The organism is Chimaeribacter coloradensis (genome assembly GCF_002858715.1).
Classification (GTDB): Bacteria; Pseudomonadota; Gammaproteobacteria; order Enterobacterales; family Enterobacteriaceae; genus Chimaeribacter; species Chimaeribacter coloradensis.
Genome location: NZ_PJZH01000026.1, coordinates 1 through 54035, shown reverse-complemented (window position 1 = coordinate 54035; position 54035 = coordinate 1). Strand labels below are relative to the sequence as shown.

43 protein-coding genes are annotated in these 54035 nt (G+C 62.0%); 22 read left to right on the top strand and 21 right to left on the bottom strand.

Annotated features, from left to right (window positions below; translation table 11 throughout):
* The coding region (locus tag CYR32_RS22110) for a hypothetical protein (RefSeq protein WP_420912846.1) at positions 1–99 on the top strand (99 nt) is incomplete at its 5' end.
* Between the two features lie 71 nt (positions 100–170).
* On the opposite strand, the gene CYR32_RS17740 is transcribed toward CYR32_RS22110, so the two are convergent.
* Positions 171–1235, bottom strand: coding sequence for a DUF1176 domain-containing protein (locus CYR32_RS17740; RefSeq protein ID WP_241523860.1), 1065 nt, complete (start codon positions 1233–1235; stop codon positions 171–173).
* Positions 1236–1534: 299 nt separating this feature from the next.
* Here CYR32_RS17740 and CYR32_RS17735 point away from each other — a divergent pair, with 299 nt between their 5' ends.
* Positions 1535–2758 carry a hypothetical protein gene (locus CYR32_RS17735; RefSeq protein WP_241523859.1) on the top strand — a complete coding sequence of 408 codons (1224 nt, stop codon included), beginning with the start codon at positions 1535–1537 and terminating at the stop codon, positions 2756–2758.
* 155 nt (positions 2759–2913) lie between these two features.
* On the opposite strand, the gene CYR32_RS17730 is transcribed toward CYR32_RS17735, so the two are convergent.
* Both CYR32_RS17730 and nudK read right to left on the bottom strand, forming a co-directional pair.
* A complete protein-coding gene (locus CYR32_RS17730; protein ID WP_101826483.1) occupies positions 2914–4344 on the bottom strand; it encodes a sugar porter family MFS transporter in 1431 nt (476 codons plus the stop codon).
* 426 nt (positions 4345–4770) lie between these two features.
* A complete protein-coding gene (gene nudK, locus CYR32_RS17725) occupies positions 4771–5346 on the bottom strand; it encodes a GDP-mannose pyrophosphatase NudK (protein ID WP_101826482.1) in 576 nt (191 codons plus the stop codon).
* Between the two features lie 208 nt (positions 5347–5554).
* Between nudK and narQ the strand changes: the two genes are divergently transcribed.
* Entirely contained in the window at positions 5555–7240 is a 1686-nt protein-coding gene (gene narQ / locus CYR32_RS17715) for a nitrate/nitrite two-component system sensor histidine kinase NarQ (protein WP_101826480.1), read from the top strand.
* A 159-nt stretch (positions 7241–7399) separates the two neighbouring features.
* A complete protein-coding gene (narP, locus tag CYR32_RS17710; RefSeq protein WP_101826479.1) occupies positions 7400–8032 on the top strand; it encodes a nitrate/nitrite response regulator protein NarP in 633 nt (210 codons plus the stop codon).
* 8 nt (positions 8033–8040) lie between these two features.
* Here the strand turns inward: narP and CYR32_RS17705 are convergent, their stop codons facing one another.
* On the bottom strand, positions 8041–8319 hold the full coding sequence (locus tag CYR32_RS17705; RefSeq protein ID WP_101826478.1) for a winged helix-turn-helix domain-containing protein: 279 nt from the start codon (positions 8317–8319) through the stop codon (positions 8041–8043).
* Positions 8320–8627: 308 nt separating this feature from the next.
* Between CYR32_RS17705 and acrD the strand changes: the two genes are divergently transcribed.
* The gene (gene acrD / locus CYR32_RS17700) at positions 8628–11762 is read left to right on the top strand and encodes a multidrug efflux RND transporter permease AcrD (RefSeq protein WP_101826477.1); all 3135 of its coding nucleotides are present in this window, start codon (positions 8628–8630) and stop codon (positions 11760–11762) included.
* A 190-nt stretch (positions 11763–11952) separates the two neighbouring features.
* On the opposite strand, the gene ypfM is transcribed toward acrD, so the two are convergent.
* Positions 11953–12012 carry a protein YpfM gene (gene ypfM, locus CYR32_RS22105; protein ID WP_146000721.1) on the bottom strand — a complete coding sequence of 20 codons (60 nt, stop codon included), beginning with the start codon at positions 12010–12012 and terminating at the stop codon, positions 11953–11955.
* A 773-nt stretch (positions 12013–12785) separates the two neighbouring features.
* Here ypfM and CYR32_RS17695 point away from each other — a divergent pair.
* From CYR32_RS17695 to CYR32_RS17675, 5 genes are all read left to right on the top strand, one after another.
* Complete coding sequence (locus tag CYR32_RS17695; protein WP_101826488.1) at positions 12786–13217, top strand: GNAT family N-acetyltransferase; 432 nt, start codon at positions 12786–12788, stop codon at positions 13215–13217.
* A 122-nt stretch (positions 13218–13339) separates the two neighbouring features.
* Complete coding sequence (locus tag CYR32_RS17690; RefSeq protein ID WP_101826476.1) at positions 13340–13723, top strand: ArsC family reductase; 384 nt, start codon at positions 13340–13342, stop codon at positions 13721–13723.
* A 1-nt stretch (position 13724) separates the two neighbouring features.
* Complete coding sequence (gene dapE, locus CYR32_RS17685; RefSeq protein WP_101826475.1) at positions 13725–14852, top strand: succinyl-diaminopimelate desuccinylase; 1128 nt, start codon at positions 13725–13727, stop codon at positions 14850–14852.
* Positions 14849–15523, top strand: coding sequence for a M15 family metallopeptidase (locus CYR32_RS17680; protein WP_101826474.1), 675 nt, complete (start codon positions 14849–14851; stop codon positions 15521–15523). Before dapE ends, CYR32_RS17680 begins: the two co-directional genes overlap by 4 nt.
* Before the next feature lie 2 nt (positions 15524–15525).
* On the top strand, positions 15526–15711 hold the full coding sequence (locus tag CYR32_RS17675; RefSeq protein ID WP_101826473.1) for a YpfN family protein: 186 nt from the start codon (positions 15526–15528) through the stop codon (positions 15709–15711).
* 199 nt (positions 15712–15910) lie between these two features.
* Here the strand turns inward: CYR32_RS17675 and CYR32_RS17670 are convergent, their stop codons facing one another.
* From CYR32_RS17670 to dapA, 6 genes are all read right to left on the bottom strand, one after another.
* Positions 15911–18601, bottom strand: a complete 2691-nt coding sequence (locus CYR32_RS17670) for an autotransporter outer membrane beta-barrel domain-containing protein (RefSeq protein WP_101826472.1) — start codon at positions 18599–18601, stop codon at positions 15911–15913.
* A gap of 352 nt (positions 18602–18953) precedes the next feature.
* Complete coding sequence (locus CYR32_RS17665; RefSeq protein ID WP_241523858.1) at positions 18954–20990, bottom strand: tRNA(Met) cytidine acetyltransferase TmcA; 2037 nt, start codon at positions 20988–20990, stop codon at positions 18954–18956.
* A 20-nt stretch (positions 20991–21010) separates the two neighbouring features.
* A complete protein-coding gene (ypfJ, locus tag CYR32_RS17660; protein ID WP_101826471.1) occupies positions 21011–21865 on the bottom strand; it encodes a KPN_02809 family neutral zinc metallopeptidase in 855 nt (284 codons plus the stop codon).
* A 208-nt stretch (positions 21866–22073) separates the two neighbouring features.
* Positions 22074–22787: a phosphoribosylaminoimidazolesuccinocarboxamide synthase gene (gene purC, locus CYR32_RS17655; protein WP_101826470.1), complete on the bottom strand. Its 714-nt coding sequence runs from the start codon at positions 22785–22787 to the stop codon at positions 22074–22076.
* A gap of 129 nt (positions 22788–22916) precedes the next feature.
* On the bottom strand, positions 22917–23969 hold the full coding sequence (gene bamC, locus CYR32_RS17650) for an outer membrane protein assembly factor BamC (protein WP_101826469.1): 1053 nt from the start codon (positions 23967–23969) through the stop codon (positions 22917–22919).
* Positions 23970–23985: 16 nt separating this feature from the next.
* Complete coding sequence (dapA, locus tag CYR32_RS17645) at positions 23986–24867, bottom strand: 4-hydroxy-tetrahydrodipicolinate synthase (RefSeq protein WP_101826468.1); 882 nt, start codon at positions 24865–24867, stop codon at positions 23986–23988.
* A gap of 146 nt (positions 24868–25013) precedes the next feature.
* Here dapA and CYR32_RS17640 point away from each other — a divergent pair, with 146 nt between their 5' ends.
* Both CYR32_RS17640 and bcp read left to right on the top strand, forming a co-directional pair.
* A complete protein-coding gene (locus CYR32_RS17640) occupies positions 25014–25583 on the top strand; it encodes a glycine cleavage system transcriptional repressor (RefSeq protein WP_101826467.1) in 570 nt (189 codons plus the stop codon).
* Between the two features lie 2 nt (positions 25584–25585).
* Positions 25586–26056, top strand: a complete 471-nt coding sequence (bcp, locus tag CYR32_RS17635; RefSeq protein WP_101826466.1) for a thioredoxin-dependent thiol peroxidase — start codon at positions 25586–25588, stop codon at positions 26054–26056.
* A 48-nt stretch (positions 26057–26104) separates the two neighbouring features.
* Here the strand turns inward: bcp and CYR32_RS17630 are convergent, their stop codons facing one another.
* The gene (locus tag CYR32_RS17630; RefSeq protein WP_101826465.1) at positions 26105–27178 is read right to left on the bottom strand and encodes an AI-2E family transporter; all 1074 of its coding nucleotides are present in this window, start codon (positions 27176–27178) and stop codon (positions 26105–26107) included.
* 304 nt (positions 27179–27482) lie between these two features.
* On the opposite strand from CYR32_RS17630, the gene bepA reads away from it, so the two are divergent.
* Positions 27483–28976: a beta-barrel assembly-enhancing protease gene (gene bepA, locus CYR32_RS17625; RefSeq protein WP_101826464.1), complete on the top strand. Its 1494-nt coding sequence runs from the start codon at positions 27483–27485 to the stop codon at positions 28974–28976.
* A gap of 50 nt (positions 28977–29026) precedes the next feature.
* Positions 29027–29383, top strand: coding sequence for an arsenate reductase (glutaredoxin) (gene arsC, locus CYR32_RS17620; protein WP_175578831.1), 357 nt, complete (start codon positions 29027–29029; stop codon positions 29381–29383).
* 6 nt (positions 29384–29389) lie between these two features.
* Here the strand turns inward: arsC and hda are convergent, their stop codons facing one another.
* From hda to CYR32_RS21485, 4 genes are all read right to left on the bottom strand, one after another.
* Entirely contained in the window at positions 29390–30097 is a 708-nt protein-coding gene (gene hda / locus CYR32_RS17615) for a DnaA inactivator Hda (protein WP_101826486.1), read from the bottom strand.
* Positions 30098–30211: 114 nt separating this feature from the next.
* Entirely contained in the window at positions 30212–31498 is a 1287-nt protein-coding gene (gene uraA, locus CYR32_RS17610) for a uracil permease (protein ID WP_101826462.1), read from the bottom strand.
* A gap of 83 nt (positions 31499–31581) precedes the next feature.
* On the bottom strand, positions 31582–32208 hold the full coding sequence (gene upp / locus CYR32_RS17605) for a uracil phosphoribosyltransferase (RefSeq protein WP_101826461.1): 627 nt from the start codon (positions 32206–32208) through the stop codon (positions 31582–31584).
* Positions 32195–32413, bottom strand: a complete 219-nt coding sequence (locus CYR32_RS21485; protein ID WP_146000720.1) for a hypothetical protein — start codon at positions 32411–32413, stop codon at positions 32195–32197. Before CYR32_RS21485 ends, upp begins: the two co-directional genes overlap by 14 nt.
* A gap of 29 nt (positions 32414–32442) precedes the next feature.
* On the opposite strand from CYR32_RS21485, the gene purM reads away from it, so the two are divergent.
* Positions 32443–33480, top strand: a complete 1038-nt coding sequence (gene purM / locus CYR32_RS17600; RefSeq protein WP_101826460.1) for a phosphoribosylformylglycinamidine cyclo-ligase — start codon at positions 32443–32445, stop codon at positions 33478–33480.
* Positions 33480–34118 carry a phosphoribosylglycinamide formyltransferase gene (gene purN, locus CYR32_RS17595; protein WP_101826459.1) on the top strand — a complete coding sequence of 213 codons (639 nt, stop codon included), beginning with the start codon at positions 33480–33482 and terminating at the stop codon, positions 34116–34118. The genes purM and purN overlap by 1 nt, the downstream gene beginning before the upstream one ends.
* A 1031-nt stretch (positions 34119–35149) precedes the next feature.
* On the opposite strand, the gene pstB is transcribed toward purN, so the two are convergent.
* From pstB to CYR32_RS17580, 3 genes are read right to left on the bottom strand one after another with little or no spacing between them, the layout of a single operon-like run.
* Complete coding sequence (gene pstB, locus CYR32_RS17590) at positions 35150–35959, bottom strand: phosphate ABC transporter ATP-binding protein PstB (protein WP_101826458.1); 810 nt, start codon at positions 35957–35959, stop codon at positions 35150–35152.
* Positions 35960–35984: 25 nt separating this feature from the next.
* On the bottom strand, positions 35985–37652 hold the full coding sequence (pstA, locus tag CYR32_RS17585) for a phosphate ABC transporter permease PstA (protein WP_101826457.1): 1668 nt from the start codon (positions 37650–37652) through the stop codon (positions 35985–35987).
* A complete protein-coding gene (locus tag CYR32_RS17580; protein ID WP_241523861.1) occupies positions 37649–39688 on the bottom strand; it encodes an ABC transporter permease subunit in 2040 nt (679 codons plus the stop codon). Before CYR32_RS17580 ends, pstA begins: the two co-directional genes overlap by 4 nt.
* 402 nt (positions 39689–40090) lie before the next feature.
* Between CYR32_RS17580 and ppk1 the strand changes: the two genes are divergently transcribed.
* The 5 genes from ppk1 (at position 40091) to CYR32_RS17555 (ending at position 48980) form a co-directional block, all read left to right on the top strand.
* On the top strand, positions 40091–42160 hold the full coding sequence (gene ppk1 / locus CYR32_RS17575; RefSeq protein WP_101826455.1) for a polyphosphate kinase 1: 2070 nt from the start codon (positions 40091–40093) through the stop codon (positions 42158–42160).
* Positions 42161–42164: 4 nt separating this feature from the next.
* Positions 42165–43733, top strand: coding sequence for an exopolyphosphatase (ppx, locus tag CYR32_RS17570; protein ID WP_101826454.1), 1569 nt, complete (start codon positions 42165–42167; stop codon positions 43731–43733).
* A 299-nt stretch (positions 43734–44032) separates the two neighbouring features.
* Positions 44033–44200: a YfgG family protein gene (locus CYR32_RS17565; protein WP_101826453.1), complete on the top strand. Its 168-nt coding sequence runs from the start codon at positions 44033–44035 to the stop codon at positions 44198–44200.
* Between the two features lie 97 nt (positions 44201–44297).
* Positions 44298–45731, top strand: a complete 1434-nt coding sequence (gene mgtE / locus CYR32_RS17560; protein ID WP_101826452.1) for a magnesium transporter — start codon at positions 44298–44300, stop codon at positions 45729–45731.
* Positions 45732–45986: 255 nt separating this feature from the next.
* Positions 45987–48980: a PAS domain S-box protein gene (locus CYR32_RS17555; protein WP_101826451.1), complete on the top strand. Its 2994-nt coding sequence runs from the start codon at positions 45987–45989 to the stop codon at positions 48978–48980.
* Between the two features lie 21 nt (positions 48981–49001).
* On the opposite strand, the gene alkA is transcribed toward CYR32_RS17555, so the two are convergent.
* Together alkA and pqqU are read right to left on the bottom strand one after the other, a co-directional pair.
* A complete protein-coding gene (gene alkA / locus CYR32_RS17550; protein WP_241523857.1) occupies positions 49002–49889 on the bottom strand; it encodes a DNA-3-methyladenine glycosylase 2 in 888 nt (295 codons plus the stop codon).
* A 115-nt stretch (positions 49890–50004) separates the two neighbouring features.
* On the bottom strand, positions 50005–52140 hold the full coding sequence (pqqU, locus tag CYR32_RS17545) for a TonB-dependent receptor PqqU (RefSeq protein WP_101826450.1): 2136 nt from the start codon (positions 52138–52140) through the stop codon (positions 50005–50007).
* Positions 52141–52432: 292 nt separating this feature from the next.
* Between pqqU and yegD the strand changes: the two genes are divergently transcribed.
* Positions 52433–53785, top strand: a complete 1353-nt coding sequence (gene yegD / locus CYR32_RS17540) for a molecular chaperone (protein WP_101826449.1) — start codon at positions 52433–52435, stop codon at positions 53783–53785.
* Positions 53786–54035: the final 250 nt, after the last annotated feature.

Here is a 54035-nt window from a genome sequence, read left to right as displayed (position 1 = left end):
ACCACCTTCGGCGAGTCCGCCCCGGCTGACCAGCTGTTCACGATGTTCGGCTTCACCGTGGAAAACGTGGTAGAGAAAGCGAAAGCGCTGCTGGGCTAAGCCCGCCGCTGACGCCGGTTCACCGGTGTTCCTGAAAAGCGCCCTGCGGGGCGCTTTTTTTATGCCCGCCGTCAGCCGCCCGTTGTCCACAGCAGCGGCCAGCCATTCTGGCTGTAGCCGTCACAGTGCGGCTCTGAGCGGTACTCTGCCAGCCGGAACTGTTTGCCGTCATAAGCCCAGCGGCTGGACTCCCCGCAGTCACCGATGCCGCGCCCTTTGGCGTAGATCGAAAGCTGGCCGCGCGCCTCATCCATCTCGACGTTGATCAGCTCCGGCTCCATCAGCTGCGAGCCATTCAGTTTAAAGGGGGCCTGCAACGCCAGCTCCTCGGCTTTGAGCGGGGCATGGCGCGTCACCACGGACGCCAGTGAAAAGAGGTTATAGGCCCCCATGTCACAGTTCACCAGGATCAGCGCCTTGTCACTGCTGAGCGGCGTCAGGCTGATGTCACGCTCAGACTGCTCCAGCGTGCAGTCACCGGTATCAATATTGGTGGCGGCAAACTGGGTCAGCGCGGCTATTTCACGCTCGGTCAGCGATGGGGGCGGGGTAAAGGGCGGCAGCACCGGCGCAACCGGGGCCGCCGGTACGGTATCCGCCGTTTTGCTGCCCGGTGTCGCCCAGGCCGTGCGGGTCTCTACCCGCCCCTGTTGCGCATCCATTGCCAGTAGGGCCGCTTTCAGCCCCTTAAGGGAAACCGACTGCCGTGCCGGGGCTTTATCCTGGCCGGAGAGCGTGAGCACCGAGGCGTTACGGATATGGCTGATAAAGTCATCCACCACCAGCCTGTTGTCAGCCTGGGCGAGGTGCTCGCTGAGCTGCCATTCACGCGGGTTCAGGTGCAATGCTTTGCCGTCCAGCAGCAGGCGGGCAGCGATGGGGCGCGGGTCGGTGCCTTCAAACACCTCCGCGTGCTCATTGTCGAGGCGTACCGCGGCCCTGCCCTGCGGCCCCGCCTCCCGGCTGAGGTGCAGCACCAGCCCGTTATGCTCATTGATATTGCGCGCTTCGCAACGGTTCAGGTTGTCACAACTGAGTGTCCAGTCACTGTAATCCTGCTGCAGCGGGTCGGCCGCTGCCGTGCCTTGCCACAACGCCAGCAGCAGTAAAGAAGAGGTCGCTAGTCTTAACATCATTCGTCTCGGCTCCGGAAAAGGTCGCCCCGATAATAGCGTAACCCGTTGAAAAAATGCCTCCCTTTCCGCCGCATTTTACGTACCGTCACGCAAATTATCGCGGTATGCCCGCAACCTGCGGCAGAGAGTGGAACCCATCTCGCAGGCCGGCAATTTCCCGGCCTCAGGCCATTGCCGTTGTGGCCCGCAGCCCGCAAAATGCTGCCGGTAACCCACCGGGCTGATATGCTTTCAGGGACATAAAAACCTTGTGAACCGCGCCCGCCGGGAGAACAACGCGTGGCGAGAGGAAGCCAAAGATGACAAACAGGATGAGGAGTGCCCTGCGGCAAACTGCCACCGGGCTGTTATGCGCTGCAGCGATGCTGATGGCCCCGCCCCTGTCTGCGGAAGAGGGGCCGACGGTCTATACCGGCACCCTGGGCAGCCAGGCGATTGTGGCCGAGCTGGATTTCACCCAGCCGGATGAGGTCAGCGGGCGCTATTTTTACCAGAAATACCACCTTGATCTGCCGCTCAACGGCAGCCTGACCGAGGATGCCCTGCATATGAAAGAGGGGCTGGACAGCCTGGATGCCTCGCCCCACCCCACCATCACCCTGCACCATGCGGAACAGGGGTGGCAGGGGGAGTGGGTCGGTACCCAGGGCAAGGCGTTGCCGCTGCAACTGACGCCCGCCCAACCGGCCGCCGGACCGGGTGATGACCCCTATCTCGCGTCGCTGGCCGGTGACGACCCCTATGAGTACCTGCGTTTGCAGGGGCTGCGGCTGCAGCGCGGCAAGCAGCAGACGGTGATGGGCTACCCGCTTCAGTGGTGGAAGGAGCCGCAGTCCGGCATCAGTTTGTTTGAGATCGTGTCCGGCTACCCGCCGGCGCAGCTGGCCACGCTTAACCAGCAACTGCGCGCCCGCCTCTGGCAGGAGGTGGTGGACTATCACGGCTGCCAGCTGGGGGCCAGCCGCTTTGGTCAGGGTGAGTTTGACCAGACCGTCACGCCGGAATACCTCTCCGCCAATGTCATCAGCATCAGTATTTTCACCAGCTACGACTGTGGCGGCGCGCACCCGGATTTCGGTGACGCCCCGCTTAACCTGAATGCCCGCACCGGGGAGAAGCTGGCGCTGGAGGATGTGCTCTGGGTCGGCCAGGGCCGCCCGTTCCACTTTTTGTCTGAAGATGAGCAGAGTGACGATGATGACAGCGACACCCATAACAGCGTCACTTTTGACGTCTACTCCGCTTACCGGAGCAAGCAGTTCGCCCCCTGGCTGGTGAGCCGGTTCCGCGCCCTTTACCCGGAACAGATGACTGCCCCGGCCGAGGGCGATGAGGAGGGCTGCAACTATAGCGACCCGGAGGTGTGGAATTTCCCGGCCTGGTATTTCACCCCACAGGGCATTCTGTTCAGCCCCTCTTTTGCCCGGGTCGCGCGCGCCTGTGAGGCCGGGCTGAGCTGGCCGGTGCTGCCGTGGGCGGAGATCCTGCCGCACCCGGGCGGTGCCGGGCTGACACTGCCCTGATGCGCGTTGGTTTTGCTCTGATACGGTGTTGATGCAGTTCTATAGCAATGCGGCGCGCGAAGGATCGCACGCCGCATGATCAACAGCTCATCAGGGCGGCCGGCTCCGCGGCGCACCGGAATATGGCCGCCGCGGTTACCTGATGCCGTGCCCCGTCAGCAGCCGATGTCGCGCAGTTTTTTACCGGCCATCAGGTTCTTCTCGATCTTCTCCAGCGTGACGTTTTTGGTCTCCGGGATCAGGAATACCGTAATCACGATGAAGAGCACGTTCAGGCCGGTGTAGAGCCAGAAGGTGGCGGCCGCGCCGATGCTGTTCAGCAGCGTCAGGAACGTCGCGCCGATGATCATGTTGGACACCCAGTTGGTGGTGGTGGAACAGGTAATGCCGAAATCCCGGCTTTTCAGTGGCTGGATCTCCGAGCAGAGGATCCAGACCACCGGGGCAGCGCTCATCGCATACCCGGCGATGCACATCATGGTCATGCCGACGGAGAGATAGGAGATGCCGGTGGAATGACTGCCGTTTTCGATCAGTTGCAGGCAGATGCCCAGCACCAGTGTGCCGGCAGCGATCACCGAGAAACCGATCTTCAGCGCCGGCTTGCGCCCGGCCTTGTCGACCATGCCGATGGCGATAAAGGTCGCCAGCACGAAGGTCAGGCCGACCACCACGGTGGCCATCATCTGCTCATGGGTGCTGGTGAAACCGGCCAGGCTGAAAATTTTGGGGGCGTAATACATGATGATGTTCATGCCGGTGAACTGCTGCATCGCCTGCAATAACATGCCGAGGAATACCGCGCGGCGCACGTTGCGGTTGGTTTTGAACAGGCCCCAGCCGTTCTGTTTCAGTTTCAGGCTTTCGCGGATGTCATTAAGCTCCTGCCGCGCCTTTTCTGAGGTGTCGCGGAGCATGTTCAGCACCTGCTCCGCCTCCACATGCCGCCCTTTGGCCGCCAGCCAGCGCGGGCTGTTGGGCAGGAAAAACACCGCGACCATCAGGATCAGCGCCGGAATGCAGAGCACGCCCAGCATGGCGCGCCAGTTGCCGCTGTAGCTGAAGGCGGTATCAGAGAGGAACGCCACCAGGATGCCCAGGGTGACCATCAGCTGGTACATGGCAATCATTTTGCCGCGGATGTTTTCTGTCGCCATCTCAGAGAGGTAGAGCGGCGCTGTGTAGGAAGCGATACCGACGGCAAACCCCAGCAGTACACGGGAGATCAGCAGCACCTCGATGCTCTGCGCCATTGCTGACCCGGCTGACCCGGCCACAAACAGGATCGCCCCGGCCATCAGGCTGTATTTACGCCCCAGCCGGGAAGAGAGCCAGCCGTTGGCCAGCGCGCCAAAGGCCGCGCCCAGCATCATGGTACTGACGACCCACTCCTGCAGGCGGTTGCTCAGGGCAAAGTGGTCAGTGATAAAAGGCAGCGCCCCAGAGATGACGCCGATATCCAGCCCAAACAGCAGGCCGGCCATCGCCGCCGCAAACGAGACAAACAGATTCATCAGGCGGGTTTTCTTCGCCGCATCGGCGGCACCGGTTTCCGGTTTACCGGGATACTCATGGGTGGCAGACATAGGTTCTCCGTAACAAATCATCGGCACGCGCCGACAGCAGATTTACCGCATACGAGAACGTTACCCTACGAGGTGCACCCCCGGGGGCGTGAGGTCAGGACAGCTGTAAGTATTCACTTATCTGCTGTGCACCCCGGTTTTGTGATAAACCCATCACAAAAATATGACCAGAAACGCCGCAGATATGGAGAATAGCGTTACCGGCGCGGCAGAACGGCACCGGGCATCGGCGCTGCGCGGGAGGGGTAAAAACGGAAAGCATGGAAACGGAAAACACGGAAACGGGGCAGGCGAAGTGTGACGCGGCGACCGGGCAGGCTTACGGGTGAACGGGGCGGGCCGGACTGGTACGGCCTGGAATCACAGGCCGGGGGAACCGGCCTGTAAAGTGGATGCCCTGGGGGGAAAGATCACCCCGGCTTACGCTCAGGCCAGCAGCCCGGCCAGGCGCGCATGTTGCAGCAGCATGATGGTTTTGCCGTCTTTGATGCGGCCGTCGCGGATCATCTCCAGGGCCTCGGGATAAGGGATCTCCAGCACGTCGATGTCCTCATCCTCCACGCCGCCCCCGGCGTGGCTGCGCTGGGCGTCATCATATTCTGCGGCAAAGAAGTGGATAAGCTCCGTGACGCCGCCGGGAGACATATAAGCCTCAAACAGCTTCTGCACCTCGCCGACCACATAGCCGGTCTCTTCCACCGCCTCTTTGCGGATGCAGTCTTCCGGTGAGTCGTCATCCAGCAGCCCGGCACAGGCTTCCAGTAACATGCCGTCCTGATTGTTGTTGACGTACGTCGCCATGCGGAACTGGCGAATCAGCACCACGCTGTTTTTCGCCCGGTTATAGAGCAGGATGGTGGCCCCGTTACCGCGGTCATAGACCTCGCGTTTATGCTGCACCTTACTGCCATCCTTTTTTTCCAGCTCGTAGGTGTAATTACGCAGTACAAACCAGTTATCGGACAATATTTTGTTTTTCAGGATCTTAATTTTCGCTGCCATACCGCTCCCCGGTTTAGCGTCAATGAACGATGTTGTCCTCGCAGGACATGACGCCTCTGATGATAAGGCGCGCGCCGGGGATATGCCAGCCGCACCGCTCCCGGCTGAGCGGGGGCGCACCGGCAACCGGCAGGCGTGAATTAACCCTGCCGCGCGCGGTGTTTTTGATTAAGATGCCTTTATTCTCCCTTTACCTGGCTGAGGCACCGTGACCGTCAAACGCTCACTGACCCACTCACTCGCCCGTGTGCTGTGCGGCATTCTGCTGCTTTCCGGGCTGACCACCGGCATGGCGCTGCTGACCCTGTTCAGCAGCCTGCGTGATGCGGAAACCGTGAACATTGCCGGGGCGCTGCGCATGCAGAGTTACCGGCTGGCCTATGAACTCACCACCCAGGCGCCGCAACTGGAAACGCACCTGCGTGATTACCGCCGGTCGCTGGAGGCCCCGGCGCTGAGCCACCTCAACCGTTTTTACGTCCCGGCGGAGGTGGAGCAGAAGTATCAGGTGCTGCGCACCCACTGGGGCAGGATGGAGGCGGCCATTCAGGCCCGGCAGCCGGCGGTTTACCAGCGCCACCTTGAAAGTTATGTTGCTGAAATTAATGAGTTTGTACTGGCACTGCAACGCAATGCAGAGCGCAAACTGGCGATGGTCGCGGTGATCAGCCTGCTGGGGTTCTCGGCCATCATCATGCTGGTGGTCTTTTCCCTGCGCTTTATCCGCCGTCAGGTGGTGGCACCGCTGAACAAGCTGGTGGACGCCAGCCTGGCGATGCAACAGGGCACCTTCGCGTTTCCGCCGTTGCAGCACCAGTTGCCCAATGAGCTGGGGCTGCTGTCGGCCACCTTCCAGCAGATGTCCGGTGATTTGTCGCGCCTCTACCATTCACTGGAGCATAAGGTGCAGGAGAAAACCGCGCGGCTGACGCAGGCCAACCGCGCACTGGGGGTGCTGTTTGACTGCTCGCAGGCGCTGAGTGTCAGCCAGCTGGACCGGGCCTGCTTCCAGCGGGTGCTGGATATTGTGTGTAACAGTGAGAATTTGCAGTGCCTGCGCCTGACGGTGCTGGAAGGCGGCGGCAGCTGGCAGCTTGAGAGCGGCACGCCGCAGGCGTCGCTGGCCTGGCATACCCTGGCGATCGTGCAGGACAACCGGCCGGTGGGCCAGCTGGACTGGCAGAGCGCGGTGCCGATCCCCCACCCGCAGCTGATGGATAACGTGGCAAACATGCTGGGCCGCGGGGTCTTTTTCAACTATGCCCAGAAACAGCAGATGCAACTGCTGCTGATGGAGGAGCGTGCCACCATCGCCCGTGAGCTGCATGACTCGCTGGCACAGTCGCTCTCTTTCCTGCGTATCCAGCTGACGCTGCTCAAGCGCGCCCTGCCCGACGCCCCGCCCCCGGCGCAGAACATCGTCTCTGCGCTGGATCAGGGCATGGCTGACGCCTACCTGCAACTGCGCGAGCTGCTCAGCACCTTCCGCCTGACCATTCAGGAGGCGTCGCTGGAGGAGGCGCTGCGCCAGATGCTGATCCCGCTACAGGCACAGAGCACGGCAGCGATCCGGCTGGAGTGCGCCCTGCCTTCCCAGTCGCTGAGCGCCCAGCAGCAGGTGCATGCGCTGCAGATTGTGCGTGAGGCGGTGCTGAATGCCATCAAGCACGCCAACGCCACGATGATTGATATAAAATGTCATCCGTATGACGATGAGTTAAATATTATTACCGTTCACGATAATGGGACCGGCATGACCACCACGGAGGAGCCGGAAGGCCACTACGGCCTCACCATTATGCGGGAACGCGCCGTGAAACTGGGCGGAAACCTGGCCATCCAGCAGGCGGCGGAACGCGGCACCGAGGTGCGGTTGCTGTTTCCGCAGCGTTAATGATGCCGGCATTCTTTGCGTAAAGTGGGTGAAACCGGTGATTTCCCCCTATTGTTGATGATGGCGGGCAGCTTTTGCCCCCTCTCACCAGCAGTCAAGGCAGAGTTTGCGCCGGCATTCTGAAGAGATAAACGGCGTTACGCATGGAGAAAGGCTTTTATGGTGAATCAAACGCATACCGTCATGATCGTGGACGATCACCCGCTGATGCGGCGCGGTATCAAACAACTTCTGGAGCTGGACCCGGCTTTCAGCGTGGTCGCGGAGGCCAGCAGCGGCAGCGAGGCGCTGGCGCTGGCCGCGCGCACCGCGCCGGATGTGATCCTGCTGGATTTAAACATGCGCGGGCTTTCCGGGCTGGATACCCTGAAAGCGCTGCGCAGCGACGGCGTCACCGCGCGCATTGTGGTGCTGACGGTCTCTGACGCGCGCAGCGACGTCTATGCGCTGATTGATGCCGGCGCGGACGGTTACCTGCTCAAAGACAGCGAGCCGGAGGCACTGCTCAGCGCAATCCATGAGGCGGCCGGCGGCAGCGCCGTGTTCAGTGAAGGGGTGGCGGAGTACCTGGCGTCGCGCGGCGAGCAGGCTGACCCGTTCGCCGCCCTGACGGAGCGTGAGCGGGATGTGTTGCAGGAGGTGGCGCGCGGCATGTCCAATAAACAGGTGGCGGCCCAGCTGGCGATTTCCGAAGAGACCGTCAAAGTGCATATCCGCAATCTGCTGCGCAAACTGGATGTGCGCTCACGCGTGGCGGCCACGGTGCTTTACCTGGAGCATAAAAAGCAGTAGCCCGGCCGTTACTCAATGGCCGCCAGCAGCTGGTCATGGTGGCGGGCGATCCAGTCGCTGTCGAACGGGCCCCAGTCCGCCAGCTGGTAGTAGCCGTCATTATTCCGTACCCCTTGCTGGATGAACCTCAGGTCCACCCCCATGCCCGGCAAGGCTTTCAGCACATCCTGCAATGTCCGGCGCGGCCAGCCGGTCAGCGCCATCAGACGCGGCACATTCAGGCGCTCATGGTGGCTGATCAGCCAGCAGAGATAGAGGCGGCGGGCAAAAACAGAATTGAGCGGCATGTCGGACTCCTGTTGAACCATAAACATTGATTATGACACCTCCCTGTTATCTCTGCCGTTAACCGGCTCTCAGGCGTGCAGGGCAAAGGAAAGCATGGCCGGCGCGCAGCGGTCTGGCGCGCGCTGTAACGAAACATCTGAGCTTTTTTTACATTATCTTCTTATTTTCTCCACGATTTTGCCACCGGCGGCGCGTAAAGTGCAAAAGGGGCCGGGCAACGCTTCGCCCCCTGCCCCATCCGGCCCTCTCTTCCTTGGGCTGGGCGGCGCGGCGTCCCCAGCCTGTGTACTCATGAGGTTTTCAGCAGATGGCCAATTTCTTCATTGATCGCCCGATTTTTGCCTGGGTTTTGGCGATCATCCTCTCCCTCACCGGACTGCTGGCGATCTTTTCGCTGCCTGTGGAACAGTACCCCAATCTGGCCCCGCCCAATGTGCGCATCACTGCCACCTATCCCGGGGCCTCGGCGCAGACGCTGGAGAACACCGTCACCCAGGTGATCGAGCAGAGCATGACCGGGCTGGATAACCTGATGTATATGACCTCCGACAGCAGCAACACCGGCCAGGCGCGGGTGACGCTCTCTTTCGAGGCGGGGACGAACCCGAACGAGGCGATGCAGCAGGTGCAGAACCAGTTGCAGTCTGCCCTGCGGCGCTTGCCGCAGGATGTGCAGCAGCAGGGGGTCTCGGTGTCGAAAACCGGGGACACCAACCTGATGATGGTGGCGTTTGTCTCCACGGACGGCAGCATGGACAAGCAGGACATCGCCGATTATGTCGCCACCAACCTCCAGGACCCGCTGAGCCGGGTCAATGGCGTCGGCAGTATTGATGCCTACGGGTCGCAATATGCGATGCGCATCTGGCTCGACCCCAACAAACTGAACGATTACCAGCTCACCACCAGCGATGTGGTGGATGCCATCACCGCGCAGAACAGCCAAGTGGCGGTAGGCCAGCTCGGCGGGATGCCGTCGGTGGAGGCGCAGGCGCTAAACGCCACCATCAATGCGCAGTCGCAATTGCAGACGCCGGAGCAGTTCCGCGACATCACGCTGCGGGTCAACGCGGACGGCTCCGTGGTGCGGCTCGGCGACGTGGCGCAGGTGGAGCTGGGCGCGGAGAAGTATGATTTCCTCAGCCGCTACAACGGCATGTCTGCTTCGGGCATGGGCGTCAAGCTGGCGTCCGGTGCCAATGAGCTGGAAACGGACAAGCTGGTGCGTGCGCGGCTGGAGGAGCTTTCCCACTACTTCCCGCACGGGCTGGAGGCGAAAGTTGCTTATGAGACCACGCCGTTTGTGAAGGCCTCGATTGAGGATGTGGTGAAAACGCTGTTCGAAGCGGTGCTGCTGGTGTTTCTGGTGATGTACCTGTTTTTGCAGAATTTCCGCGCAACCCTGATCCCGACCATCGCCGTGCCGGTGGTGCTGCTCGGCACCTTTACCGTGCTCTCCCTGTGCGGCTTCAGCATCAATACCCTGACCATGTTTGCCATGGTGCTGGCGATCGGCCTGCTGGTGGATGACGCCATTGTGGTGGTGGAAAACGTGGAGCGGGTGATGAGCGAAGAGGGGCTGGACCCGCGCGCCGCTACCCGTAAATCGATGGGCCAGATTCAGGGCGCGCTGGTCGGGATTGCGCTGGTGCTGTCGGCGGTGTTTGTGCCGATGGCCTTTTTCGGCGGCACCACCGGGGCTATCTACCGCCAGTTCTCGCTGACCATTGTGTCGTCGATGGTGCTGTCGGTGCTGGTGGCGCTGATCCTCACCCCGGCGCTGTGCGCCACCCTGCTCAAACCGGTGACCGCAGGCCACCACCACGCGAAACGCGGCTTCTTCGGCTGGTTCAACCGTGCGTTTGACCGCAGCAGCCGGCGCTATGAGCGCGGGGTCGGCAGGGTGTTGCAGCGCAGCCTGCGCTTTATGCTGATCTATCTGCTGCTGATTGGCGGGCTGGCCTGGCTGTTTATCAAACTGCCCACCTCGTTCCTGCCGGTGGAGGATCGCGGGGTGTTCACGGTGCAGGTGCAATTGCCGGTGGGCGCGACCCAACAGCAGACGCTGAAAGTGGTGGAGAAGGTGGAGCGCTATTTCCTGACGCAGGAAAAAGCGGATGTGCTCTCCGTCTTCGCTACCGTCGGTGCCGGGCCGGGCGGCAACGGGCAGAACGTGGCGCGGCTGTTTGTGCGGCTGGTGGACTGGGATGCCCGCAGCGCCAACGGCTCAGCCGGGGAAATCATCGACCGCGCGACCGACGCCTTCCGGAAGATTAACGAGGCGCGGGTGATCGCCAGCAGCCCGCCCGCCATCAGCGGGCTGGGGAACTCCGCCGGGTTTGATATGGAGTTGCAGGACCACGCCGGGATGGGCCACACCGCCTTGATGAAAGCGCGCGACCAATTGCTGGAGCTGGCCGGCAAGCAGCCCGATCTGGCGCGGGTGCGGCATAACGGGCTGGACGACAGCCCGCAGTTGCAGATTGATATCGATCAGCACAAAGCGCAGGCGCTGGGCGTGTCGGTGGAGGATATTAACAGCACGCTGAAAACCGCCTGGGGTTCTACCTATGTGAATGATTTTGTTGACCGTGGTCGGGTGAAAAAAGTCTATGTGCAGTCGGCAGCCCGCTACCGGATGCTGCCGGAAGATATTTACCGCTGGTATGTGCGCAATAATGCGGGCGGCATGGTGCCCTTCTCCGCCTTTGCCACCACGCACTGGACCTATGGCTCGCCGCGGCTGGAGCGCTATAACGGCTATGCGGCGCTGGAGATTGTGGGGGAAGCGGCCGCGGGCGTCAGTACCGGCACGGCCATGGAGACCATGGAACGGCTGGTGCGCCAGCTGCCCAACGGTTTTGGCCTGGAGTGGACCGGCATGTCTTACCAGGAGCGGCTTTCCGGGTCACAGGCACCGGCGCTGTACGCCATTTCGCTGCTGGTGGTGTTCCTCTGCCTGGCGGCCCTGTATGAGAGCTGGTCTATCCCGTTCTCGGTGATGCTGGTGGTGCCGCTGGGGGTGATTGGCGCGGTCGCCGCGACCTGGCTGCGCGGGCTGGAAAATGATGTCTACTTCCAGGTGGGGCTGCTGACGATTATCGGTTTGTCGGCCAAGAATGCGATCCTGATCGTAGAGTTCGCCAACGAGCTGCACCAGCGCGGCCGTGACCTGACCGAGGCGACGCTGGAGGCATCCCGGATGCGGCTGCGCCCGATTCTGATGACCTCGCTGGCCTTTATTTTCGGCGTGTTGCCGATGGCGATAAGCCACGGTGCCGGTTCCGGCAGCCAGCACGCGGTGGGCACCGGCGTAATGGGCGGCATGATCACCGCGACCCTGCTGGCAATTTTCTTTGTGCCGCTGTTCTTTGTACTGGTGCGCCGCCGCTTCCCCGGCCGCAAAGCACACCCTGTTCCGCAGGATGCCGGGAACCGCTGACGGGGGCGGCCCGCCGGGCCGCGCTTTCCTGCAGCGACCATTAAAAAGGGGCCGTCTGTAACAGAGGGCCCCTTTTCAGATGTTATAAACAAGAGAGTGCTGTGCGTAATATCTTTTTAAAAAGTATCCTGGAGGGGAATTAAATTAAAACAGATGTAACGGCAGTCTTGTTATTAACCTCACCTACGCATTACTTACGTAACATCTCTTCGATGAAGTCTTTCCAGGTACTTACTTCTTGATCAACCATAACTACCTCACTGATGAATTGACGCAAGTGTACGCCACTTTTTTCACTTTAGGAATAGTCTTAAAGCACTATTTTTTATCCAGCCTATCTATCAGTGCAATTGCTTTTTCATCAACGTATTGAGCAGCACCTTTACCTATATCGGCCAGTTTCATTGTGTGATTAATTTATTTAAGTTGTGCATCTTACGGTATTAAGTACCAGAAGTGTTTACGTCGATTTTCTGGAACACGGCTTCTGGGCAACCGGGTTACCTCCCGTCACCAGCGGCTCTCCGGCTCTGCGGCGATGAGTAACTCTACCGGTTTCTGCCGTCAGGCTTTTGCCCTTTTCGCTATTTTTACATTCTGTCTATGATTTTATTGGTTATTGCCGTAAATAACGGGGCGACTGCTCTGTCACGGCGTAAAACCTGAAACAATTACGTAACAAAAAACCGGCAGCAGATAAGAAAACCGGCAGTAATAATAACCACAGAAATTATTATTACGTTATCTCGGCTATTTACTGACAGTGCGCGTGTTATTTAATAACAGATAATAATTTCTCACGATCATAATATTATTTTTATCGTTCTGTGACGCGCGGCCTTTTTTTCAGCCTGTGTAATTCCGTTGCATGGGTATGCCCTGCTACGCCATTTCAGGCATGACCTTTTCCCTGCCGCCGGCACGTAAAATGTTTTACTCTCCCTTTACCTGACGCGCTGACCTGATCGTCGCGTGCCTATACGGTTGATGACCGATAACCTGGAGCAGAAAACGATGGCAACACTGGACATTGTGACCGATGAAACCCGCTACCCGGTGGACTGGGCTGCGCTGGCGCGGCTGATTGAGCGTGGCGGTTTGAATGCGCGCGATGTTGATCAACTGCGGCAATCTTACCGTAACAGCGCCTTCTGCTACTGGGGCTACCTGGAGGGAAAACTGGTGGCGACCGCCCACGCTATCAGCGACTTTACCTACGCCTCCTACCTTTCCGATGTGGTGGTCGACCCCGACCTGCAAGGGCGCGGGTTGGGTGACCAGCTGATGCGCCGCATCTGCGAAGACTTACGCCCCTACGGCAAGCTGTTTATCTATGCGGTGCCGGATAAGATCGATTTCTATCGCCGTTATGATTTCCACCTGCTGCATACCGGTATGGTGACCGCCACCCCTGACCGGCTTCAGGCGATGCAGCAAAAAGGGTATATCGATTGACCCGCCCGGCCGGGGTGGCTGGATCGCCCCGCGCTTTTCCCGCATTATGGGGGGATGCCGGAACACGCCACGCGCCCGGCGTACCGTTCCTTTTTTGATCACGTGTTTATAGGTATTTTTTCATGGCAGAGTCCCCCACCGCCCCTGGCCTCACCCTTTATGGCATCAAAAATTGCGATACCGTTAAAAAAGCCCGCCGCTGGCTGGATGAGCAGCAGGTTGCCTACCGTTTTCATGATTATCGGGTTGATGGCCTGACGGCGGAGATGCTGGAGACCTTTATCGCCCAGCAAGGCTATGAGGCGCTGCTGAATACCCGCGGCACCACCTGGCGCAAGCTGAGTGAGGAGGCGCGTGGTGCCGTCACGGACGCCGCTTCCGCCCTGCAACTGATGCTGGCGCAACCGGCCATTATCAAGCGCCCATTGCTCACCGGCCCCGGCAACACCTCGCTGCTCGGTTTTGATGCCGGACGTTATCAGCACTTTATTTCACAGGGGAACTGAGATGACCTGTCCGGTAATTGATTTAGCGCAGCAACTGATTAAGCGCCCCTCCCTCAGCCCGGATGATGCCGGTTGTCAGGCGATCATGATCGCCCGCCTGAAAGCGCTGGGGTTTACCATCGAACCGATGAATTTCGGCGATACCCAGAACTTCTGGGCCTGGCGCGGGGAAGGAAAAACCCTGGCCTTTGCCGGCCATACCGACGTGGTGCCGGTGGGCGATGAGTCGCGCTGGATCAACCCGCCGTTTGAACCGGCGATCCGCGACGGGATGCTGTTTGGCCGGGGTGCCGCAGACATGAAAGGGTCGCTGGCGGCGATGGTGGTGGCGGCGGAGCGCTTTGTGGCCGCCAACCCGCACCACCGCGGGCGGCTGGCGTTTCTGATCACCTCTGACGAAGAGGCCAACGCCACCTACGGCACGGTCAAAGTGGTGGAAGCGCTGATGGCGCGCCAGGAGCGGCTGGACTACTGCCTGGTGGGCGAGCCTTCCAGTACCGAGCGCGTGGGTGACGTGGTAAAAAATGGCCGCCGTGGCTCGATGACGGCGAATCTGCATATTCATGGCGTGCAGGGGCATGTCGCCTACCCGCACCTGGCGGACAACCCGGTTCACCGGGCGTTGCCGGCACTGGCCGAACTGGCAGCCACGGAGTGGGATCAGGGCAATGATTTCTTCCCGCCGACCAGTATGCAGATTGCCAATGTGCAGGCGGGCACCGGCAGCAACAACGTGATCCCCGGTGAGTTCTTTGTGCAGTTCAATTTCCGCTTCAGCACGGAACTCACCGATGAACTGATCAAACAGCGGGTACAGGCGCTGCTGGAAAAACACCAGTTGCGCTACACCATTGAGTGGAAAATCTCCGGCCAGCCGTTCCTGACCGCACGCGGCGAACTGGTGGACGCGGTGGTCAAGGCCGTCAGGCACTACAGTGAGATCTCCCCGACGCTGGAAACCACCGGCGGCACCTCAGATGGGCGCTTTATTGCCCAGATGGGCGCACAGGTAGTGGAACTTGGCCCGGTCAATGCCACCATTCATAAAATCAATGAGTGCGTCAGCGCGGCAGACCTGCAATTGCTGAGCAGAATGTACCAGCGGATTATGGATCAGTTAATCGCATGATCACCGATGAGATGCTGACCGGCCGGAGCGATGCTCATCTGGTGCCGCTCTGCGGCCCGCACCGCCTTCAGCCGGAGGCGGCACAGGCTTTTGTAAGATTGCAACAGGCCGCGCGGGCCGCCGGGTTTGACCTGCAACCGGCCAGCACATTTCGTGACTTCGATCGGCAACGCGCCATCTGGAATGGCAAATTCCGCGGCGAGCGGCCACTATTGGATCATGCCTGTCAGCCGCTGGATGCCGCTGCGCTCACCGTGGCGCAGCGCTGCGAAGCAATTTTACGCTGGTCAGCCCTGCCCGGCACCAGCCGCCACCACTGGGGCACCGATCTGGACGTCTACGATCCCTCGCTGCTGCCGGCGGGGCAAAAACTGCAACTGGAGCCGTGGGAGTACCAACCAGGGGGCTATTTCGCCCCGCTAACCGCATGGCTGACGGAGCATATGGCCGCCTTTGGTTTCTACCGGCCCTTTGCGGAAGATCGCGGCGGGGTCGCCATTGAACCCTGGCACCTGAGTTACCGCCCGGCGGCACGCACGCTGGAAAGGTTACTGACGCCGGAAAAGATCATATCATCGTGGCAGGGGCAGGATGTGGCAGGCGCGGAGTGGCTGTCTGCCCATATCGATACGCTGTTTACGCGTTACGTAAGCATTAATCACGGAGGGTAACCATGCACTGGATAGCCGACTACTGGTGGATTTTTTTAGTGATTCTGGTGGGTATTATCCTGAATGGCATCAAAGAGTTACGCCGACTGGATCATAAACGCTTTTTAAACAACAAACCGGAATTGCCGCCCCACCGCGATAACAACGCGCAATGGGATGACGAAGAAGACTGGCCGAAGAAGAAGTAACGGCCGGTAAACACCCCGCGGGCAGCCCAGGCTGCCCGTTTTTTATGGCCGTTTTTCAGGGTGCGGTTTCACCCCCGCAGCCCCCGCCGGGCGGAGTCCATGAGGGCGCGGGTTAATAACGCTTTTGCTACAGACAAAAAATTGGCCCCGCAGAGGGGCCAATGTTATTCAACCAGGGATGCGCCGCAGCACATGCCCCTTACCAGCGGTATTTCACACCGAGGTTGGCTGCCCAGGGCTGGTCAACATCGCTGCCGCCCAGGTAGTTAGCATCCGCATAGATGCTGAAGTTTTTGCTCATTTCGAATTGTCCGCCAAGCCCTACGCGCACCGCTGAGCCATCTAAGCCGTTGTCGATGCGGTCGCCGTTGATGTTCGCGTCGTTGCTGCCGTCTTCGTATACATAGGCCAGTGAGGCATAAGGGGTAAAGGCCTGGCCGCCCGCGTATTCAAAGGTATACCCGATATCCGCACCCAGCTCATAACGCATGCTGTCATACGCCTGATCGCGGATGTTCATGCCGTTATTCAGGGTGTAATCATCATCACCCACAAACACACCGCTGATGCTGGCATACGGGGTCAGGTAGGCTTTCGGCTGGAAGGCCCAGTCGTAGCCCAGTTTCAGGCCAAAGCCCCAGGCATCGGTGGTGTTGTCACCGGAAGCACGCTGGCCGTTGCTCATGGTGCTGTCGAGATCGTTGCTGAAGTGGCTGTAGCTCAGGGAGCTGTCGATGAACACGCCGTTATTGAACATCAGGCTGCTGTAAAGACGGGCTGACTGGCTGTCAGAGTCCGCATCGGCATTGGACATGCTGAGGCTGGATTTCGCAAAGCTGGCAGACATCCCGACCAGCCATTCGCGTTCGCCACCGCCTTCGATCACTTTATCCAGGCCGACCATCACGCCGTTAACATCCTGGTCGTAATTTACAACGTCATTGCCCGCATCCAGGTTGCCGCCGAAGTAGTTAACCCACACCCCGCCCTTATCCTGATTGGCGGTGTGGCGGACGTTGTCCATGCGGTTTGCCAGCGTGTCTTGCTCGATGTGCCAGGTGTTGGCGTTGGAGGAAGGCAGGCTCAGGGCCGCATTCGCGGTTGAGGTCAGCCCTTTCTGGTCCAGCACCACGACGTCGCCGCGCTGTTCAGCCTGGTAACGGTAGGCACCCAGATCTGCCTCATTGGCATCGGTAAAGGTCGCATTGCCGCCATAGGTGCGGATCAGCTCTTTGTCTTTGTAGTCGGCAACGCTGCCGGCACCGGTGGCGTTATCAATCCGTACCTGGTAATTGCCGTTGGCCGTGCCGTTTACACTCAGGTGGCCGTCTGAATTGATGCCAATCACGCCGGCGTCGTACACATAATCGGCGGCGGTTTTGTCGCGGCCGTTATTCAGGTCAGCATTCAGCACAAATTCACGGCTGCCGACATCAAAGGCACCGTTATTGGTCAGCACCAGGTTCTGGGTCTCAACCTGACCGCGGCCCAGATCCAATTCAGCACCGTTGTCCACGGTCAGGGTGTTGGCGTAGAGGTAGGCGCTCTCTTCCACCAGTGACGCGCGGCTGCCTGAGTCCAGACGCAGATCGTCTGTGGCCACCTCACCGTGCGCGGCGATGTTCAGCAGGGAGCCGTTGGTCAGGGTGATGGTGTCCGCCAGGACAGAGGCCTCCTGCACAGTCACTTGCGAACGGTTGTTAACGCTGAGGTTATCCAGGTTGGAGGCTTTGGCCGCATCCCACTCGGAGCCGTTGTTCAGGGCAATATCAAACAGGCCGCTCTGATAGACGGCGTCACCGGTCAGGTGGCCGTAAGCTGAGTTGTACACCGAATCCGGCCAGCGGCTGTTGGTGTTGTGGTCATACAGGGCGGTGTCCACTTCTACACTGGAGAAGGCGGCACCGACCCATTTACTGCCGTTATCCAGCGTCAGGTGCAGCTCATCGGTGTTGTCCCAGCCGTCGGTGTCCAGCACGCCATCGCCGTTACTGTCGTGGCCGTCGATGTAATAGCCGTCATCGAAATGGCTGACGAAGGAGACGTCACCCACCATGGTCGAGTTGTTCAGCACCACGTTGGTTTTCATGGCGTTATCGGCGTCGGCGCTGGCGGTAACGGAGAGCGCCACATCGTCTGCCGCCGTGCTGTTGGCCGTATTGTAATCGCTGGGTTTGTCAGACTGGCCGTAGAAACCGTGATTATCCAGTTCGCTGTACGCGCCGGAGGTCAGCACCGAGTCATTGATCTGGACATTGTTATCGAAGGTTTCGCCGCTGTTACCGTTGGCATCAACCCACTCATAGCCCTGAGACAGGGCGATACCTGCCACATGCGAATTATTCTGAAGCGTAATATTGCTTTCCTGATCCAGGGTGATCGCTGTGCCCAGCGCATAGGTATCAACCTGATCAAAATCACGTACGTTATCTACGCCGGTCACATCATAAATATAGTGTTCGTAGGTGTCATTAATTGTGGTGTTATCCACAATCAGGTTCAGCGGATCAAGGTAATTCACCCGCGGCTCGGTGGTGCTGCAATCCCCCGTCATACAGGCGGAGGTAATCATGCCGTTTACCGTGGTATTGGAGAGCGTCAGGGTATTATTGGTGGTGGAGCCGTTATCCAGATAATAGGTGGAGATCACCCCATTGACGACGGCATTATTGATCGCCGGGTAGATATCACTGCCGGCGTAACCGGCTGCGCTGTTATCCCAGTCGGTGTAGCCCTGATAATGAACATGGCCTCCAATATCAACGCCATGCGTGAACGTGTTGAAGGTAGTGCCGGAAATATCCTGCGCCAGGGCGGCAGAGGAGGTTAACGCGAGCGTGCAGGCAAGCGTGATTTTTGATAAGGAGAACTTCTTATGGCGGACAGGCATTTGATAATCCCTCAATGCATGAATTTACACAGCTATTTATCAGCTTTTACGCTGATAAATAGAGACGTCCATTAATAAAATAATATGACGAACAGAGTCATTCGCAGGGACGATCATATTTTAAGGGTAGGATTTATTCAACCTTGCAGGGAACTTTCCCGTTAATTCTTAATTCATTGAGAATATCTAAGAACAATTTTAAGATAATAAGGAAATTCATTTAATTATTTAAATGCTAATTTAAGCAGACAATGGTGATATTTAATTAAATTAAGAAGGAATTAATTTAAGCGCGGTGTATTAACATATTAACCAAAATAAAATGACAACCGGAAAACAGACGATACGCGCGTTATGTCTCCGCATGGGCCGCCGCCCACGCTTGCCAGTGGCGGCAGGCAAGCGGGTCGAGGGCAGCCAGTGCCGCCGCCGTTTCCTGCCGGCAGCGCAGCAGCAGGGCTTTACGCCCCGGCAGGGCGAAGTGCGCACAGAGTGAAGCCACTGCCTGCCCCTGTTGCAGGTGCGCCCGGAGCACCGGCAACGGCAAGGCCGGAAGCAGCAACAGGCGTTGCAGCGCGCCCAGGCTCGCCTCCAGCGGACGATGGGCAAAGGCGAAACCGGCCAGCTCGCGCCAGTCCTCCTCATCAAGCGCCTGAGGGGTGCTGTTTTCCTGCGGCAACGGCAGCGCCACCCGTGCCGCCAGCCAGGGCCAGTCCCGGCTCAGGCGTTGTGCGGCCTGCCGGGCCAGGGCCTCACCGGCGGGGGAAACCGGTAAGAGCGCCATCGCGGCATAGCAGCCGCTGCTGGCTTCACGCTGGCTGCCGATGCGCGCCAGGCAGAAACCACACTGCTGCCAGAACGCCCACAACGGTTCGGTAAAGCCAAAACTCACCGAGAGGAAATCTATACCGTCGGCGCGCGCACGGGCGAGCGCCTCCTCTACCAATCGGCGGCCCAGCCCCTGCCGGCGCTGGCCGGGCGTGACGGCGATGCGGCTGATACGGCGGGAATGCAGCACCGGTGCCTGCCACTGACCGCCGTGGGCGGCCAGCGATTGCGCAATCAGGCTTCCGCGCGGGCGGCGGCGACCGGCCCACACCTCATGCGCCAGCGCCTCGCTCAGCCCGCCCTCCTCCACCAGCCAGAGTGCACCATACACCTGCTGTTGGTCGCGGTCGCAGGCGGCCAGCATCTGCTGGCCCGGTGCATCCAGCAGGCGGCGTAAATCCAGCGGCGAGGTACGGTAGTGGGCGGCGCTGAGCAGCCCGTAAAAGGCGGCCAACAGCGCGGGCTGGCCGGTCCACGCCGTCTGCGGCAGCGTGGTCAGGCGGTAGTGTGCCGCGGGCGCAGTGGCCGGAAGCGGAGAGTCGGACATCAACAAAGCCTCCTCCAGCAACGCTTCGAGCGGATCATGCTCTGCCCAGCGCACCGGCTGGGTAAGCCGCAGATCGTGCCAGCCCGGCAGATCGGCACAGAACTTCAGCAAAAAGCCGCGCCCGGTGCCTTCATAGCCCTGGACGGTGGTGGTCAGCAACACACGCGGGAAAAAGTGAATGAGCTGATGCAGCAGCGGTGCCGGGATGGCCGCCGCCTCATCTATCAGTAACCAGCCGTCCTGCGCCGGGGGCCGGTTCCGGCAGGCGGCCAGCAGCGCATCAGGGGCCATAAACGGCAGCGGGTCACCCGCCCACCGGCTCAGGGTCTCTGCCGCGTCACGGCTCGGTGCCGTCAGCAGGCAGCGGCCGGGCAGCGAGGCGGCCAGCATCCCGGCCAGCGCCGATTTGCCGCGCCCGCGGGTGGCGGTCACGACCCAGATGCCGCGATCGGCCTGTTGCAGTTGGGCCAGCAGCAGCCGCTGCCCGGCGGTCGGCTGACCGTCCGGTGGCTGCCAGGCCGGGCGCGTGGCCCAGCCGGGGAGAGTAAATGGGTGATGCTGCCGCCAGATCAACGTCTCGGCATCATTTTCCAGCAGGCCGCAAAGGCGGGTGACAAAATGGGGGGTGGCGATCGGCTGCGGCTGCTCGCTCCAGCGCAGGCTGTCGCTGTCCGGCTGGTGCGGCCAGCGATCCCACGGCGGCACCAGCAACAGCAGCCAGCTGCCGGCGGCCAGGCAGCCTGCCAGCGCGGCCAGCGCCTCCGCATCCAGCCCCTGGGTGGCGTCAAACACCGCATGTTGCCGCTCGCTGCCGAGCAGCGTTCTGGCGCGTGCCGGGGGCACCGCCTGCGGCCGCGCCGGGTCGGGCGACATCCACAGCACATCCTCACCCAGCGCAGCGGCAATCGCGTCAGCCTGCGACAGGCACCAGCCGCGTTCGCCGCTCAACACCAGCAGGCGGCGGATGCCGGCCTGCTGCATGTTGCGCTGCGCGCTGAGGATCGCTGTAATCATTCCCTGCCTGCCGTTGTAAATTATCGGGCGGCAAAGGTATCACACTCTTTGTAGTTCCCGCTGTCAAAACCGCGTTTGAACCAGCTATAGCGCTGCTCTGAGGTGCCGTGGGTGAAGCTGTCCGGCACGACCCGGCCCTGGCTCTGCTGTTGCAGGCGGTCATCGCCAATCGCCTGGGCAGCATTCAGCGCTTCTTGCAGGTCGCCTGGCTCCAGCACCTGCTGCTCCTGCATCACATGGCCCCAGACCCCGGCGAAGCAGTCTGCCTGCAACTCCAGTTTTACCGAGAGGCGGTTCACTTCCGTCTGGGACGCGCCCTGCTGCATCTCCCGCACCTTACGCTCAATGCCCAGCAGGTTCTGCACATGGTGGCCGACTTCGTGCGCCACCACATAGCCCTGGGCGAAATCGCCGTCGGCCCCGAGTTTGTCTTTCAGCTCCTGATAAAAGGAGAGATCCACATACACGGTGCTGTCTGCCGGGCAGTAGAACGGCCCCATCACTGACTGGCCGGTGCCGCACCCGGTACGGGTCGCGCCGCGGTACATCACCAGTTTCGGCTCGCGGTACTGCTTGCCCTCCTGCTGGAACAGGGTCTTCCAGGTATCTTCGGTAGAGGCGAGGATCACCGAGGTGAATTTCGCCAGCTCATCATCCCGCGGGCTGACCTGCTGCGTCTGGGTGACCGGCTGGCCGCCGCCCCCGCCGAGCAACGGCGTGAGGTCGATGCCGTAGTAACCGGCGACCAGCACCACCACCACGATGATGATGCCGCCCTTGCCGCCCATCGGCACCCGGAAGCCGCCCCCGCCGCCTGAACCGGCGCTGCGGCGATCTTCCACATTGTTACTTTCCCGTCTCCCTTGCCAACGCATAACCCTGCTCCCCGGGGTAGTGATACCCATTCTTGTTAATGATGATGTGACTGCTCTGTCAGTGATGACAGAGATAATTACGTTTCAGCTTAGCGTAAATTACGCCGGGTTGACGCCCGCAGACCCGGCGCTCCGCCGCAGAATGCACACGGGCGGCCGATGTGGCCGCCCGTGAGGAAAACAGGAACAGGGGTAATCGATTGCGCGATCAGTCCAGCTGAACGCCGATACGCTTCGCGACATCCTCATAAGCTTCAATCACGCCGCCCAGGCTCTGGCGGAAGCGGTCTTTGTCCATCTTGTTGAGGGTTGCTTTGTCCCACAGGCGGCTGCCGTCCGGGGAGAACTCATCGCCCAGCACCACTTCGCCGTTGAACAGGCCGAATTCCAGTTTAAAGTCCACCAGGATCAGCCCGGCATCATCAAACAGCTTGCTCAGCACCTCGTTGACCTGGTAGCTCAGCGCCTTCATGCGCGCCAGGTTCTCTTCATTCACCCAGCCGAAGGTTTTGCAGTAGGATTCGTTGACCATCGGGTCATGCATGGCGTCATTTTTCAGGAAGAGATCGAACAGCGGCGGGTTCAGCTCCAGCCCCTCTTCAATGCCGAGACGTTTCACCAGAGAACCGGCCGCGCGGTTACGGATCACGCACTCGACCGGCACCATCTCCAGCTTCTTCACCAGCACTTCATTGTCAGAGAGCAGGCGCTCCATCTGGGTCGGGATACCCGCCTCTTCCAGCCTGGTCATGATGAAGTGGTTGAACTTGTTGTTTACCATGCCTTTGCGGTCAAACTGCTCAATGCGTTCGCCATCGAGCGCTGATGTATCGTTACGGAATTCCAGCACCAGCAGATCCGGGTTTTCGGTGGTGTAGACGGTTTTCGCCTTTCCGCGATACAGCTCAGCTAACTTTTGCATCTTAACTTACTCCAGTGATATGACTCGTCGGGATAGAGGGTAACGTTTGCGTCGCGGTTGCGGCAACAAAAATCTGTACCGGTCGCCCTGCCGTACTGCCAATAAAAAAGGGGCCGAAGCCCCTCAAGATCAGTTTGCCGGTACCTTGTCGAAGGCGGCCTGGAACACCGCCACCAGCGCATCGTTTTCCGACTGCGTCAGCGGGTGCCCTTTCGAATCGATGAACTGCAGGCTGCTGCGGTTGTCGAGATCGCCAACCTGCAATTTATAGTCGCCGTTTTTCACGTTTTCCGGCGCTTTCACACCCAGCGCATCCCAGTCGCTGTCGCTCAGGGATTTATAGGTCACGGAGAGCGTGCCCTGCGGGCGGCTGCTGTCGGTCACGGTCATGCCGACGCGTTCCAGCGTTTTCGGCAGGCGGTTCCACACCTGGGTGTAAGGCGCACGCACCACCAGCACCGGCAGGCCGGTATCATCGCTGCCGCTGGTGACGTTAAAGCTGCTGGTGTCACGCCCGGCGCGGCTGTTTTCCAGGTCGGAGGAGATCTTGTCGAGACCGGCCACCAGGCTGTTCAGCATCTGGCCGTTGTAGCGCTGAATGTCAGACGGCGACGTCACCGCTTTACCCTGCTGCTGCAAGGCCAGGGTTTTCACGCTCAGGCCGAGCTGGTAATCCTTGGGTGCCACAGAGATCTGGTAACGGCCTTCGTACTGGAAGTCCTCATCCGCACGGTTCCACTTCACCCAGTCGGTGCTCAGCGTCTGGCCGGCATCATTGCGGGTGGCGATGGTGTAGCCGTTCTGCTCTGCCACTTTCACCACATTGGCCCACAGGTCGCGGTTTTGCGGGCTGTTTTCCAGCAGAATCATGACGCTGTCACCCGTGATCTGCGAGCGGGAACCGCTCAGCAGCGGCAGCGGCTGAACCGGCGGGCGGATGTCGAGCTGTTTACCCACGCCGCCCTTGAGCGTCACGGCCGGCACATCGTAGGTGCTGTCCTGCAACGGCAGAATCATCCCGGCGGGCGCTTTCAGTTCTTTCAGCGCGGCCGCATCAAGATAGGCCTCGTCGCCGCTTACCTGGCGCTTATAACGCTGATCGCTGGAACAGGCCGCGAGCAGCAGAACGAGGGACACCCCCGCAACTTTCGCTACACGCGACTTATGCAATGAATAAACCATTAAATCTCCCTAAGAGTTACAGCAAACCGGCATGTTTCAATGCCTGCTCCACCACCGGGCGGGCCGCATCAGACAACGGCGTCATTGGCAGACGCAGTGTGTCGGTTGCCATCAATCCCAATGCCTTGCAGGCCCATTTCACCGGAATTGGGTTCGCTTCTACAAATAAATCCTGATGCAACGGCATCAGGCGCTGGTTCAGGCGACGGGCCTCAGCAAAGTTGCCCTGCTGAGCCAGTGCGCAGAGTTGCGCCATCTCCCGGGCCGCCACGTTGGCCGTCACCGAAATCACGCCCTTGCCGCCCAGTTGCATAAAGTCCAGTCCGCTGGCGTCATCGCCGCTCAGCAGGGTGAACGCCTCATCATCAACCAGCACTTGGATCTGGCTGACACGGTTTAAGTTCCCGGTGGCCTCTTTAATTGCCACAATATTGTCAATTTTTGCCAGGCGCGCCACGGTTACCGGCAGCAGGTCACAACCGGTACGGGAGGGCACGTTGTACAGAATCTGCGGCAGCGCGGTGCTTTCCGCGATCGCTTTGAAGTGCTGGTAGAGCCCTTCCTGGGTAGGACGGTTGTAATACGGGGTCACGGTCAGGCAGCCGACCACACCGCTCTTTTCAAGGCGTTGCGTCAGTGAGATGGCTTCGGCGGTGGCATTGGCTCCGGTGCCGGCAATCACCGGGATGCGGCCGTCGGCCAGCTCCACGGTTTGCATCACCACGTCACCGTGTTCGTCGTGGCTCAGGGTGGTCGATTCGCCGGTCGTCCCGACGGAGACAATCGCCGAGGTTCCGCTGGCGACATGATAATCAATCAGTTTTTTCAGGCTCGCGCGATCGACAGCACCTTTGTCGTCCATCGGCGTAACCAGTGCAACAATACTTCCGGTAAACATTAGCCATCCCCTCCACAAACTGGTGACTCATGGTACGTTTGACCCTTCATTAAAAGCAAGCAAACAACCTGGTTACAAGCGCTTGGCAGGCGGTTTTTTTTATGTTTACCATGGGAACCCCATGGAGCATGACAGGAAGAGCAATTTTGCCGCAGTCACAACAACACTATCTGGTCATCACCGCGCTGGGCGCCGACCGCCCCGGCATTGTGAACACCATTACCCGTCACGTCAGCAGCTGCGGCTGCAACATTGAAGACAGCCGTCTTGCCATGCTCGGTGAGGAGTTCACCTTTATCATGCTGCTTTCCGGGAGCTGGAATGCCATCGCCCTGATTGAATCGACCCTGCCGCTGAAGGGGGCCGAACTGGAGCTGCTGATTGTGATGAAGCGCACGCACTCCCACGGGCGGCCGCCGATGCCGGTCACGGTCTGGGTCAAGGTGGAGGTGAAGGATTCACCGCATATTATTGAACGCTTTACCGATCTTTTCGACTCGCATCAGATGAACATTGCTGAACTGGCCTCCAAAACGCAGCCCGCGACCGGAGATAACCCGCCCCAGCTGTCGATCCAGATCACCGCGCACAGCCCTGCCGACACCGACGCATCCATTATTGAACCGGCCTTTTACCGGCTATGTACAGAATTGAATGCACAAGGCACTATTAGCGTGGTGAACTATCCACAGCATGATGAGAAAGATGGAGAGTAGTGATGAGCCCACTGAAAGCCGGTGATACAGCGCCGCAATTTAGTCTGCCCGATCAGGACGGCGAATTGGTCAATCTGGCCGACTTCCAGGGACAGCGCGTCCTGGTCTATTTCTACCCGAAAGCCATGACGCCCGGCTGCACCGTGCAGGCCTGCGGCCTGCGTGACAACATGGACGACCTGAAAAAAGCGGGGGTCGAGGTGTTGGGGGTCAGCACCGACAAACCGGAGAAACTCTCCCGGTTTGCGGAAAAAGAGTTGCTGAACTTCACCCTGCTTTCCGATGAGGACCACCAGGTAGCGCAGCAGTTCGGCGTCTGGGGTGAGAAATCCTTTATGGGGAAAACCTATGACGGCATCCACCGCATCAGCTTCCTGATCGGCCGTGACGGCAAGGTCGAGAAGGTGTTTGATGAGTTCAAAACCAGTAACCACCACGACATCGTGATGGATTACCTGAAGTCCTGCGCGTAACCCCGCGCCCCCGTATTGGTTGATAAAAAAGCGCGTCCGGCGCTTTTTTTATGCCTGCTGCTCCGGGTCATCGTACAGGGTGTCCGGCCAGGCGTGCACCACCGCCTTGACCAGCGTCGCCAGCGGGATGGCGAAAAAGATGCCCCAGAAGCCCCACAGGCCGCCGAAAATAATCACCGACAGGATGATCACCAGCGGGTGCAGGTTCACCGCCTCTGAGAAGAGGATCGGCACCAGCAGGTTGCCGTCCAGCCCCTGCACCACCAGATAGGCGGCGATCAGCGTCCAGAAATCGGCCCCCAGCCCCCACTGGAACAGCGCAATCACCACCACCGGGATGGTGGCGATCACCGCGCCGATGTAAGGGATCAGCACCGAGAACCCCACCAGCACCGCCAGCAGCAGCGAGTACTGCAAATCCATCATAAAGAAGACGATATAGGTGGCGATGCCCACCACCACCATCTCCAGCACCTTGCCGCGGATGTAGTTGGTGATCTGCTGGTTCATCTCCACCCACACCTGCCCGGCCAGCCCGCGGTTACGCGGCAGCACCCGCCGCACCGCGTTCAGCATCTGCTCTTTGTCCTTAAGCAGGAAAAATACCATCAGCGGCACCAGCACCAGGTAGATAGAGAGCGTGAGCAGCCCCACCAGCGAGGCGAGGGAGAATTTCACCACCGACCCGCCCACCAGCGTCAGGCGGGCGCGCATATCCTCGGCCATCATGTCGATGATGCCCGCGTCCACCAGCGCCGGGTAGCGTTTCGGCAGGTTTTGCGCATAGAGGTAGAAGTGGTTGAGCATCGCCGGCAGGTCAGTGGCCAGGTTGACCCCCTGCTGCCAGGTGGCCGGGGCGACAACAAACAGCGCCAGCATCACCACACCGGCAAACAGCGTCAGCACGATGCTGGCCGCCCAGGTGCGCGAACAGCCCAGCCGCTGGAGCCGCGCCGTGGGCCACTCCAGCAGGTAGGCGAGCACGATCGCCACCAGCAGCGGGGCCAGGATGCCGTGGAAAAAATAGAGGATACAGAAACCGGCCAGCAGGATAACCAGCAGCGCAATGGCCTCAGGGTCGGAGAACCGGCGGCGGTACCACTGCAATAACAACTCAAGCATTCAATACTCCAGAAGCCGGAGACCGCGGCAGACAAGGCGCTGCCCCACGTTCCGGCATATATCCCCGCGCAAATGTTCCATTGCACCAAGGGGATGGCTAAGATAAGAAAACGAAACGCGCGCAGGAACCCGCCGCGCCGCAGGGAGTCTACGCAACCGGGGGAGCGCCGGAAAGCCATACCCGCCTTTTTTACCGGACAAGCCGGCACGCGCCGCGCCGCCGGGCAGACAGGGCACCGGCGGCACAGCCTGCCCGGCCCCCCGCCCGCTTACCGTCAGGACTTTTACCAAGGGATCGCGCATCATGGCCTTATCATTCAGAAAACCGTTGGTTGCCGCGCTGATTGGCGCGCTGTCGCTCTCCGCCCTCCCCCCGGCCCTGGCCGCTGCGCCGCTGATGGCGGCAGACGCCACCCCGCTGGTGGATCAGTTACCGGACATCGGCACCACGGCGGGCGGCACCCTCAGCATCAACCAGGAGTTGCAGATGGGGGATTTCTATGTCCGCCAGCTGCGCGGCAGCGCGCCGTTAATTAACGACCCGCTGCTGGTTCAGTATATCAACCAGCTCGGAAACCGGCTGGTCTCCCACGCCTATTCCGTGCGGACGCCGTTCCATTTCTTCCTGGTCAACAATGACGAGATCAACGCCTTCGCCTTCTTTGGCGGCAATGTGGTACTGCACTCGGCGCTGTTCCGCTACACCGACAATGAAAGCCAGCTCGCCTCGGTGCTGGCGCACGAAATCTCCCACGTCACCCAGCGTCATCTGGCGCGCGCGATGGAAGACCAGCAACGCAGCGCCCCGCTGACCTGGGTTGGCGCGCTCGGCTCGATCCTGCTGGCGATGGCCAGCCCGCAGGCCGGGATGGCCGCGCTGACCGGCACGCTGGCCGGGGCGCAGCAGGGCATGATCAGCTTCACCCAGGCGAATGAGCAGGAGGCGGACCGCATCGGCATCCAGGTGCTGCAACGCGCGGGCTTTGACCCGGAAGCGATGCCGACCTTCCTGCAGAAGCTGGCGGACCAGTCGCGTTCCTCCTCCAGGCCGCCGGAGATGCTGCTCACCCACCCGCTGCCGGACAGCCGCCTCTCAGACACCCGCAACCGCGCCAACCAGATGGCGCACGTGGTGGCGCACTCCTCGCTGGACTTTATGCTCGCCAAAGTGCGGGTGCTGGGGATGTACGGCAGTGAGGAGGGCCGCCTGACCGAGGATGTCCTGCAACCGCTGGAACAGGGCAACGTGCGCGAGCAGACCGCCGCGCGCTATGGCCGGGCGATCCTGTTCTATCAGGCGAAAAAATATGGTGACGCGGCGGGGGTGCTGGCACCGCTGCTGGCGAAAGACCCGGCGAACGTCTGGTACCTCGACCTGCTGACCGACATTGACCTCGGCCGCGGGCAGGCGCCGCAGGCGATCGCCCGGCTGGAGAAGGCCAGTGCCGCGCGCGGCAACCCGGTCTTGCAGCTCAACCTGGCGAACGCCTATGCCGAGGGCGGCCGCCCGGCCGACGCCATCCGCATTCTTAATCGCTATACTTACGCTAACCCGGACGATCCGAACGGCTGGGACCTGCTGGCACAGGCGTCAGCGGCGAACAATCAGCGGGCGCAGGAGCTGTCGGCCAGGGCGGAAAGCCTGGCGCTGGTCGGCAGGCTCGATCAGGCGATTGAGGTGCTGAGCAACGCCAGCGCGCAAGCGAAACTCGGCAGCCTGGACCAGGCGCGCTATGACGCACGCATTGACCAGTTCCGCCAGATGCAGAAGCGCTTCCGCCAGTACCAGCGCAGCTGACCTTACGGCGACGCCCGTCGCCGGTTCATGCATTGACTTTAAGGAAGCACATAATGGAAACCGTGTCGATTTACCACAACCCGCGTTGCAGCAAAAGCCGTGAAACGCTGGCGCTGCTGGAAGAGAAAGGCGTAGAGCCGGAAGTGATTCTCTACCTGGAGACCCCGCCCTCGTTCAGCACCCTGCAAAGGCTGGTGCACCAGCTGGGGCTGGCCTCTGCCCGTGACATGATGCGCCGCAACGAGGAGATCTACAGCGAGCTGAAGCTGGATGATGCCGGGCTGAGTGAGGATGAGCTGATTCAGGCGATGGCGGATCACCCGCGGCTGATTGAGCGCCCGATTGTGGTGGCCAACGGCAAAGCGCGCATCGGGCGGCCGCCGGAGCAGGTGCTGGAGATCCTGTAGGCGGCGCTACAGGCTGAGGATCTCTTTCACGAACGGGATCGTGAGTTTGCGTTGCGCCGTAATCGAGGCGCGGTCGAGCTGGTCCAGCGTCATAAACAGCGTGCGCATCTCGCGATCCAGCCGTTTCAGCAGGAAGCGGCCCACATCTTCCGGCAGTTCAAAGCCGCGTAATTTGGCGCGCATTTGCAGCGCCTGCAGCTTCTCCTCATCCGACAGCGGCAGCAGCTTGTAGATCTGCCCCCAGTCCAGCCGTGAGGCGAGATCGGGCAGTTGCAGGTTAAGCTGGCGCGGCGGGCGGTCACCGCTGATAAACAGCCGCGTACGGCCGGTTTCCAGAATGCGGTTATAGAGGTTGAAGATCGCCATCTCCCACGCCTCATCCCCGGCGATGCACTCGATATTGTCGATGCAGACCAGCGCCAGCTGCTCCATGCCGTCCAGCACGTCCGGCACAAAATAGGCGCGCTTATCCAGCGGGACGTAGCCCACGGCTTCGCCTTTCTGGGAGAGTTCGGCACAGGCGGCATGCAGCAGGTGGCTGCGCCCCCCGCCGACGCGGGACCAGAAATAGATGTATGTCCCGTGTTCCTGATGCAGTGCGGTATGAATGGCAGCGAGCAGGGAGGGATTTTCCCCCGGGTAGAAACTGGCGAACGTTTCATCATCCGGAAGATAGAGTGGCAGTGAAAGCTGCGCCGGCGTGTTCAGAAGCACCTCAACCAAAACTGGCAGTAAAACCCGCGGAGTCTACCACAGAAACGGCCGCCAGGAGAACCGGCGGCCGCACGATGATCGATCCCAGCGGGCATGCGATCCTTCGCCTGCGCGTTAATGGCGCGGCGCGTCATCTTCCGGCTCAAGCACCTGCTCTTCCCCGCGGAAGCGCTCGATCAGCTTAAACAGCAGGCTGAGGAAGATGCCGACAATGGTCGCCAGCGCCATGCCCTTCAGCTCTGCCGCGCCGATGTGCACCTTCGCGCCGCTGACGCCGATGATCAAAATCACTGAGGTGAGGATCAGGTTCTGCGCCTTGTTGTAGTCCACTTTGGACTCAATCAGCACCCGGATGCCGGACGCGCCGATCACGCCGTACAGCAGCAGCGACACCCCGCCCATCACCGGCACCGGCACCGCCTGGATCGCCGCCGCCAGCTTGCCGACGCACGACAGCAGAATTGCCAGAATCGCCGCGCCGCCGATCACCCAGGTGCTGTAGACCTTGGTGATCGCCATCACGCCGATGTTCTCCCCGTAGGTGGTGTTCGGCGTGGAGCCGAAGAAACCGGAGATCATGGTGGAGAGGCCGTTGGCAAACATTGAACGGTGCAGGCCCGGGTCGCGCAGCAGATCTTTCTTCACGATGTTCGCCGTCACCACCAGGTGGCCGACATGCTCAGCGATCACCACCAGCGCAGCGGGCAGGATGGTCAGCATCGCCACCCACTCAAACCGCGGGGTGTAGAAGGTCGGCAGCGCGAACCAGTGAGCCTCGCGGATCGGGGCCGCATCCACCACGCCCATAAAGAAGGAGAGCGCATAGCCCACCAGCACGCCGATCAGGATCGGGATAATCGCCAGGAAGCCGCGGAACAGCACCGAGCCGAGCACCGTTACCGCCAGCGTCACCAGTGAGATGGTCACGGTTTTGCCGTCCACCGACGCACCGTCCGCCGGCAGCAGCCCGGCCATATTGGCCGCCACGCCCGCCAGCTCCAGCCCGATCACCGCGACAATCGCGCCCATCGCCGCCGGCGGAAAGATGACGTTAATCCAGCCGGTGCCGGCCTTTTTCACAATCAGCGCCACCAGGCAGAACAGCGCGCCGCAGAGGATAAAGCCGCCGAGCGCCACCTCATACCCCAGCGGCAACAGCAGCAGCACCGGGGAGATAAAGGCGAAGCTCGACCCCAGGTAGGCCGGGATCTTCCCTTTGCAGATAAACAGGTAAAGCAGTGTGCCGATGCCGTTAAACAGCAGCACCGTGGCCGGGTTGACTTTAAACAGGATCGGCACCAGCACGGTAGCGCCGAACATAGCAAACAAGTGCTGGAAACTTAACGGAATCGTTTGCAGCAGCGGTGGGCGCTCGCTCACCCCGATGGCGCGACGGGTCATCTCTCTATCCTCATACGGTGTTATTGATGGACGGCGTGGGAAAACAGTCAAAAAAAAGCCGACTTCTCAGCCGGCTTAAATGCTTATTTAGTACCAAATATTTTGTCGCCTGCATCGCCGAGGCCCGGCACGATGTAGCCTTTTTCATTCAGGTACTGGTCAATTGAGGCGGTGAACAGTTCGACGTCCGGGTGCGCTTTTTCCAGCGCCGCGATCCCTTCCGGGGCAGCAACCAGCACCAGCACTTTGATGCTGGTACAACCGGCTTTTTTCAGCAGGTCGATGGTGGCGATCATGGAACCGCCGGTTGCCAGCATCGGGTCAACCACCAGCGCCATGCGCTCTTCAATGTTGGACACCAGTTTCTGGAAGTACGGCACCGGCTCCAGCGTCTCTTCGTCACGGTACACACCGACCACGCTGATGCGCGCGCTCGGGACGTGCTCCAGGACGCCTTCCATCATGCCGAGGCCGGCACGCAGGATCGGCACCACAGTGATTTTTTTGCCTTTGATCTGGTCTACTTCAACCGGCCCGCACCAACCATCAATGGTCACCTTTTCGGTTTCCAGATCGGCGGTCGCTTCATAGGTCAGCAAACTCCCCACTTCAGAAGCCAGTTCGCGAAAGCGTTTGGTGCTGATGTCGTTTTCACGCATCAGGCCCAGCTTATGTTTTACCAGCGGGTGTTTTACCTCAACGATCTTCATAATTATTCTCCCCTACGATGGTTGACGGCCAAAAAAAAATCGCGAGATTATAACGCCTTTTTTTTATCGCGCCACCGCTAATCGCCTGATCAGGATCAACTGATTTTCGATAAACAGTATAGAAGGCAAAACCCCTTTCCCCCGCATAAGCCACTCGCAAACGTTTGCCTGGGCTGTTAGAATTGCCGCGCTCAATTTTAACCACCAACCGCAATCCGCCGTGGGGACCCAGCAGTGACCGATAAAACCTCTCTCAGCTATAAAGACGCAGGTGTGGATATTGATGCAGGAAATGCATTGGTAGACCGTATCAAAGGTGTAGTGAAGCAGACCCGCCGCCCGGAAGTGATGGGTGGGCTGGGCGGTTTCGGTGCCCTGTGTGCGCTGCCGCAAAAATACCGCGAGCCGGTTCTGGTATCCGGCACCGACGGCGTCGGCACCAAGCTGCGTCTGGCGATGGATCTGAAGCGCCATGACACCATCGGCATCGATCTGGTGGCGATGTGCGTCAACGACCTGGTGGTTCAGGGCGCGGAGCCGCTGTTCTTCCTGGACTACTACGCAACCGGCAAGCTGGACGTCGACACCGCCGCCAGCGTGATCACCGGCATCGCCGAAGGGTGCAAACAGGCCGGCTGTGCGCTGGTGGGCGGTGAAACCGCCGAGATGCCGGGGATGTACCACGGCGAGGATTACGACGTCGCCGGGTTCTGCGTCGGCGTGGTCGAGAAGTCTGAGATCATCGACGGCAGCAAAGTGCAGGACGGCGATGTGCTGGTGGCACTCGGTGCCAGCGGCCCGCACTCCAACGGCTACTCGCTGGTGCGCAAGATCCTGGAAGTCAGCAATACCGATGCCGCCACCGAGCAGCTCGGCGGCCAATCGCTGGCCGATCACCTGCTGGCCCCGACCAAAATCTACGTGAAGTCGATCCTGAGCCTGATTGAGCAGGTTGAGGTGCATGCCATCGCCCACCTGACCGGCGGCGGTTTCTGGGAGAACATCCCGCGCGTGCTGCCGGCCGGCACCCAGGCGGTGATTGACGAGGCGAGCTGGGAGTGGCCGGCGGTGTTCAGCTGGCTGCAACAGGCCGGTAACGTCAGCCGCCATGAGATGTACCGCACCTTTAACTGCGGCGTGGGCATGGTGATTGCCCTGCCGGCGGCCGTGGCGGATCAGGCGGTGGAGCTTCTGACCGCTTCCGGCGAGAAGGCGTGGAAAATCGGCCATATCAAGGCGTCTGATGCCGCGGAACAGGTGGTAATCGGCTGATGAAAAAGATCGTGGTGCTGGTATCCGGCCAGGGGAGCAATCTCCAGGCGCTGATCGATGCCTGCCGACAGGGAGGTCTCCACGCTTCTATCGCCGCCGTTTTCAGCAACAAAGCCGGGGCCTATGGGCTGGAACGCGCCCGCGACGCGGGCATTCCGGCACGCTCGCTGGACGCGCGTGACTTCGCTGACCGCGCGGCCTTTGACGCCGCGCTGGCGGAGCAGATTGACGCCTTCGCGCCCGACCTGATTGTGCTGGCGGGGTATATGCGCATCCTCAGCGCTGAGTTCGTCCGGCACTATGCCGGGCGGATGCTGAACATCCACCCCTCCCTGCTGCCGAAATACCCCGGCCTGCACACCCACCGCCTGGCGCTGGCCAACGGCGACGCCGAGCACGGAACGTCGGTGCATTTCGTCACTGAAGAACTGGATGGCGGCCCGGTGATCCTGCAAGCCAGGGTGCCGGTGTTTGACGGCGACAGCGAAGAGGATTTGCAGGCGCGTATTCAGGTGCAGGAGCACCAGATCTACCCGCTGGTGGCGCAGTGGTTTGTTACCGGCCGCCTGATCATGCAGGAGGGTGCCGCCTGGCTGGATGGCGGGCGGCTGCCGCCGGAGGGGTATGCGGCAGATTAGGCGGCGGCCGCCCTCGCAAGTGACTTCTTTTTAGATCGAGGTGTGTTGCGTTGGCATACGCTCGCTGTCTTTCTGCGGCCCCGCTGCCACTGGGTTAAGTGGTATGTTTCGGTTGTTTATATGCGCCTATCTGCCTGACTTTAAAACAGCTCGAGGTATGTTGCGTTGGCAAACGCCCGGCGTCTTTCTGCGGCCCCGCTGCCGCCACCGCGCAAGGGGCGCGTAAGCGCGCGCCCCTTGCATCCCCGCGCTTTTGGGTGATCCGGCAGAATTATTGGCCGCTCCCGCGGCTCCCCTCCAGCGTCCTCCGGGCTTTTCGGGCCGGGACAGACACGCTCCCGGCGTGACTGTCCCTTTCGCGGGCGTCCATGCCCGCTCACCCGGCCCTGCGTCCTCGTCGGCAATAATTTAATGCCCCCACCTCCTCTGCAAATCCTCGGCTATGTAAGGAAAGAGTAGATAAGATCTTTTTAATATTTGGAGAGAATGCAGACGCGGTATCACATAAAAATGCAGAGCCAAAAGATCACACAGTACGCCAAAAAAAACTTCTTCTACTATTTCGTCACATACCTTTTGGTTTGCAGAAATGGTGGGGGCGTAAAAATCATTGTCGAATGGAGCCGCAGGGTTACGTGAGCATACATCGCGCCCAAAAACCTCCCCTACTATTTCCTTACATACTTGCTGGTTTGCAGAAGTGGTGGGGGCGTAAAAATCATTGCCGAGTGGAGGCGCAGGGCCGGGCGAACGGGCAGGACGCCCGTGAGAGTCGCAGCCACGCCGGGAGCGTGTCTGCGGCGGCCCGATCAGCCCGGAGATGTAACGAGGGGACACGCGAGAGCGTGCAATGATTCAGCCAAACCACCGAAAGCGCGCGGGTGCAGGGCCGGCGCGCCGGCAGGCCCTGCTCGGTTGAGGCTCGGAAAGCCGGGCAGACAAATACACATAAACAACCGAAACCTGCCACCTAACTCATTAAAAGCTGTACCGCGTACATCAATTCCCCCGGGTGCAGGGCCACCCCTCTGCTACCCAAATCTCCCCGTAATATAATCCTCTGTCCGCCGCTGGCGCGGTGACGTAAACAGCCGGTCGGTGTCGCCATACTCCACCACCGCGCCCTGGTGGATAAACGCCGTGTAATCGGAGACGCGCGCCGCCTGCTGCATGTTGTGTGTCACCAGCACCACCGTAAACCGCTCCTTCAGCGCGCCGATCAGCTCCTCAATCGTCAGCGTCGAAATCGGGTCCAGCGCCGAGGTCGGCTCGTCCAGCAGCAACACTTCCGGCTCAATCGCGATCGCCCGCGCAATCACCAGCCGCTGCTGCTGGCCGCTGGAGAGCCGCAGCGCGTTCTCCTTCAGCCGGTCTTTCACCTCGTGCCACAGCGCCGCCGCGCGCAGGGCGGCTTCCACCGCCTCATCCAGCACCCGCCGGTCGCGGACGCCCTGCACCCGCAGGCCATACACCACATTCTCGTAAATCGACTTCGGGAACGGGTTCGGCCGCTGGAACACCATCCCGACCCGCCGCCGCAGCGCCGTCACGTCCACCCCACCGCCATACACCGACTGGCCGCCGAGGCGGATGTCGCCCTCAATCCGGCACGGCTCCAGCAGATCATTCATCCGGTTAAAACAGCGCAACAGCGTCGATTTCCCGCAGCCGGAGGGGCCGATCAGCGCCGTGACCCGGTGGCGCGGAATGCGCAGCGAAATATCATGCAGCGCCTGCTTGCCGCCGTACCACAGGTTCAGCGCCTGCACCTCCAGCGCGGTGTCGGCATCGCTGAGCCGTGACACATCCGGCAACGGCTCGCCGCCCAGTATCGATCTCATCACTCTCTCCTGCACAGGCCGGGCATCAGATGCCCAGCGAACGGAATTTCTCACGCAGTGAATGGCGCAGCCCCATCGCCGCCAGGTTCAGGCCGACGACCATCACCACCAGCAGCAGCGCCGTGGCGTAGACCAGCGGCTGGGCCGCCTCCACGTTCGGGCTTTGCAGCGCCATGTCGTAGATCTGGAAGCCCAGATGCATAAATTTACGGTCAAGGTGGAGGTAAGGGAAAATGCTGTCCACCGGCAACGCCGGGACGGACTTCACCACCCCCACCAGCATCAGCGGTGCCGTCTCCCCCGCTGCCCGGGCGATGGCCAGGATCATGCCGGTGAGCATCGCCGGCACCGCCATCGGCAGCACGATCCGCCAGAGCGTCTGCGCCTGTGTCGCTCCCAGCGCCAGCGAGCCCTGCCGCAACGCCACCGGAATGCGGGACAGCCCCTCCTCCGTGGCGACAATCACCACCGGCAGCGTCAGCAGCGCCAGCGTCAGCGCCGCCCACAGCACGCCGGGGGTACCGAAGGTCGGGTCGGGCAAGGCCTGCGGGAACAGTAATTGATCCAGCGAGCCGCCGATCACATAGACAAAAAAGCCCAGCCCGAACACGCCATACACAATCGACGGCACCCCCGCCAGGTTCACCACCGCAATCCGCAGCAGCCGCGTCAGCCAGTGCCTGCCTGCGTACTCATGCAGGTAGACGGCGGCGATCACCCCCAGCGGCATCACCATCACCGACATCAGCACCACCATCAGCACCGTGCCGAACAGCGCCGGGAAGATGCCGCCGGCGGTGTTGGAGGCGCGCGGGTTTTCGCTGAGGAAGGCCCAGCCCGCCCGCAGCGTATGCATAAACTTCTGCGGCAGGCTCATGGCGTTCGGGTACCAGGCGTTGTGCACCCCGCTCAGCGGCAGGGTGTGGATCTGCCCGGCGGCATCCCGCAGCAGCAGCGCGTCGCGCTGCCGCGCCTGGTTCAGCCCCTCCAGCTCGTGCGTCAGGCGGCTGAACTGATACTCCACCTCAATCCGCTCGGCGTGTAACCGGGAGACCGCACGCGGGGTGAGCTGCCCGTTCATCGCCAGCCGCCGCTCCTCCAGCCGCAGCGCCTCAAACCGGTGGTTAACGTGCGCCAGCGCATGGTGCTGTAAATGCTGGGCGCGGGCCGCCAGCGCCCGGTTCTCCGGGATGCGCCGCAACAGCTCCGCCGCCAGATTGCGCGCCACCAGCGGCTGGCCATTCTCCAGCATCCCCGCCAGGGTGCCGTAGGCCAGCCCGCTCTCTTCACGGTCCAGCACCAGCACCTCCGGCGGCGCGCGGCGCGACTGCACGTCGCTTTCGGCCAGCAGCACAAACTCCCGCGCACTCTCCGGCCCGGGGGCCAGATCGCGGTTACCCACTTTCACCAGCAGGCGCGTCAGGGCGGCGGGCGCGTCCGGCGGCAGCGGGACACCGGCTTCGCGCAGCTGCTGCTGCGGCACCGACGGCCGGGCGTACAGCTCACCCAGCAATTGGCTCTGCCCGGCCAGCGGGGCGCGCAGGGTAAACTGGTACACGGTCGCGGGCCAGAAGCTGCGCACCCCCTGCCCCGCCAGCAGCAGGATAATCCCGGCCAGCGCCAGCACGCTCACCGCCACGGCCGCTGCCGTCAGCCAAATCCACGGGGTACCCGCCCGCCGCCAGTGGGTCATGCCCCCTCCTGATTCTGGCTGTAGCGCGTCCGCAGCCGCTGGCGGATCAGCTCCGCCAGCGTGTTCAGCACAAAGGTAAAGAGGAACAGCACCAGCGCCGTCAGCATCAGCACCCGGTAGTGGCCGCTGTCTGCCACCGCTTCCGGCAGCTCAATGGCGATATTGGCTGCCAGCGCGCGCAGCCCCTGCAACAGGCTGCCATCCATGATCGGCGTGTTGCCGGTCGCCATCAGCACAATCATCGTCTCCCCCACGGCCCGGCCAAAGCCAATCATCAACGCGGAGAAGATCCCGGCCCCGGCGGCGGGCATGATCACCCGGCGCAGGGTCTGCCACGGCGTCGCCCCCAGCGCCAGCGAGCCCTGGCTCAGCAGCGGCGGCACGCTGAACAGCGCATCCTCCGCCAGGGTGAAGATCACCGGCACCAGCGCGAAGCCCATTGCCACCCCGACCACCAGCGTATTGCGCGGCTGGTAGCCCTCGCCGAACCACTGGGCCAGCGGCATCCCGAACAGCGTCTGCTCCAGCCAGGGGCTGAGGCGGCACACCAGCCAGACGCTCCCGGCCAGCAGCGGCAGCAGGAAGAAGACTTCGCGCCCGGCAGTGCGCCAGCGCAAACGCGCCGCCAGCGTCACCAGCGCCAGCAGCCACGGCAGCAGCAGCACGCCGAACAGGATATGTTGCAGCATCGGCGCCAGCCAGATACCGGCAATCAACCCGATCACCACCGTCGGCAGCGCGCCCATCACCTCCAGCGCCGGTTTCACCAGCCGCCGCAGGCGCGGGGTCATAAACCAGGCGGTATAGGCCGCGCCGCTCAGCGCCAGCGGCACCGCAAACAGCATCGCGCAGAGCGCCGCTTTCAGCGTCCCGGCAATCACCGGCATCAGGCTGAATTTAGGCTGGTAGCCCTCGGCAGCCGAGGTGCTCTGCCAGACGTAGGCCGGTTCCGGGTAGCCCTCATACCAGACTTTCTGCCACAGGCTGCGCAGGCTGATGTCCGGGTAGGGGTTGGTGATGCAGAAGGAGAGCCAGCCGGTGGCCGTCTCGGCCAGCAGCGCGTCTCCCTGCGGGGAGAAGGCGATACTGCGCACGTTGGGCAGGGGGCGGCTCAGCAGCGGGCCGGTCTGCACGGCGGCATTCAGCGTCAGCGTGTTGCGGGTGTCGAGGGTGGCGAAAACCCGGCGCATCGGCTCGGCGGCCAGCTGGGTCACGTTCTGTGGGGCGAAGTCGCGGATGCGCGTCAGCCGCGGCCCCTGCGGGCCGTTGACGTCAAACCACTGGCTGAGGCGGCCGCCGGCGTTCACCAGCAGGGAGCCGCCGCCGCTGAGCAGCGTGACCGACACCGGCCCGCGATCCGCCAGCACCACGCTCTGGCGCAGCCCAAGCGCGCCGTTGCGCAGGGTGTAGACCTGCAACAGCGGCCCGGTCTGGACAAACAGCAGGCGGCCGTTGGGGGTCAGGTTCAGGGAGTCGGGCATTGCCGCCAGCGGCAGGGTAAGATCGAGGCCGGACGGCAGCTCGCGCACCCGCAGGCGGCGGTCAGCAGTGACGGCCGCCACCCGCAGCGGCGCGCCCTCTCCCGCCACCAGCGACAACCGCACCAGCGGCCGGCCGTTGCCGTCAATCACCTGCGGCCCCTGCCCCTGCGGGAACGCCCAGTGGGGCGGCTGCCCGGCTACCGGCATCACCGGCTGCACCAGCGTCAGGCGGCCATCGGCGTGGCCGAGGCCATAGATCGGCAGCACACCGCCGGTGTGGGCCAGCGCGGTCACGGGCGGTGCCAGCGGCGTAGTCAGCGGCGTAACGGGAGAGGCCGCTGGTCTGGCTGCCGAAAGCGGAATAAAGGCCCCCTGCCCGCGCGCGTCCAGCCGGTAGCCCCAGTGGTGGTCCGGCAGCATCCCCAGCGCCAGCGCCGGCGGGTCGGTATTCACGCGCAGCGTGACCGGTTCACTCATGGAGGCCGGCCGGAACAGCGGCCAGATGCTGTAAAGCAGCCAGACAAAAATCAGCATCAGCGTGACCAGCACCAGCATACCGCAGCCGGTAACGCCGTAGCGGATCAGGCGGTCGTGCCTCGCGCGGCGACGGTCCGATGAAAGAGGTAGGTCACGTATCTGCACTGCCCATCCTGCATGAAAAAAGGAAAATAGCCCGGCATTACTGCGGCGCATTCCGCCCGCCAATGCCGCGTCTGACCGGGCATCTTATGCCAGTTTAATGATCAATGCATGACAATGTTAACCTCTGAGAATGGTTGGACTTTGTTGTCATTATTTCGCAATAATGTTGTGAGAGACTCGCCACCCATTACAGGGGATGGGTCTTTATGCACTGTGTTTCGCACGATGACTCCCCCCTGAAATTTGTATGCCGGAAAGGCACAGCCCGTTCAGTGGCCTACGGGAAAAGCTTCAGGCTCAATGAATGGAGTGACAATGGGACAAGAAAAGCTATACACAGAAAAAGAGCTGAGTTGGTTATCGTTCAACGAGCGGGTGTTGCAGGAAGCGGCGGACAAATCGAACCCGCTGATCGAACGGATGCGCTTTCTGGGCATCTACTCAAATAATCTTGATGAATTCTACAAAGTCCGTTTTGCTGAGCTGAAACGCCGCATTCTGATCAGTGAAGAACAGGGTTCAATGGGCGCCTCGCGCCACCTGCTGAAACGCATTCAGGCCAAAGTGCTGAAAACCGAGCAGGAGTTTGACAACCTTTATAATGACCTGCTGCTGGAGATGGCGCGCAACCAGATCTTCCTGATCAACGAACGCCAGCTCTCTGAAAACCAGCAGACCTGGCTGCGTCACTACTTCAAACACTTCCTGCGCCCCTATATCACGCCGATTCTGGTGGATCAGGACACCAACCTGGTGCAGTTCCTGAAGGATGACTACACCTACCTGGCGGTTGAGATTATCCGCGGCGAGCAGATTAACTACGCGCTGCTGGAGATCCCGTCTGACAAGGTGCCGCGCTTTGTGGATCTGCCGCCGGAAGCGCCGCGCCGCCGCAAGCCGATGATCCTGCTCGACAATATCCTGCGCAACTGCCTGGATGACATCTTCAAGGGCTTCTTCGATTATGACGCGCTCAACGCCTACTCCATGAAGATGACGCGTGACGCCGAATACGATCTGGTCACGGAGATGGAGTCGAGCCTGCTGGAGCTGATGTCCTCCAGCCTCAAACAGCGCCTGACGGCGGAGCCGGTGCGTTTTGTCTACCAGCGCGACATGCCGGACGAGATGGTGGAACTGCTGCGCGAAAAGCTCGGCATCTCCAACTATGACTCGGTCATCCCTGGCGGCCGCTACCACAACTTCAAAGATTTCATCGGTTTCCCGAACGTCGGCAAGGCCAATCTGGTCAACCGGCCGATGCCGCAGCTGCGCCACATCTGGTTTGACCGTTTCCGCAACGGCTTTGACGCCATCCGCGAACGTGACGTGCTGCTCTACTACCCCTACCACACCTTCGAGCATGTGCTGGAGCTGCTGCGCCAGGCGTCGTTTGACCCGAGCGTGCTGGCGATCAAGATCAACATCTACCGCGTGGCGAAAGACTCCCGCATCATCGAGTCGATGATCCATGCCGCGCACAACGGCAAGAAAGTCACGGTGGTGGTGGAGCTGCAGGCGCGCTTCGACGAAGAGGCCAACATCCACTGGGCCAAGCGGCTGACCGAGGCCGGGGTGCATGTGATCTTCTCCGCGCCGGGGCTGAAGATCCACGCCAAGCTGTTTTTGATCTCCCGCCTGGAGAATGACGAGATCGTCCGTTATGCGCACATCGGCACCGGGAACTTCAACGAAAAAACCGCCCGCCTCTATACGGACTACTCGCTGATCACCGCCGACGCCCGCATCACCAACGAAGTGCGCCGGGTGTTCAACTTTATTGAGAACCCTTACCGCCCGGTGACCTTCGACCACCTGATGGTGTCGCCGCAGAACTCGCGCCGGATGCTCTATGCACTGATCGATCAGGAGATCATCAACGTCCAGTCCGGCGGCAAGGGCGGCATTATTCTGAAAATTAACAACCTGGTGGATAAAGGATTAATCGACCGGCTTTACGCGGCGTCCGGGGTCGGGGTGAAGATCCGCCTGCTGGTGCGCGGCATGTGCTCCCTGGTGCCGGACCTGCCGGGCATCAGCGAAAACATCCAGGTAACCAGTATTGTCGACCGGTTCCTGGAGCACGATCGGGTCTATGTCTTTGAAAATAATGGCGACCATAAAGTGTTCCTCTCCTCTGCTGACTGGATGACGCGCAACATCGACTTCCGCATTGAAGTGGCGGTCGGGCTGCTCGATCCGCGCCTCAAACAGCGGGTGCTGGATATCCTCGACATCCTGCTCAATGACACCGTCAAAGCACGTTATATTGATAAAGAGCTGAGTAACCGGTATGTTCCGCGCGGCAACCGCCGTAAGGTAAGGGCGCAGACTGCCATTTACCATTATCTAAAGACTCTGGAACAACCAGACAAACAGGCCTGAGACTATGCCGTTACAACACATTCCTTCTGTCAAACCCCAGGAAATTGCCGCTGTCGATCTCGGCTCGAACAGCTTCCATATGGTGATCGCCCGGGTGGTCAACGGGGCGCTGCAAGTGCTCGGCCGCCTGAAGCAGCGGGTGCACCTGGCCGACGGGCTGGACAACCACAACGTCCTGAGCGAAGAGGCGATGCAGCGGGGCCTGGCCTGTCTGGCGCTGTTTGCTGAACGGCTCCAGGGTTTCTCACCGGACAATGTCACCATCGTCGGCACCCATACCCTGCGTGAGGCGGTGAATGCGGAAGAGTTCCTGAAGCGCGCCGCTGAGGTGATCCCCTACCCGATTGAGATCATCTCCGGGCAGGAGGAGGCGCGCCTGATCTTTATGGGCGTTGAGCATACCCAGCCGGAGAAGGGGCGCAAACTGGTGGTGGACATCGGCGGCGGCTCCACGGAGCTGGTGATCGGTGAGGATTTCGAGCCGCTGCTGGCCGAAAGCCGCCGGATGGGCTGTGTGAGTTTCGGCCAGATCTTCTTCCGGGATGGCGAGCTCAGCCCGGCCAGTTTCCGCCGCGCCCGCCTGGCGGCGGCGCAGAAGCTGGAGACGCTGGCGTGGCAGTACCGCATCCAGGGCTGGCAGTATGCGCTGGGGGCCTCCGGCTCCATCAAAGCCACCGTCGAGGTGCTGGTGGAGAGCGGCGAGAAGGATGGCCTGATCACCCCGGAGCGGCTGGAGTCGCTGGTGGCGCAGGTGCTGAAGTTTAAAAACGTCAAATCCCTGAGCCTGCCGGGCCTCTCTGAAGACCGCAAAACGGTGTTTGTGCCGGGGCTGGCGATTTTGTGCGGCGTGTTCGACGCGCTGGCGCTGAAATCGCTGCGCCTGTCAGACGGCGCGCTGCGTGAAGGGGTGCTGTATGAGATGGAGGGCCGCTTCCGCCATCAGGACATCCGTAGCCGCACCGCGCGCAGCCTGGCCGACCACTACAACATTGACCGTGAGCAGGCGCGCCGGGTGCTGGACACCAGCGTCCACCTCTACGGCCAGTGGCAGGCGCAGAACCCGAAGCTGGTGCACCCGCAACTGGAAGCGCTGCTGAAGTGGGCGGCGCTGCTGCATGAGGTGGGGCTGAGCATCAACCACACCGGGATGCACCGCCATTCGGCCTATATCCTGCAAAACACCAACCTGCCGGGCTTCAACCAGGAGCAGCAGATGCTGCTGGCGGCGCTGGTGCGGCTGCACCGCAAGGCGATCAAGCTCGAAGAGCTGCCGCGCCTGAACCTGTTCCGCAAAAAAGAGTACCTGCCGCTGATCCAGCTGCTGCGCCTGGGGGCGTTGCTGAACAACCAGCGCCAGTCCACCACCACGCCGGAGACCCTGCGGCTGGAGACGGACGATAACCACTGGACGCTGACCTTCCCGGCCGGTTACCTCTCGCAGAATATGCTGGTGCAGCTCGACATCGAGCGCGAGCAGGAGTACTGGAATGACGTCACCGGCTGGAAGCTGCACATTGCGGAGGAGCCGTCAGCCGGCGACGCCGCTGACGCAGTGGACGCGCCCGACGCCTGACCGGCCCGGCGGCAGCCTTCCCGGTTGCCGCCGTTCCCTCTTCCGCTTCAGGCGTCACCGCCGTTCCCTGGCCGCCTCCCCGATCCCTCCCCGCTTGACCCAGATCATGGCAGGCGCGGTTACCGCGCGGTTTTCAGCCGCCGTTTAGCCGCGATTTACCCGGCTCCCCTATCTTAAGGCACAAACGGCCGTCTGCTGCTTTTTCAGGCTGGACAGGCTTTTTGAAAAGCTTTTACACTTTCCATGCACATCCACCCATTACCGGGTGCCCGCTGCGGCCCCCTGCTCTGGAGAACCCTATGCGCCGGCGCACAAACGTCCGCATCACGAAGCTTATTCTGGCCATCAGCTTTATCATCCTGTTCGGGCGCATGATTTACGCCGGGATCGGGGCGGTGTCACACCATCAGGAGAAGCAGCGCCTCGCCCCTGACCAGACCTCCGCCCAGCCGGTGACCCCGCGCTGACCCGCAGCGCACCCCGCCGCCATGTTCTACCCTTGATCACAGCCCGGTGAGGGGATGCCGCGCCGCTGGCGCTTGATTGCACATAAAAGGGAACCCGATGTCTGCCGCTAATCACAACACGAAAAAACTTGCGGAAACGCGCAGCCGCATCCTGGCGCTGCTGCAAAACAATGATGAACTGGTAGAGGATCTGCTCGGGGAGCGTGAACCCGATGCGCCGCCCAGCGCGCCGGCGCTGCTCGACCAGACGGCTGAACTCCAGCTGCTGCTGCGCGGCCTGCACGCCGCCGACCTCGCCGACCTGCTGGAGGCGCTGCCGCGTGACGAACGCCTGGCGCTCTGGGGGCTGGTGGGCAACACCGTCCGCGGCCGGGTGCTGGTGGAAGCCAGTGAAACCGTGTGGGACAGCCTGATCGAAGAGATGAGTGACCGCGACCTGCTGCGGGCGATCGCGACGCTGGACATCGACGAACAGGTCTACCTGGCGGAATACCTGCCGCGTAACCTCACCGGGCGGGTGCTCACCGCCCTGGAGCCGGAGCAGCGCGCCCAGGTGCGGGAAGTGATGAAATTTGACCGCGACACCGTGGGCCGCATCATGGATTTCGAGCTGGTGACGGTGCGCCCCAGGGTGACGCTGGCCGCGGTGCAGCGCTACCTGCGTAAACGCGGGCGCGTGCCGGACTCCACCGACAAAGTGTTCGTCACTGACCGGCGCAATACCCTGCTCGGCGAGCTGCCGCTGACCGCCATCCTGCTGCACCCGCCGAAAATGACCGTGGCGGAGCTGATGGATCGTGACCCGACCACCTTCACGCCCGATGAGAAAGCGGAAGACGCCGCTGGGGCCTTTGAGCGCTATAACCTGATCACCGCGCCGGTGGTGGATGCGCGCGGCAAACTCATGGGGCGCCTGACGGTGGAGGAGATCCTCGATGTGGTCAATGAGGAGAGTGACAACAACCTGCGGCGCATGGGCGGCCTCAGCCAGGAGGAGGATCTCTTCTCGCCGGTGGGCAAAGCGGTGCGCAACCGCTGGGCATGGCTGGCGATCAACCTCTGTACCGCCTTTGTCGCCTCCCGGGTGATCGGCCTGTTTGAACACACCATTTCCCAACTGGTGGCGCTGGCCGCGCTGATGCCGATTGTCGCCGGGATCGGCGGTAATACCGGCAACCAGACCATCACCATGATTGTGCGCGCGCTGGCGCTGCACCAGCTCCAGAGCGGCAGCGTCTCTTTCCTGATGCTGCGCGAGCTGGGGGTCGCGCTGATCAACGGGCTGGTGTGGGGCGGGCTGATGGGCGTGGTCACCTGGCTGCTCTACCACGACTGGCAGATGGGCGCGGTGATGACGCTGGCGATGGTGCTGAACCTGCTGGTGGCGGCGCTGATGGGGGTCATTATCCCCACCGCGATGGTGCGCTTCGGCCGCGATCCGGCGGTCGGCTCCAGCGTGATGATCACCGCCATCACCGATACGGGCGGTTTTTTCATCTTCCTCGGCCTGGCGACCCTGTTCCTGCTGTAGCCCGCCGTTGGCCCATGCCGCGAAATACCCTCCTCATACCGGGCTGATGCCGCGATTGGCCCGCCTCTTCTGCGCTACACTAGGCACAACCAGGCCCGCAGCGTGGGAAAATTCACCACCCGGCTTTCCTGCGTTACTATTACATTGATAAGACATGCTACTGAGTCAGGCATCCGCGCGGAACCGGATGCCCGCCCCACGCACTGCGGCACCCGGCCCTGCTGCGCCCGGTGGCTCACCTAAAAAGGCCCTGATGTGGAAAGCAACCTTAACCTGGCAGCGGTACAACAGAGAAGCCCCGGCTGGCGCACGCTGGGCGGCCTGATCCTGCTGGTCTTTTTACTGGCGCTGTTCTGCCTGAAATTTACGCTGGTGGACGGGCTGATCGTCTCGTTGTGGCTGCCCACCGCGCTGATGATCGCCATGCTTTACCGCTTTTCACACCGCCACTGGCCGCTGCTGCTGATCGGGTCCGCCGCGGCGATGGCCGCCGCTAACCTGATCTGCGGGGTGCCGCCCGGCTTCTACCTGCCGCTGACGCTGGTCAACGTGGCGGAGTCGATGCTGGCCGCCACCCTGCTGCACCGGCTGTTACCGGCCATCGACCCGCTGGAGAATGTAGCGAGCTGGATTAAGTTTGTGCTGGCCGCCGTGGTGTTCACGCCGATGGTCAGCGCCTTCGTGATGCTGATCCCGCACCTGCACACCCCGGAGCTGCTGCCGAACCGTTTTCGCATCTGGTTTATCTCCGAGGCGCTCGGCATCCTGACCGTCACGCCGCTGGGGCTGCTGTTCCGCCCCGTTTCGTTGGCGCGCCTGCTCCACTCGCCGCGCCTGCCGGAGGTGCTGATGATGCTGGTGGGCACGCTGGGGGCGAGCTATCTGGCGCTGTTCTGGCTGCCCTACCCGTTCGCCTTTATCTCCATCCCGCTGCTCACCGCCTCTATCCGCCTGCAACGCCTGGAGGCGCTGCTGATCTTCTTCGCCCTGACGGTGATGGTGGCGCTGCTGATCGCCGGCGGGCAGCTCGCCCATATCCGCTACCCCGCCAACGCCTCCCCGCTGCTTAACTATCTGCCGCTGCTGCTGATTTTGCTGCCGGCCAACGCCATGACCATTGTGATGCATGGGCTGAGGGTCGAGCGCGCGCACATCGTGGAGAGTGAGAACCGCTTCCGCAACGCGATGGAGTACTCCGCCATCGGCATGGCGCTGGTGTCGCCGCAGGGGCACTGGCTCCAGGTCAACCATGCGCTCTGCACGCTGCTCGGCTACAGCGCCGAGTCGCTGAAGAAGATGACTTTCCAGGACATCACCTACCCCGACGATCTTGACCTCGATCTGCAACAGCTCCAGGCGCTGCTGGACGGCACCATCCAGAGCTACACCCTGGAGAAGCGCTACTGCCGCCAGGACGGCCAGATCGTCTGGGCGATGCTGGCGGTGTCGCTGGTGCGGGACGAGCGGCAGCGACCGCTCTACTTTATTTCACAGATCGAGGACATCAGCAGCCTGAAGCAGTCAGAGCAGGCCAACAGCCGGCTGGCTGAGGCGCTGCATGAGGAGAAAGAGCGGCTGCACATCACCCTCGACGCCATTAAAGAGGCGGTGATCTGCACCAACCGCGCCAAGGCGATCACCTTTATGAACCCGGTGGCCGAGCGGATGACCGGCTGGCGGGCGGAACAGGCGATGGGCCAGCACATCGATGAGGTGGTGCACCTGACGCGCGGCCTGGAAGGCGCACGCGTGGCCAACCTGCTGCCGTTTGACATCAACGAAGGGCTGAACAGCCCGATTGAGCAGGCGCTGGTGCTCCATAACAACAAAGGCGAGTCCTTTGAGGTGCAGCGCGCCGTTTCGCCGCTGCGGACGCTGGATCAGGAGCTGCTCGGCATGGTGCTGGTGTTGCAGGATGTCAGCAAATCCCGCGAGCTGATGCGCAAGCTGAGCTACAACGCCTCCCACGATGCCCTGACCGGCCTGCCGAACCGCACCAGCTTCGAGCGCGAACTGCATCAGGCGCTGATGCTCACCGCCAACGAGGGGCAGCAGCACGGGCTCGCGTTCCTGGATCTCGACCGCTTCAAGGCGGTGAACGATACCGCCGGCCACGCCGCCGGGGATGAGCTGCTGCGGCAAATCAGCCGGCTGATGCAGGAGTGCCTGCGCAACAGCGACCGGCTGGCGCGGCTCGGCGGCGATGAGTTCGCCATCCTGATGTTTGACTGCGCGCTGGAACCGGCGCGCGACCGGGTCAAAACCGTGGTGCAGAAGATCAACGACTTCCGTTTCACCTGGAATGAAAAGCTCTACCGCATCGGTGCCAGCGCCGGGGTGACGCAGATAGCCGACCCGCAGCTCACCGCCGGGGAGCTGATGTCCCAGGCGGACGTCGCCTGTTATGCCGCCAAACACAGCGGGCGCGGGCAGGTGGTGGTTTATCAGGCGCGCCAGACGCTGCTGATGGAGCAGGACAGCGTGCTGCTCTCCCCGGCACAGATCGCGCGCATCCTGGAAGAGAACCAGCTGACGCTCACGGCGCGCGCCGTGGCCCCGCCGAAAACCCCGCTGGCGACCTGCTTCTACCAGCTGGCGGTAGAAGTGGCGGCCGCCGAGGAGACCGGGGCCACCAATGAGGCGTTCCACGCCACGGTGGCGTTGCAGGGGCTGGAAGCGAATGTGGATGCCTGGCTGGTGCGCCGGGTACTGCTGGCCTATGGGCCGGAGATTGCCCGCAAAGGGATCACCGTGGCGCTGACGCTGAGCGAAAGCGGGCTGACCAGCCCGGCGCTGCATGCGGCACTGTTCAGCGCCCTGCGCCAGACGGTGATCCCGCCGTCGCTGCTGCTGTTCCGGCTCGATGAGAGCGTGCTGCTGCAACATCAGGCGGCGGCCGAACCCCTGCTGAAAACGCTGAAACAGCAGGGCTGCGGGGTGATCGTCGCCCATGTGGGCCACCAGCTGGCGGCGCTCAGCGAGCTGCCGTCGGGGCTGGCGGACTACCTGCAGCTCGACCCGCAATTTATCGCGCAGGTCCACTGCAACCAGATGGATGAGATCCTGGTGAATATTGTGCACGGCACCGCCCACCGGTTGCAGGCGCAGTCCATCGCCGGGCCGGCCGACCTGCCGGCCACCCACCAGAAACTGATTGAGCTGGGCATCGACCTGATTGAGGGCGAGGTGGTGTCGCCGCCGCAGTCGCTGGAAGCGATGCTCAGCAGCGGCTATTTTTCGATCCGCTGACGCCGGTGCCGGGCATTTCCCTCAGGCACTGCCCTCCGGCACCCAGTCGGCGGCGAGCCACAGGTGCAGCGTGGCGTAGGAGCGGAACGGCTGCCAGCGCGCCGCATAACGCGTAATCTGCCCCGGCGTCATGCCGGGAAAGCGCTGTTTGATCAGGTAGTCACTGGTGAGGAACACGTCCCGCGCCGCCCAGGCGCGCATCCCGATGTAGCTGGCCGTCCAGGGGCCGATGCCCGGCTGCGCCAGCAGTTGCCGCATCCCCTGCTCCGCGTCCGGCACCGCGTCCACCTCCAGCGCCCCGTCCGCCACCGCCTGTGACAGCGCAATCAGGCATGCGGAGCGCCGCGCCTGCACGCCGATCGACCGCAGGTCATCCACCGTCAGGCGGGCGACGGTTTCTGCTGCCGGGAACAGCACGCTGAGGCCATCGTGCGGCGTCTCCAGCCGGTCGCCCCAGCGTGCCGCCAGCCGCTCCGTCAGGGTCGCCGCCATCTTCACGCTCACCAGCTGGCCGAGCATCCCGCGTACTGTCTGCTCATACCCCTGCACCGACCCGGCCAGCCGCAGCCCCGGCCGGTCAGCGGCCAGTGGCCCCAGCACCGCGGCGATCGCCTGCGGGTCGGCATCCAGATCCCACTGCCGCCGCACCCGCCGCACCACCTCCTGCCGTTGCGGGTGCAGCGAGGGGGAGATGCGCAGCGCCAGCGCCGCCTCGCCCGGAACCGGGCTGATGTGGCAGCAGCCGGGCACGCCGTTAACCACCAGCGTGCGCCGGTAGTGGTGCGCGTCCCCTGATTCCACCCCGGCGATGGCGCGGGTGCGCAGGAAGCCGTTAACCAGCGCCCAGTCGTAGGGCGGGATATAAGGCAGCAGGGTTATCTCGGGGTGCCACAGGGCGGGGTCAGTCACAGGCGAACTCCTTTCAGCGCAAAACCTCAAGTTAAGCCGCCCCGGCCCGATCCTGTCAATTTCCCGGCGGCGATAAAAAAGGGCACCCGGAGGTGCCCTGTGCTGCGGTCAGCCATTACTCGAAGCTGTAGGCCAGCGTCAGGCCGCCGCCCCAGTTGCGGCCGGGGGCCGGCTCAAAGTAGCGGCCGTTGCCCTCGTTGACGATCACCGAGCCGACATAGTGCCGGTCAAACAGGTTATCCACGCGGCCGAACAGATCCAGCAGCCAGTTGCCGTGGCGGAACTTGTAGCCGGTGTTCAACCCCGTCACCGCATAAGAGGGGGCCTGTTCGCTGTTTTCGTCATTGGCCTGGATATCGCTCATGTAACGGATGTCGCCGCCCGCGTACCAGCCCTCCTCCGGCTCCCAGCCCAGCGAGGCGTACCCCATATTGCGGGCGATGCCCGGAAGGCGGTGCCCGGCGGTGCCGCTGCAGACGCCCTCGCTGCACTGGTCATCCCGGTAGGTGGCGTCCAGCAGCGTCCAGGCCAGGTTAAGCCGCCACGCCTCGCCGAACTGCTGGTCCAGCGCCAGCTCCACCCCGCGGCGGCGGGTTTTCCCGGCGTTGGTGTAGCTGGTGCGGCCGTTGCTGCTCTCCGCCACCACGATCTCATTACTGGTGCGGGTTTCAAACAGCGCCGTGGTGAACAGCCCGTTGCCGACGCGCAGTTTGCTGCCCAGTTCCACGCTATCGCTGGTGGCCGGTTGCAGGGCGAAGTTCAGCCCCGCCAGCCCGTTGCTGCGGTAGGAAAGCTCATTGATGGTCGGCGTCTCCACGCCGCGCCCGGCGGAGGCGTAGAGGTTCCAGCCGTCGTTTACCGCGTATTTCAGCGAGCCGACCGGCAGCCAGCGGTGGTAGTTGGCGTCACCGCTGTCATCGCCGTTGCCCGGCGTCACGTAGTGGTCGTTGGAGTCGAAGTTCACCGTGGTGTAGCGCACCCCGGCGTCCAGCGTCCATTTTGGCGTCAACTGCCAGGAGGTTTGCAGGTAGGGGTCGAGGTTCCACATCAGGTTACGCTCATTGCGGCGCAGGTTGCCCATGTTGCCCAGCTCGGTCACCCCGTTGTTCTGCGTGAAGTTCTCATAGCCTTTGCGCTGCTCGGTCATGGTCTCGTAGTCCAGCCCGGCGGTAAGGGTCACCGGCACCACCAGCTCGCCGCGGTGCGTCCAGCGGGTGTCGATGCCCTGGTAGTGGCGGGTCAGGTCGATCACCCCGCCCGGCTGCTGCGGGTTGGCCTGGGTCGCGACCGGGATCGACTGGTACTGGGTGGTTTCGCGCTCCCCGGCGTAGGCCATGATGCTCAGATCATCCTTTTCCCCCAGTTCACGCTGGTAGTGCAGCCCCGCCTGGGTCTGGGAGGTGGTTTTGCGGGTATTGAACTGCTCCGCGCGCGTCGCCTGGCGCGGGTTGTCGTGCCACTGGGCGCTGGTCAAACCGCCGGGGTCGTCGGCGTCGATGTCCACGCTGTTGAAGATCAGCGTCAGGGTGCTGACCTCATCGATGCGCACGCCGAGTTTGGCGTTGCCGAGGTTTTTCTGTGCGGCGCTGTGGTCGCGGTAGCCGTGGGTGGTGAAGCGGGTGGCGGAGACGGCGTAGTTAACGTCACCGGCCTGGGTACCGTCCCCGGCCGCGCCGGTGGCTTTCACGCCGTAGCGCCAGCTGCCGTAGCTGCCGTAATACATACCCGCCTCCAGCGTCGCGGGCTGGCTGCCGGTCACGGTCTCCACGTTGACCACGCCGCCGGAGGCGTTGCCGTAGAGCGCCGAATAGGGGCCGCGCAGCACCTCGACGCGGTCAACGGAGTTGAGGTCGATGTTGGAGGTGTAGCCCTGCCCGTCCGGCATGGTGGCGGGAATGCCGTCCACATAGATGCGCACGCCGCGTACGCCATACATGGAGCGCGCACCGAAGCCGCGCACCGAGAGCTGCAAATCCTGCGCATAGTTCTGCCGGTTCTGCACCTGCAGGCCGGGCACCGCCCCCAGGCTTTCAGAGAGGTTGATCTCCGGCTTCGCGCGCCGGAAATCCTCCCCGTTGACCACACTGACGGCGGCCGGGGTGTCGAGTTCAGAGAGGCCGGCGGGGGCCGGGGTGGCTGTCACCACCATGGTCTGTTCCGGGTTATCGGCGGCCTGTGCGCCGGGCAGCCACGGCAGCAGCGCCGGGATCATCAGCGAGCAGGCAGAACGTGCAGTACGGTTTTTTTTCATGAGGTATCGCGCCAAAAAGGAAAAATGAACCAAAAGGGAACATCCGCCGCGTAGCCTACTTCATCCCGGATAGCCTGTTAACCGGTGTTTATATAGCGTTAATCCGTTGTTGATAAAAGCGCACCAGTTAAGGCAGCCGTCACGCGGGCCGGGGCGGTATCAGGAGTATAGGAGTTGATGCTGATAAAACCGGATAATTTCACCGCAGCCGCCCCGTCACAGCGGGTTTGGCTTGCCCGGCGCGCCGCTCTCCGGTAAAGTCGCGCCCTTTTATTTGGCATGGGGGTAAGAGATGTTTATCGGTTTTGACTACGGCACGGCGAACTGTTCAGTGGCGGTAATGCGCGATGGCGACGCCGTGTTGCTGCCGCTGGAGAAGGAGACACCCTACCTGCCCTCCATGCTGGCGGCCCCGACCCGCGAGGCGGTCAGTGAGTGCTTACATCGTCACTGGCAGGTGCCGACCGGCAGCGACGAGAACCAGCAGCTTCTGCGCCGCGCCGTGAACCTGAACCGCGAAGAGGACATTCCGGTCAACGCGGACAGCGTGCAGTTCGGGCTGGCGGCGCTGGCGCACTACGCGGAAGACCCGGAAGAGGTCTACTTCGTGAAGTCGCCGAAGTCGTTCCTGGGGGCCAACGGCCTGAAGCCGCAGCAGATTGCGCTGTTTGAGGATCTGGTGTGCGCGATGATGTTCCACATCAAGCGCCAGGCGGAGAAGACACTGCAACAGCCGATCACCCAGACGGTGATTGGCCGCCCGGTCAACTTCCAGGGCACCGGCGGCGATGAGGCCAACGAACAGGCGCAGGGTATTCTGCACCGGGCGGCGGCGCGCGCCGGGTTCCGGGACATCGCCTTCCAGTTTGAGCCGGTGGCGGCGGGGCTGGATTTCGAGGCGACGCTGACGGAAGAGAAGACGGTGCTGGTGGTGGACATCGGCGGCGGGACCACCGACTGTTCGGTGCTGCTGATGGGGCCGGCCTGGCGCAACCAGGCCGATCGCCAGCAGAGCCTGCTGGGCCACAGCGGCTGCCGCGTGGGCGGTAACGATCTGGATATTATGCTCGCGTTCCGCCAGCTGATGCCGCTGTGCGGGCTGGGCAGTGAGACCACCAAAGGGCTGGGGATCCCGGCGCTGCCGTTCTGGAACGCGGTCGCGACCAACGATGTGCCGGCGCAGAGTGATTTTTACAGCGTGGCAAACGGCCGCCTGCTGCGTGACATGATCCGTGACGCCGCCGACCCGGCGCGCGTGCAGCGTTTGCTGAAGGTCTACCAGCAGCGCCTGAGCTACCGGCTGGTGCGCGCGGCGGAAGAGAGCAAGATCGCCCTCTCCCATGACGCGGAGATCCGCACCGCGCTGGACTTCGTGGAAGCCTCCCTGAGCGAGCGCATCACCCAGCAGCAGTTGGGCGAGGCGATCAGCCAGCCGCTGGCACGCATCCAGGAGCAGGTCACCGTGGCCCTGGAAGGCAGCGCCGTCACGCCGGACGTCATCTACCTCACCGGCGGCAGCGCCCGCTCCCCGCTGCTGCGCGCCGCGTTACAGGCCCAGCTCCCCGGCATCCCGTTGGTCGGCGGCAACGATTTTGGCTCCGTCACCGCGGGCCTCGCCCGTTGGGCTGAGGTGTTGTACCGGTAAAAGAAGATCCGCCCCTACTCTTTCCTTACATACTCACAAGTTTGCAGAGGCGGTGGGGGCGTAAAAATCATTGCCGAATGGAGCCGCAGGGCCGGGTGAGCGGGCAGGACGCCCGCGAAAGTCGCAGCCACGCCGGGAGCGTGTCTGCGGCGGCCCGATCAGCCCGGAGGCGAAATGAGGGTCACCCGCGGGAGCGGGCAATGATTCAGCCGGATCACCCAAGGCGCGGGGATGCAAGGGGCGCGCGCCT

Excerpts from the sequence above, each read along its gene's own strand:
- bamC (WP_101826469.1), bottom strand. The coding sequence starts at position 23,969 with ATGGTTTATTCATTGCATAAGTCGCGTGTAGCGAAAGTTGCGGGGGTG.
- CYR32_RS17665 (WP_241523858.1), bottom strand. The coding sequence starts at position 20,990 with ATGATTACAGCGATCCTCAGCGCGCAGCGCAACATGCAGCAGGCCGGC.
- nudK (WP_101826482.1), bottom strand. The coding sequence starts at position 5,346 with ATGGCAGCGAAAATTAAGATCCTGAAAAACAAAATATTGTCCGATAAC.
- CYR32_RS17730 (WP_101826483.1), bottom strand. The coding sequence starts at position 4,344 with ATGTCTGCCACCCATGAGTATCCCGGTAAACCGGAAACCGGTGCCGCC.
- yegD (WP_101826449.1), top strand. The coding sequence starts at position 52,433 with ATGTTTATCGGTTTTGACTACGGCACGGCGAACTGTTCAGTGGCGGTA.
- CYR32_RS17735 (WP_241523859.1), top strand. The coding sequence starts at position 1,535 with ATGACAAACAGGATGAGGAGTGCCCTGCGGCAAACTGCCACCGGGCTG.
- bcp (WP_101826466.1), top strand. The coding sequence starts at position 25,586 with ATGAGCCCACTGAAAGCCGGTGATACAGCGCCGCAATTTAGTCTGCCC.
- ppx (WP_101826454.1), top strand. The coding sequence starts at position 42,165 with ATGCCGTTACAACACATTCCTTCTGTCAAACCCCAGGAAATTGCCGCT.
- CYR32_RS17680 (WP_101826474.1), top strand. The coding sequence starts at position 14,849 with ATGATCACCGATGAGATGCTGACCGGCCGGAGCGATGCTCATCTGGTG.
- uraA (WP_101826462.1), bottom strand. The coding sequence starts at position 31,498 with ATGACCCGTCGCGCCATCGGGGTGAGCGAGCGCCCACCGCTGCTGCAA.
- CYR32_RS17690 (WP_101826476.1), top strand. The coding sequence starts at position 13,340 with ATGGCAGAGTCCCCCACCGCCCCTGGCCTCACCCTTTATGGCATCAAA.
- CYR32_RS17675 (WP_101826473.1), top strand. The coding sequence starts at position 15,526 with ATGCACTGGATAGCCGACTACTGGTGGATTTTTTTAGTGATTCTGGTG.
- CYR32_RS17670 (WP_101826472.1), bottom strand. The coding sequence starts at position 18,601 with ATGCCTGTCCGCCATAAGAAGTTCTCCTTATCAAAAATCACGCTTGCC.
- CYR32_RS17705 (WP_101826478.1), bottom strand. The coding sequence starts at position 8,319 with ATGCCGCTCAATTCTGTTTTTGCCCGCCGCCTCTATCTCTGCTGGCTG.
- pstB (WP_101826458.1), bottom strand. The coding sequence starts at position 35,959 with ATGAGATCGATACTGGGCGGCGAGCCGTTGCCGGATGTGTCACGGCTC.
- dapE (WP_101826475.1), top strand. The coding sequence starts at position 13,725 with ATGACCTGTCCGGTAATTGATTTAGCGCAGCAACTGATTAAGCGCCCC.
- purC (WP_101826470.1), bottom strand. The coding sequence starts at position 22,787 with ATGCAAAAGTTAGCTGAGCTGTATCGCGGAAAGGCGAAAACCGTCTAC.
- acrD (WP_101826477.1), top strand. The coding sequence starts at position 8,628 with ATGGCCAATTTCTTCATTGATCGCCCGATTTTTGCCTGGGTTTTGGCG.
- pstA (WP_101826457.1), bottom strand. The coding sequence starts at position 37,652 with ATGACCCACTGGCGGCGGGCGGGTACCCCGTGGATTTGGCTGACGGCA.
- dapA (WP_101826468.1), bottom strand. The coding sequence starts at position 24,867 with ATGTTTACCGGAAGTATTGTTGCACTGGTTACGCCGATGGACGACAAA.
- pqqU (WP_101826450.1), bottom strand. The coding sequence starts at position 52,140 with ATGAAAAAAAACCGTACTGCACGTTCTGCCTGCTCGCTGATGATCCCG.
- upp (WP_101826461.1), bottom strand. The coding sequence starts at position 32,208 with ATGAAGATCGTTGAGGTAAAACACCCGCTGGTAAAACATAAGCTGGGC.
- CYR32_RS17580 (WP_241523861.1), bottom strand. The coding sequence starts at position 39,688 with ATGCTGGTGCTGGTCACGCTGATGCTGATTTTTGTCTGGCTGCTTTAC.
- purN (WP_101826459.1), top strand. The coding sequence starts at position 33,480 with ATGAAAAAGATCGTGGTGCTGGTATCCGGCCAGGGGAGCAATCTCCAG.
- mgtE (WP_101826452.1), top strand. The coding sequence starts at position 44,298 with ATGTCTGCCGCTAATCACAACACGAAAAAACTTGCGGAAACGCGCAGC.
- CYR32_RS17740 (WP_241523860.1), bottom strand. The coding sequence starts at position 1,235 with ATGATGTTAAGACTAGCGACCTCTTCTTTACTGCTGCTGGCGTTGTGG.
- CYR32_RS17630 (WP_101826465.1), bottom strand. The coding sequence starts at position 27,178 with ATGCTTGAGTTGTTATTGCAGTGGTACCGCCGCCGGTTCTCCGACCCT.
- ppk1 (WP_101826455.1), top strand. The coding sequence starts at position 40,091 with ATGGGACAAGAAAAGCTATACACAGAAAAAGAGCTGAGTTGGTTATCG.
- ypfJ (WP_101826471.1), bottom strand. The coding sequence starts at position 21,865 with ATGCGTTGGCAAGGGAGACGGGAAAGTAACAATGTGGAAGATCGCCGC.
- narP (WP_101826479.1), top strand. The coding sequence starts at position 7,400 with ATGGTGAATCAAACGCATACCGTCATGATCGTGGACGATCACCCGCTG.
- bepA (WP_101826464.1), top strand. The coding sequence starts at position 27,483 with ATGGCCTTATCATTCAGAAAACCGTTGGTTGCCGCGCTGATTGGCGCG.
- CYR32_RS17565 (WP_101826453.1), top strand. The coding sequence starts at position 44,033 with ATGCGCCGGCGCACAAACGTCCGCATCACGAAGCTTATTCTGGCCATC.